The following is a 55,554-nucleotide window of genomic DNA, read 5'->3' as shown; positions in this document are numbered from 1 at the left end:
CATCGTGGCGGTGCCGTTCCTGATGAAGGCCGCCCAGATCTTTGATAAAAAGTACGTCTACGTGGCCTGCATGGGCTTCAGCGGCGCAGTGATGATTTTGGCCAAGCTGGTGGGGATCGGGAGCCTGACCGCCGCCACCATCTATATGCTGCTCCTGAGCATCGGGCCGGCCGCCTACTGGATGTTCATCTTCAATTTCCTCTACGACGTGGCGGACGCGGAGGAGGCCAAGTCCCACAAGCGCAAGGACGGAATCATCATGTCTTACTACTCCTTCCTCCTCAAGCTGGGCGGCGCGGTGGCGTCGCTGGTGTTCGGCCTTCTGCTGGACGGGAGCGGCTTCCTGGCCGACGCGGCGCAGCAGACCGAGCAGGCGCTGGGGACCATTGAATCGCTCTACACCATCCTGCCCGGCGTGTTCATGCTCATCGCCGGCCTGGTCCTGCTGCTCTCCCCCCTGACCCGGGAGCGGCTGGAGGCCATCCGCAGCGGCAAAGAGTAAATAAGATCAAGTCATCTGTTCTGTACCCGAACCAACTGAAGGAGGTACCTTTTATGAAACCTGCCATTGTGATGCAGACCGATTTTACCAAGGGAATGGCGACCTGTACCATGGACGGCGTCATCCAGTCCATCGACCCCACCCTGCGCACCTTTGACTGCTGCCACGACATCGAGCCCTTCAACACCTATCAGGCCTCCATCAGCCTGAACTATGTGGTCCCCTTCTGGCCGGCCGGCACCATCTTCGTGTCGGTGGTGGACCCCGGCGTGGGCACCGACCGCCGGGCCTGTGTGGCTAAGCTGAAGAACGGCTCCTATGTGGTCACCCCGGACAACGGCACCCTGACCCATCTGAAGAAATTCGTGGGGATCGAGACGGTCCGTGTCATCGACGAGACCAAAAACCGCCTGGAGACTACCCGCGAGGTGCAGATCTTCCACGGCCGGGATCTGTTCGCCTACTGCGCCGCCAAGCTGGCCGCCGGCATCATCGACTATGCCGGGGTGGGACCGGCCTACCCGGTGGAGGAGATCGTGGAGCATGAGATGGTGGAGCCCCGGGTGGAAGGGGACACCGTCCGTGGCATGATCGAGAGCTCCGCGCGCAATTTCGGCCTGGTGGATTCCAACATCCCCTATGCCATGTTTGAGCAGATCCAGGTCCGCCACGGCGACCGGGTGGAGTGCGTCGTCTGCTGCCGGGACCGGGAGGTGTACCGGGCGGAGATGGCCTATGTGCCCAGCTTCGGATATGTCCCGGAGGGAGAGCCCCTGGTCATGATCAGCGAGAGCAAGCATCTTCAGATCGCCAAGAACCTGCGCAACATTTCGGTGGAATATGACATCGGCAGCGGACCGGACTGGACGATCTGCTTCCGCAAGCGGTAAGGAGGGACCCAGATCATGAAGCACTGTGTGGTTATGCAGTCTGATTTCGGCATCGACAGCGGCCTGGTCGCGTCCATGCACGGAGTGTGCAAGCGGGTGGACCCCACCTTGGAGATCCACGACCTGACCCATCTGGTCCCGCCCTTCGACATTACCGCCGCGTCGGAGTATCTGCAATACACCATCCCCTGCTGGCCGGAGGGGACGGTGTTCGTGTCGGTGGTGGACCCCGGTGTGGGCACTGACCGCCGCGCCTGTGTGGCCAAGACCAAAAACGGCTACTACATCGTGACCCCGGACAACGGGACCCTGACCATGGTCCAGGAATTCTACGGCATCGAGGAAGTCCGGCAGATCGATGAGAGCCGGCACTACTACCACGGCGCGGAGTTCGTGAATATCTTCCACGGCCGGGATATGTTCGCCTACTGCGCGGCCAAGCTGGCCGCCGGGATCATCACCTTTGAGGAGGTGGGCCCCGCCTATCCGGTGGAGGAGATCGTGCGGCATAAGCTCTACCCCCACGAGGTGGGCGACGGCGTGGTGCGGGGCGTGGCCTTCGGCACCAGCGGCAACCATGAGAACGGCTTCGGCATCCTGGCCACCAACATCCCCAACCGCGCCTTCGTGGAGACCGGAATTTCCTTCGGTCAGAAGGTGCATGTGTGCCTGACGCTGGACGGCGCGGTGGCCTATGAGGCCGATATGGTGTACCACAAGGCCTTCGGCTTCGTCCCCGTGGGCGCGCCCATCCTCTATCAGGAGATGAACTCCTTCCTGGGGATCGCCCTCAACCAGGGGAATTTCTGCCGCACCTACGCGATCCAGGGCGGCAGCGTCTACGACCTGGAGATCCGCTGGTAAGCGGCAGTTCATACCACAGGAACAAAGCGCCTCCCCGTTCAGCGGGGAGGCGCTTTCTTGCATAGACCGTGCGGCCTCATCAAACGCAGAAGTTCAGTCAAAGCTTGCAATGGGTTTGGCACAAGAGTAGAATAAAAACGCAACGGCACGAACTACGATTTTTCCTTTTCCAGCACAAACGGATTTCAAGGAGGAAATGCGCATGTCGATCTCATTGCCCGAACATTTTTCCGAGTTTGCCGAGGCGCGGCAGCAGGGCTTTCTGGCCGTCAAGGAGCTGAAGGAGAGCGGTAAAAAGGTGTGCGGCACGTTCTGCCAGTACACCCCCGCCGAGATCATCCTGGCGGCCGGGCTCTATTCGGTGGGCCTGTGCGGCAAGAGCGCCGCACCCATCAAGACGGCCGAGACCCGCCTGCCCGCCAATCTCTGCCCCCTCATCAAGGCCAGCTATGGGCATGCCCTGGAGGACAGCTGCCCGTACGCATATTTCTCCGACATCGTGGTGGGAGAGACCACCTGTGACGGGAAAAAGAAAATGTATGAGCTGCTGGGGGAGCTCAAACCCATGCAGGTCATCCATCTGCCCAACCTGCCCGACTATGAGCGCTCCCTGGACATGTGGATCACCGAGCTGCGGGCCTTTACCCGGGGACTGGAAGAATTCACCGGCGAGGAGATCACTGAGGACAAGCTGAACGAGGCCATCGAGTGGTGCAACAAGGAGCGGGTCCAGGCCGCCCGCATTTACGAACTGGGCAAATACGATCCTCCGGCCATCACCGGCACGCATATGCGGGACGTGATGGAGGGAGAGCAGTACATCTTTGACCGGCATCGGAAATATGAGAAGCTGAAGGAGATCCTGGACCAGTGCGAGGCCGACTGGCACGCCGGGCAGGGGCCCTTCGCCCCGGACCCCTGCCGCCCCCGTATCATCATTTCCGGTGCGGGCCTGGGCGGCGTGGCGGAAAAGACCGTCAATGTGCTGGAGGAACTGGGCGGCGCCATCGTCTGCTATGAGGGGTGCAGCGGCATTTCCTCCCGCCGCCGCCTGGTGTCTGAGGACCGCAGCCGGGATCCCATCGTCCGCATCGCGGAAAAATACATCGAGGTGCCCTGCGCCGTGGTATCTCCCAATACCCGTCGTATGGAGCAGGTGGCCGATACCATCGATGAGTGGAAGGCCGACGGCGTAGTCAGCCTGACGCTGCACTCCTGCAACCCCTTCGCCATCGAGACCGAGAACATCCGCCGGGTCTGTCAGCGCAAAGGCATTCCCCTCCTTCACATCGAGACGGACTTCACACCCGGAGACGAGGGGCAGATCCGCACCCGTATCGAGGCCTATCTGGAGATGATCCGCAAGAAAAAGGAGGAGGCGCTCTATGGATAAGCAGCAGCTGAAGCAGATCATCGACCGGTGCCATCAGCGGGGGCAGCGGGTGGCGGTCCACTTCTGTTCCCATGTGCCGGAGGAAGTACTGACCGCGGCCGGCTTCGCCGTGATCCGTCTGACCCATCTGGAGGATGTGGCGGATATCTCGCCCCGGGCACTGCCTGGCAACCTCTGCCCCGTCGTGAAGGAGTGTTACAGCATCTGTGAAGACCCCGTGCTGAAGGACGTGGATCTCATCCTCACTGAGAGCTCCTGTGACGGCAAGAAAAAGATGTACGAGCTCATCACCCCTCAGGAGAAGCTCTGGTACTATCAGGTGGCCCAGGGGAGCGACCGGGCGTATGTGGCGCCTCTGATCCGCTCGGAGCTGGGCTACCTGATCCGCATGCTCCAAGACCGTTTTGGCGCCCAGGTCACGGAGGAGGGGCTGCGGGAGGCGGCCCGGCAGGCCAATGCCGAGCGGGAGAGCGTCATGGAGCTGATGGCGCTCCAGAAGGCGGAGCCGCCGGCCGTGTGGGGCGCGCAGCTCTACGAGGCCTGGCGCACCGCCCAGGCCAACCCCACCTGCGAGGAGCGGACCGCGGCCTACCGGCAGCAGCGGGAGCGGCTGGCATCGGCGGAGCACACGGTGCCTGCCGACGCGAAACGCATCCTGCTCACCGGCTGCCCTCTGGGCGGCGTATACCGCAAGGTCCTTCAGGCCGTGGAGGAAAACGACGGCGTGGTGGTCTGCTTTGAGAACTGTGAGCTGGCCAAGTCCAGCGTGCGCCATACGGACACCGAGGCGGAGGATCTTGTGGGTGCCCTGGCCGAGTGCTACCGAAACACGGCCTGTGCCATCATGGCCCCCAATGATCTGCGCTTTGCCCTTTTGCTGCGCCTGGCGGAGGAATACCGCGTGGATGGGATCCTGGACCTCACCTTGCAGACCTGCCACGCCTACACGGTGGAGCGGGACAAGCTGAGCCGCTTCTGCCGGCAGCACGATCTGCCCTACATGGCGGTGGAGACCAGCGCCGGCGACTCGGATGTCGGCCAGCTCAAGACCCGCATCGCCGCGTTTCTTGAAATGCTGTGACGGCTCCTGAAATGGGAGAAGGAGAATAGAGAGCCCCCGGTCCACTTGGTGGACCGGGGGCTTATTCTGTGTATTCCGGGCGCGGGAGGGGGGACTTAGTCCTCCTGAGCCAGGGTGGTCTCCGCCGCCAGCTTCAGAAGCTGCCGGAATTCCGCCCGCTGATCTTCGGTCATCTGCTGGGTCATGCGCTGGAAGCATACGTCCATCTGTTCCCGGACAAAGGGGTGTACCTCCAGAGCGCGGTCGGTGGGGCGGATGTCATAGGTCCGCTTGTCCCGGGCGTTGGTGGTGCGCATGAGGAATCCCGTCTCCTCCAGCTTGGTGACGGTCTTGGCGATGACGCTCTTATCGAGGCCCAGCCGCTTGGTGATCTCGTCCTGGGTCAGGGCGTGATAGTCGCAGACGATGCAGATGACCACCGCCTGTGCCGCGGTCAGGCCATATTGGGCACAGCTGTTGTTGAGCCAGATGTGCGATTTTCGGTGCAGGATGGAAATGGCCTTCAAGGCGCTGTCCATAGTATGTTCCACGGCCCGAGCCTCCTTTGTGTGCTGAGACCATTATAGTGCAGAGGCCCGACTTTTGCAAATGCCATCTGGTGGCAGATGCAACAAGTTGTTGACGGGCGTTTAACGGTGTGCTATATTGGAATAGTGGCAATTGCCACTATTTTTATTTTGGAGAAACGAAGGAGTTATATTGGTATGGAACAATCCGAAAAAATCTGGAATTGGAGATTTGTGCTCCTGTTTATCACAAATCTGCTGGTCCTGGCGGCGTTTTACGCCTCCATCCCCCTGATCCCGGTGTACTGTCAGGAGATCGGCATCACTGGCTCCCGGGTGGGCATCGTCCTCACCGCGATGTCCGTCGCCACTGTCCTCTTCCGGCCGGTGGCGGGCTACCTGCTGGATAACTTCAACCGCTATCACGTGTATCTGCTCTTTCTGACCCTCTTCTGCCTGTCGTTCCCCGCCTTTCTGGCCTTTCCGGTGTTCGGCCTGCTGATCGTGGTGCGGCTGTACATGGGCGTGGTGTACTCGGTGTGCGGCTCGGCCACCATGACTCTGGCCGGTGACGTGCTGCCGCCCGCCAAGGTGACCGAGGGCATCAGCCGCTTCGCCTTCACCGTGTCCATCGGCATGGCGGTGGGGCCCTTTGTGGGGCTCCAGGTGCAGAGCCGCTTGAGCAGCAAGGCCTCCTTCCTGACCGTGTTCGGCATCACGGTGGCGGCGCTGATTTGCGTGTCCTGCTGCCGGATGAAGTACCCCAAGGTGGAGCGGAAGAAGTTCTCCCTCAAGGACTCCATCCACGGGCCCGCTCTGCCCTTCATGTTCAACATGATGTTTCTGATGATCCCCTACGGCGCGGTCATCGCCTATTCCTCCATCCTGGCCCAGGAGAAGGGCATCATGGGCTACCTGCCGTATTTCTACATCTGCCTGGTGGCGGGGATGCTGCTCTCCAAGCTGTCTACGCAGAAGGCCATCGACGCCGGAAAGCACCGCCCGCTGGTCTTTGCCAGCCTGGTGGTCCTGATCCTCACCATGGTCAGCTTCCTCTTCCTGAACACCGGTGTACACCTGCTGGCCGCCGGATTCTTCTTCGGCCTGGGCTATGGCATTTTGCAGCCCCTGTTCCAGTCCTTCGTCACCGGCACCACCCCCGGCCCCAAGCGCGGCGTGGCCAACTCCACCTATATGCTTTCCTATGACATCGGCATCGGCATCGGCTCCCTGCTCATGGGCTTCATGCAGGAGTCCATGGGCCTGACCCGGGGCTTTGCCCTCACGGCCATCGCCTATGTGGTGGACGCCATCGTCTATGTGACCTACGTGGACGGCTACTACCACCGGCTGCGGATGCCCGAGCGGCGCTGATCGGCGCCTTCCGGCCCCCGCAACAGATCGTTGCGGGCCGGAAAGGCCCTTGCCACGCAGCATTGCTTTTCAAATCCCCCGTTTTCTGTTATGGTTACCTTGCGAAGGAACAACAGAAAAGGGGGATCTTTTTATGAAGGAAGCCAATTCCTTTGGGACACGGCTGGCTCAGCTGCGCCGGGAGGCCGGACTGTCCCAGCAGGCCCTGGCCGACCGCCTCTCGGTCACCCGCCAGGCGGTCTCCAACTGGGAGCGGGACCAGACCCTCCCCGACCTGGAGATGCTGCGCGCCATCGCCCAGGCCTTGGGGACCGATCTGAACACGCTGAGCGGCAGCGGCGCCCCGGTCCGCCGGCGGAGGTATGGGAAGAAAGCAGTGGTGTTTCCGGCGGTCCTGGTGTGCTGCGTGCTCTGCGCGGCGGTGGGGTGGCGGCTGACCCACCGCCCGGCGGAGACGGCAGAGGTGAGCACTCCGGCCCCTCACAAGATCCAATATGTCACGGCGGACGGCGTGACGGTGACCACCGCCGCGGACGGCTGGGAAGAGTTACGAGAGGCGCTGGCCGCCCTTCCTGAACCGGAGCCGGGACCGGTGGAACCCTCGGCTCAACTGCGGGATACCTTCGTCTATGTCGCTTCACAGTACGAACTCCGGTTCGTACCCGGATTCGACCCCGAGACCGGCACATTCACCTCCTGGGAAGAGGTGCTCTACTGGCTCTACAAGGCGGGGATCAGCGGCGGCGGCGTCCTGACGGAGGAGCAGGTGGATGCCGCCCTCACCCGGTTCTTCGGTACCGGGCTGACCTATGAGCACCAGACCACCGGGCACTTTACACGCACCGGGGAGGGCTATGTCCCGGAAGGGGTGAGCAGCGACGCGGGCGGCCCGTACACCCTGGATTCCCTTGTCTGTCTGGAGCCGGGGGTCTATGAGGCGGTCCTCCGGGAGGAGGACGGGCCCACCATCACCCTGACGCTGGAGGAGGGGGAGACCCTGCTCCTGCGGGCAGTGACGCGGACGGAGGCGTAAGCAGGGGCCTCTTGCTATTTATCGAACGTGATATTATAATTCCTTTCAAGAACGGCCGCAGAAGGCCGTGAGAAAGGGTGAACAAGCATGTCGCAGGAGAGAACGGTCTGGACCCGCCAGCACCCCGCCGTGCTGGAGGAATTGGAGCGCACCGGGCGCTACCTCACCCGGGAAGAGGCGATACGGGCCAAAAACGGGGATATGGCCGACTTTTATCTGGAGCTCTACCGCTGGTATGCCAGGGCGGGGGAGCGCTACGTGCCCCGCCCCGCCGACGCGCAGTACCCGGTGTGGGTGTCGCTGAGCCAGGACAGCATGCTCCAGCCGGTGGAGGGCACGGTGGTGCTGACGCTGTCGGTGCCGGAGGACGCGCTGCTTATCACCGATATGGAGCGCTGGGGCTATCGGGTGAACCAGTGGTACATCCCGCTGGACGCGGAGGACGAGAAGCGTCACAATGCCGAGCTGGAGCGCTACGGCATCGCCAGCGAGGGGGCCCTCATCGACTCGGACAAAGGGAATTTCTACCCCCTGCTCCGGAGCAAGATCATCAAGAGCTGGGACCGGCTCTTCACTTGCCCGCCCCGGCCGGGGGATATGGCCCAGGCCACGCTGTGGGAGCTGAAGCATGAGTGGCTGCGGGAGGTGGTCTGGGGATGAGCGGAGCGACCATGACGCTCTGGACCGCCCAGAGCCCCATCGTCCTGGAGACCCTGGAGCGGGAGGGGATCTACCGGGTGCGCCGGGCCTTTGTGGAGCAGAAATACGGCCGGAGCGGCTGGAATTTCTCGGCCGCCTACGGCTTCTTCGTCCGACAGGCCCGTTCGATCCTCCCGCCGCCGGAGGGGGCCGAGTCCCCGGTGTGGTGCTGGCCCGACCCGCGCTGGGTGGGGCTGGAGGGGGACTGCGCCCTGCTGCGCCTCACCGTGCCGGAGGAGCAGGTCCTCCTCTTCGACGCCCGGCGGTGGAACGCGGTGCTGAACCTGTCCTACCTGCCCCGGAGCGAGGAGGACAGAGCCGCCTTTGACCGGGAGCTGGAGCGCCAGGGCGTGAAAGACCCCCTGGACTTATTCCGTACTCCGTTCTACCCCCAGCTGCGCCGCCGGGTGGAGGAGAGCTGGAAGGGGCTCTTCGACCCGCCGGAGGAGGGCTATGCCCAGGCCGCCGTGTGGGAGCTGCGGCGGGAGTGGGTGGAGCGCTGCTCCTGAGTGCGAAAAAAGCTGCATAGTGCGAAAAAAACACCCTGCCGGGTTTTGACCCGGCAGGGTGTTTTTTATTCCCGTTCCATCAGCGCGCTGATGTAACACTGGTGGCGCTCGATGAGGGCGGTGCTGTCCACCTCATCGCCGTAGCGCATCTTTTCCTCCAGCAGGACCTGGAAGCAGTGGACGATGATCTCGTTCCAGACTTCCACCTGTCCGGCGGGGACCATGCCGCACTCCACCAGGGGCTTCATGATGCTCATGTTTCGCTGAAGGATGGAGCCGTGCTGGAGCATGTCCTGGACGATGGGGTCGGTGTCCTGGAGCTCATCGGGGAAAATTTCGTAGTAGACCCGGATGATCTCTTCCAGATCGTCCCGGTATCGGCCGAAAAAGAGGCGGTAGAAGGCGTCCGGATGCCGAAAAGCCGAGTCGCAGAAGAACTCCCAGGTGGCGCGGAAGCGGAGATAGGGGTCCCGCAGCTCGGTGATATACACCGCCAGGCGGTGGTTGTACTCCTGGAAATACTTCATGGAGGCGTACATGATCAGGTGATCCTGGTCGCTGAAGTAGTGATAAAGCGTGGAGCTCTTAAACCCGGCCAGCTCGGCCACCTGGCGGATAGTGACGGCGTTGACACCCTTTTCTTCCATGATCTGGTTCGCTGCCGTGATGAAACGTGCGAAAATTTGCTTGCGTTCTTCGGGACTATACGGGTGCCGCGCCATGCTCTCACTCCTCTCCAGGCGTTTTCTTATCGCGATTTTATTATATTTTACCCTAATTTTGGGAAAACGTCAACCGATTTGTACAAAATAGACAATGGTGACGAAAACAGCCGCCGTTTATGCCGGATTTTCGATAAAATTTCCTTGACATTCTTCGAACGTGATAATAGAATCATGTTCGAAGAATAAACCGCGACATGAATTTCGCAACCGTGAAATTCACATCATACCGGAAAGGAAGGAAGTTTGCTTATGAAACTGGAGATCGGCAATTTCCATGTCACCGACGTCCAATTCGGCTCGGAGACAGCATTCCGCAATGGTCTGCTGACCATCGACAAGGAGGCGGCCATCGCCTACCTGCGCGCGGAAGATGAGCACATCACCGACCTGGACCTGGTCATCGCCCGTCCCGGCGACGACACCCGCATCTGCCCCGTGAAGGAGGCCGTGGAGCCCCGCGTCCGTCCTGACGGCCGCAGCGTGTTCCCCGGCGTCACCGGTGAGGTCTGCCCCGCCGGTCAGGGCCGTGTCCACGCCCTGAAGGGCTGCAGCGTGCTGGCCGTGGGCAAGCACTGGGGCTCCTTCGGCGACGGCCTCATCGACATGGGCGGCGAGGGCGCCAAGTACACCCTCTTCTCCAAGCTCATCAACGTGTGCATGGTCATGGACACCGATGAGGAGTTCGAGCGCTACGAGCAGCAGAAGAAGAACCACGCCATCCGCTGGGCCGCTCACCGTCTGGCGGAGTACATCGGCCAGGCCGTGAAGGACCTGGAGCCCGAGGACGTGGAGGAGTTCGACTTCACCCCCGTCACCCAGCGGGAGAAGAACGGCCTGCCCAACGTGGTGCTGGTCATGCAGCCCCAGTCCCAGATGGAAGAGCTGGGCTACAACGACCTGCTGTACGGCTGGGACATGAACAAGTACCTGCCTTCCTTCGTCAGCCCCACCGAGGTGCTGGACGGCGCCATCATCTCCGGCTCCTTCATGCCCTGCTCCTCCAAGTGGTGCACTTACGACTTCCAGAACTTCCCCACCATCCGCGAGCTGATGGCCGAGGACGGCAAGTCCTTCAACTTCATCGGCGTCATCATGTCCAACCTGAACGTGGCCCTGGACCAGAAGGAGCGCGCCGCCGTTATGGTGTCCAACATGGCGCTCAACCTGGGCGCCGACGGCGCCATCGTCACCGAGGAAGGCTACGGCAACCCCGACGCCGACTACGTCCGCTGCATCGTGGCCCTGGAGGACGTGGGCGTCAAGGTGGTCGGCATCTCCAACGAGTGCACCGGCCGTGACGGCCGCTCTCAGCCCCTGGTGACCCTGGACGAGAAGTGCAACGCCCTGGTCTCCACCGGCAACGTCTCCGAGCTCATCGAGCTGCCCCCCTGCGCCACCGTCATCGGCGAGCTGCAGGCCCTGGCCCGCGACGGCCTGTCCGGCGGATGGGCCGGCGACGAGATCCTCGGGCCCTCTGTCCGTCCCGACGGCTCCATCATCATGGAGAACAACTCCATGTTCTGCGGCGATCAGATCGCCGGCTGGTCCCCCAAGACCATGCTTGAATTTTAACGAAGGAGGGGAACGCACATGAAAATCATCCACTACATCAACCAGTTCTTTGCCGGCATCGGCGGCGAGGATCAGGCGGACCAGGCCCCCTTCATCAAGGCCGAGCTCATCGGTCCCGCCGTGGCCCTCAACGCCATGGTGAAGGCCAACGGCGGCGAGGTGACCCACACCATCGTCTGCGGCGATAACTTCATGGGCTCCAAGACCGACGAGGCGGTGGAGACCATCCTGGGCTTCCTGGCCGACAAGGAGTTCGACCTCTTCGTGGCTGGCCCCGCCTTCCAGGCTGGCCGCTACGGCTTCGCCTGCGGCACCATCTGTAAGGCTGTCCACGAGAAGTACGGTGTGCCGGTGCTCACCTCCATGCACGTGGAGAACCCCGGCGTGGAGATGTTCCACAAGGAGATGCCCATCTTCATCGGCGGCAAGTCCGCGGCCAAGATGAAGGGCGACGTGCAGCTCATCGCCGACTACATCAACAAGGACCTGACCGGTCAGCCCCACACCGGCGCGGTCGCTGAGAAGTTCTTCCCCCGCGGCGTGCGCCATCAGGCGTGGCTGGCCGACGGCAAGACTGCGGCCCGCCGCGGCGTGGAGATGCTCATCAAGAAGCTGAATGGTGAGCCCTATCAGACCGAGCTGGTCATCCCCGCCAAGGATCTGGTGCCCATCGCCCCCGCCATTAAGGACCTGAGCAAGGCCCGCATCGCCCTGTGCACCACCGGCGGCATCGTCCCCGTGGACAACCCCGACCACATCCAGTCCGCCTCCGCCACCCGCTGGGGACGCTACGACATCTCCGGCATGGATCGCCTGGAGAGCGGTGTGTTCAAGACCATCCACGCCGGCTTCGACCCCGCTGCCGCCAACGCCGACCCCAACGTCATCGTGCCTCTGGACGCCATGCGCGCCTATGAGAAGGAGGGCAAGTTCGGCTCCCTGCATCCCTACTTCTACTCCACCGTGGGTACCGGCACCACCGAGGCTGAGGCCCGCCGGATGGCCAAGGAGATCATCCCGCTCCTCAAGCAGGACAAGGTCGACGCCATCATCATGGGCTCCACGTGAGGCACCTGCACTCGTTGCGGTGCAACGATGGTGAAAGAGTTCGAGCGCGCTGGCTTTACCATTGTCCAGATGTGCAACCTGATCCCCGTGGCCTCTACCGTGGGCGCCAACCGTATGGTCCCCACCATCTCCATCCCCTATCCTCTGGGCGATCCCAACACCTCCAAGGAAGAGCAGTGGAAGCTGCGCTACTACCGTGTGGGTGTGGCTCTGGACGCCCTGGCCACCGACATCACCGAGCAGACGGTGTTCAAGGTGAAAAACTGATCGGCGGCGCGCCCTGTTCCCGGCTGGGAGGCGCGGCGTAACTGGATCAAAAGCGGCGGCTGGGATTCCCAGCCGCCGCTTTTTGAGTAATCATGGTTAAAATTTGTGAGGGGGTAGCGTATGAACAAGCAAAATTCTAGGAACACCACCTACATCATTTCCGTCATCATCACCACTGCCCTGGTGTTGTGGGCCGTGGTCTCGGGCAGCACCTTTGAGGCGGCGGCCAACGCCGCGTTCAGCTTCCTGGGCGGCAACTTCTCCTGGTTCTACATGCTGGCCATGACCAGCTTCGTGGTCTTTGCCATTTGGATCGGCTTCTTCAGCAAGTTCAAGAACATCCGCCTGGGTCCCGACGACTCCCGGCCGGAATACAGCAACGTCTCTTGGTTCGGTATGCTCTTCTCCGCCGGCATGGGCATCGGTCTGGTGTTCTGGGGCGTGGCGGAGCCCATGAACTTCTGGGTGGCGCCTCCCGACGCCGTCCCCGGCAGCGCCGAGGCTGCCAGCTTCGCCTTCCAGAAGGCCTTCCTCCACTGGGGCCTCCACCCCTGGGCCGGCTACTGCGTGCTGGGCCTGGGCATGGCTTACTTCCAGTTCCGCAAGGGCAAGCCCGGCCTGGTCAGCTCCGTGTTCACCCCGCTGCTGGGTGAGAAGGGCGTCAATGGCCCTGTGGGCAAGCTGATCGACATCCTGGCCATCTTTGCCACCGCCGGCGGCATCGCCACCTCCCTGGGCCTGGGCGCCATGCAGATCAACTCCGGCCTGAACAAGGTCTTTGGCGTGCCCGAGAACAAGGTGGCCGTGTTCGTTATCGTGGCCGTCATCACCGTCATCTACATCTGGACCGCTGTGGCCGGTGTGGATAAGGGCATCAAGAAGGTCTGTGACATGAACGTGGTGGTAGCTGGTCTGCTGATGCTGATCTGCCTGGCCATCGGCCCCACCGTGGACATCCTCTGCAACCTGGTGGAGGGCACCGGTAACTACGTCCAGAGCCTGCCCTCCAGCGCCATGGCCGTGGGCGCCTTCTCCGAGAATCCCAGCTGGTACAGCGCCTGGACCGTGTTCTACTGGGCCTGGTGGATCGCCTGGGCTCCCTTCTCCGGCCTGTTCATCGCCCGCATCTCCAAGGGCCGCACCATCAAGGAGTTTGTGGCTGGCGTTCTGCTCCTGCCTGCCGGCGCCTCCTTCGTGTGGTTCGCCATCTTCGGCACCATGGGCATCAATGTGGGCGAGAAGGTCGGCGTCGAGGCCGCTGCCGAGATCGCTTCCAACACTTCCACCGCTCTGTTCTCCGTGCTGGAGCACTATCCGCTGACCACCATCCTGTCCGTCATCGTGGTGGTGCTGCTGTGCACCTTCTTCATCACCTCCGCCAACTCCGCCACTTACGTGCTGGGCATGCTCAGCTCCGAGGGCGACCTGAACCCCTCCAACAGCCGCAAGTTCATCTGGGGCGTGCTGCAGGCGGCTCTGGCTCTGGTGCTGATGCTCTGCACCGCCGAGGGACGCGGCCTGAACATGCTGCAGACCATGTCCATCGTCTCGGCGTTCCCCTTCGCCTTCATCCTGATCTTCACCATGGTCTCCATCGTCAAGGTGATGAGCCAGGACCCCGCTGTTCGGAAGAACTGATTCCTTCTCTTTTATTCTAGTGGCACACCGCCCCCGAGAGCTTCGGCTTTCGGGGGCGGTGTGTTTTGTCCCTCTTTTCAATAAAGGAGAACCGCCCTATTTCAGAAAGGAATTGGACAAAGCGGAGCGGTACCGGTATACTGAAAAATTAGGAGCTGAGCCGTATTGGAATACGGACCATATCGAAAGAGAGCGGGGGAGAGCCGATGGGCGAGATCCTTCTGATTTCCGGATTTTTGGGGGCGGGAAAGACCACCCTCATCCGGCACATTCTGGACATGGGAGCGGATGGGCCGCGGACGGCCCTGCTGGAGAATGAATTCGGCACGTGCAGCGTGGACGATCTGGTGCTCCAGCGCCCGGGGCTGGCCGTTCGGACGCTGGCGTCCGGGTGTATCTGCTGCTCCCTGGCCGGACCCTTTGAGAAAACCATCGGGGAGCTTGCCGAGACCGAGCGGCCGGAGCGGCTGCTCATCGAGCCATCCGGTGTAGCGGGGATGGGTGACCTGCTGCGGACCTGCCAGAACCTCCCGCCGGAGTGGGGGCTGGGGCCGGTGGCCGCCATCACCGTGGTGGATGCCGAGATGCACCCGGCCTATCGGGAGGATATGGGCACCTTCTACTTGGACCAGATTCGCCATGCCGGCGCTCTGGTGTGCAGCAAGCTGGACCTGATCTCCCCGGAGGAGGCCCGGGCGGTGTGCGCCTCCCTGGCGGAGGAGAACCCGGGGGCGGCCATTTTCGCCTGTCCCTGGGAGGAGCTGGACGTGCAGCTGCTGCTGGAAGAGGCCCGGGCCCGCACCGTGCCTCACAATTCAGCGCACACCCATCATCACCACGGCGGTGCGGTGTTCACCTCCCTGGCGCTCCACCTGGAGACGCCCCGGGACGAAGGGGAGTGGCAGCTCCTCCTCTCGGAGCTGGATGGCCCCGAGCTGGGCCGGGTGCTCCGGGCCAAGGGGTTCCTGCCGGGGGCTGATGGAATGTGGTATCAGGTAGACTATACCCCGGGGCGGGTGTGGCTCCACTCCGTGACCGGCGTGGAAGAGAGCCGTCTGGTGGTCATCGGCACGGCGCTGAACCGGGATAAGATCGCCGCGCTGCTGGAAGCGGACCGCGCATGATGGAAAAATAGGAAAAAGGCCCGCGGCGAAACGGATTGTTTCGCCGCGGGCCTTTGATTTGGAATATTATGCGTCCGGGTGGTCGGACTCATCCTCCGGAAAGTCCGGCTTGGGCGTGGGGCAGTAGTCCCGCAGCAGGGTGCGCAGGAAGAAATTCGCCAGGAGGCAGGGGAGGGAGAAGCCCAGAAAGACCTCATAGATCAGGCTAATGGGGAGCTGGAGAATGCCGAACGCCGCCAGGCCGTAGCCCAAGATGACGGCCAGGATGGGCCGCAGGGGTTTTCCCAGGCCCAGCGCCAGGGCCATGCGCAGGGCGGGGCGGAACTCCATTCCGGTGCTCAGGGTGCCGTAGAGGCAGACCGAGGAGAGCAGGGTCACCAGAAAAATGGTGGAGCAGACCAGGAAGGGGGCAAAGAGGATGGGATTTTCCGCGGCCCGCAGCAGGTAGAACCACGCGCCGAAGCCCGACGCCACCAGGGGAACGGCGGTAAGGAAGAAGGCGCCGTAGGCCCGCTTCCAGTAGGTGCGGAAGGCGGTGCGGTAGTCGTAAAAGCACAGCACCGGCCGGTCCAGCATCATCTTGCGGATGACCTGATTCATGGCGAAGAGGGCGGGCGGAAGGGTGACGATGGGGATGCAGGAGAGCAGAAAGAGCACATTCAGAAGGAGAATGGAGCCCGCCTCCAGCTGAATGATCTGGAGCATCCGGGCGGGGCCGGTCTTTTCCGGCTCATCCTTGCGGATGCCCGGACCGGGCGCGCGATAGTCTTGGCGGAACAGCAAACAGAACCCTTCCTTTCATCCTTATTAGAGTGAAGATATCACACCCCGCCGGGCAATTCAATAGCAATAAATTGATGTATGGGGTAATCGGATGACATCGGGCGCTTTTGGGCCGGAAGCGTCACTATTTTACCGGGACAATCACTATTTTGCTGTTGCGCAGGGGAGAGGGGCGTGCTATCCTTGGTGTCAAAGAAGGTCTTTCCGGGGACGGACGGTCAGATGGCCGGGACAGACCATCAATAAATTACCCGCAAAACAGGCGGGATCATGGAGGTCAAGGATCATGGCAAGCATCACGTTCAAGCATGTCAATAAAACCTATCCCGGCAATGTGACGGTCGTGCCCGATCTGAATCTGGAGATTCAGGACAAGGAGTTCGTCATCCTGGTCGGCCCCTCCGGCTGCGGCAAGTCCACCACCCTGCGGATGATCGCCGGTCTGGAGGACATCACCGGCGGCGAGCTGTACATCGGTGACCGCCTGGTCAACGACGTGGCCCCCAAGGACCGCGACATTGCCATGGTGTTCCAGAACTACGCCCTCTACCCCCACATGACGGTCTATAAGAACATCGCCTTCGGCCTGATCCAGAAGAAGGTGCCCAAGGACGAGATCGACCGCCGCGTCCACGAGGCGGCCCGCGCCCTGGACCTGGAGCACCTGCTGAACCGCAAGCCCAAGGCCCTCTCCGGCGGCCAGCGGCAGCGTGTCTCTCTGGGCCGCGCCATGGTGCGCAACCCCTCCGTGTTCCTGCTGGACGAGCCTCTGTCCAACCTGGACGCCAAGCTCCGTACCGCCATGCGCGCGGAGATCAGCCGCCTGCACAAGCGCCTGCAGACCACCTTCGTCTACGTCACCCACGACCAGACCGAGGCCATGACCATGGGCGACCGCATCGTGGTCATGAAGGACGGCGTCATCCAGCAGAACGACGCCCCCCAGGTGCTCTACGACTACCCCTGCAACCTGTTCGTGGCCGGCTTCATCGGCTCCCCTCAGATGAACTTCCTGGACGCCGTCATCGTCAAGCAGGGCGAAGGCTATGCGGCCCAGGTCTGCGGTACCGCCGTGGCGCTGCCCCAGCGGATGAATGAGGCCGTGGCCCCCTATGAGGGCAAGACCGTGGTGCTGGGCATCCGGCCCGAGGACATCATCGCCGCCGATTCCGGCGAGGCCGGCCCCGGCAGCATCGCCACCACCGTGGAGATCGCCGAGCTCATGGGCGCCGAGATCAGCCTCCACGTGGAGTGCCAGGGCAACCGCCTGGTCATCCGCACCGAGCCCACCTTCAAGGGCCGTGAGGGCGACCCCGCCGTCCTGACCTTCAAGAGCGAGAAGATCCACCTCTTTGACAAGGAGACCGAGCAGGCCATCGCCCACTAAGGTCCAGATATACACAGGCCACAGGGACAGGAAGCGGCTTCCCATCCGCTCCTGTCCCTTTTTGGAGGAACACGCTATGATTGATCCAGCCAAAGCATGTGAAGTCCGCCCCACTGCGCCGGACCCGGCGGTGGACGGCCTTTTGACCCTGTCGTCCGCCCGGATCCTGCCCCTGCCCTCCGGAGGGATGTACAGCGGCTATGCCGGAGACCTGAGCTGCTGGGTAGTGGCCGTGATGGAGGGAGCGGTGACCGCCGTCTCCCACGCCCGGAGCGACGTATTGGCCCCGGGACAGGCGCTGGCCCTCTGGCAGTGCGGCACCTTCACGGTGCAGTCCGTGGGAGACAGCGTGTGCATGCTGGTGCAGCTGGGGGGCGAACTGCCCGGACGGCTGCTGGAGCGGCGCATGACCGACGGCGCGGCCTTCTTCCCCCGGGGCGGCGCGGCGGTGCGGGAGGCGGTGCTGTCGCTGGCGGTATTGGAGGAGGAGAGCGCTCCGCTGAACGGCACCACCGCCGGCGCCTACGCCTACACCATGCTGAGCCACCTGCTGCTGGGCCCCGCTTCCGGCGGGGAGGAACCGGCGGGGCAGGCTCTCACGCCCCTGGTGGAGGCGGCGGTGGGCATCATCCAGGCGGAGTTCCCCTTCCTGGAAGGGCTGGACGAGCTGGCCGAGCGACTGGAGGTGTCCAAGGCCCATCTGATCCGCACCTTTACCCGGCAGACCGGCGTCTCGCCCGGGCGGTACATCACCCATCTGCGCCTGGAGTACGCCAAGCTCCTCCTCCGGGGAGAGGACCCGTCCATCACCTACGTGGCGGAGGCGTCGGGGTTTGCCAACGCCAACTATTTCGCCAAAGCCTTCCGGCGGGAGACCGGCATGTCCCCCAGCGAATACATGGAGAGCATCCCCCAGCAGGACCGGAAGGCGGCCTCCAAACGGGAGCCCTTCCTGTGGTAGCCGGCGGTTCACAGCACATTATGATATATTGAATTCCCGGGTTTTGCGGCTCGGCGGCGCTGTTTGCTGGGGCTGTTTTCCTGCCCATCCAGGGATAACAGGGTATAATTTGTGGACTTGCACAAAAAATAAAGTCGAATACTTAAATATCTGACGAAAATGATTGAAATATACCCGAATGTCGTGTGATATGCACAGAACGCGCATGATACGGCATTTGGGTATATTTTTCTGGTACACTTTCATTTACAGTTTCGTCACAATCATTATATATTAAATATAAATTAACGGCGTTCCCGGCGCCGTTCCCAGCGCAAAAGGATCAAAAGAGGAGGAGAGAAAGTCATGAAACGAGTACCGCGCGTATTGGCTCTGTTGTTGGCGACAGCGCTGATGGTTTCCCTCTCCGGATGTGGTTCGTCGGATGGCAAGACCCATCTGACCTTCCAGATCTGGGACGTGGGTCAGCGGGACGGCATGCAGGCCATGTGTGACGCCTACACAGCCAACGTCAACCCGGATGTGGTGATCGAGGTCCAGGTCACCAGCTGGAGCGAATACTGGACCAAGCTGGAGGCCGCGGCCGAGAGCAACACCCTGCCGGATCTGTTCTGGATGCACACCGATCAGATCCTCTACTATTCCGAATTCGGCATGCTGGCCGATGTCACCGACCTGTTCCCCTATGAGGAGCATTACAGCGACATCTCCATCAGCAACGCCCAGGGCACCGACGGACGGATGTACGGCGTGCCCAAGGACAAGGACAACATCTGCCTGATCTACAACAAGGAGATGTTTGACGCCGCCGGGGTGGCCTACCCCGACGATACCTGGACCTGGGATGATCTGGAGGCCGCGTCCCAGGCCATCTACGACGCCACCGGGAACTATGGCTACATGGCCTACAACGACGAGCAGCTGGGTTATCACAACTTCGTCTACCAGAACGGCGGATGCATCCTCACCGAGGACAAGACCAAGGGCGGATTTGACCAGGAGGCCACCCGGGAGGCCGTCAAGTACTATGTGAACCTGCAGAGCTACGACTGGTGCCCCGATCAGGCCTACTTCGCCGAGACTACCCCCGGTACCGCCTTCTTCTCCGGCAAGGGCGCCATGTTCCTGGAGGGCAGCTGGAACCTGCTGGCCCAGATGACCAACTATCCCGAGATGGTGGGCAAGTGGGACGTGGCTGTGCTGCCCGCCGCTCCCGATCCGGTCAGCGGTGACGGCCGCGCCACCATCTCCAACGGCCTGACCTACGCCACCGGCGCCCACGGCAAGAACCTGGACATCTGCCTGGACGTTCTGAAGTACTTCGCCGACGAGGAGGCCCAGCGCATCCAGGGCGAGTCCGGCGCCGCCATCCCGGCCTATGAGGGCCTGGAGGAGACCTGGATCAGCGCCTTCGACCAGTTCGATTATAAGCTGGACCTGGAAAACGCCATTATGAGCCAGTTTGACTACTGCGTGCAGTACGTCAACAACTCCGCCCGTCCCAAGTGGAAGAGCGGCGTGGTGGACATCATGACCAGCATCTACAACGGCTCGGTGGACATCGATACCGGCCTGGATCAGATCCAGAACCTCATCAACACCGAGACCGCCAAAAAGCTGGCCGATTCCTGAGAGGAGGGTTGAGACATGGGAAATAAGACAATGAAGCTCTCTGCCGCCGCCCGTCGGGAGCAGAACTGGGGCTATCTGATGATCGCCCCCACCATGATCGGCCTGATCGTGCTCAACCTGTGGCCGTTCGTGCAGACCATTTACACCAGCTTCTGTGAGCACCTGGGCTTCGGACACTACAAGTTCATCGGCATCGGCAACTATGTGGAGATGTTCCAGAACCCCGAAGTGTGGCGCGCCACCTGGAACACCATCCTGTTCTGTATCCTCACCGTGCCGGTGGGACTGTTCCTGTCCCTGCTGGTGGCCATGATGCTCAACGCCAAGATCAAGGGCAAGGGCATCTTCCGCACCATCTTCTTCCTGCCCATGGTCTGTGCTCCCGCCGCCGTCACCATGGTGTGGCGCTGGATCTTCAACAGCGACTACGGCATCCTCAACCAGATCTTCGGCACCCACATCAACTGGATCACCGATTCCAAGTATGTCATGATCGCCTGCGCCATCGTGGCCATCTGGAGCAACATCGGCTACGACGCCGTGCTGCTGCTGGCGGGCCTGCAGAACATCTCCAAGTCCTACTATGAGGCCGCCGAGATCGACGGCACCAGCAAGGTCAACCAGTTCCTGCAGATCACCCTGCCCATGGTCTCGCCCACCCTGTTTGTGGTCATGATCATGCGCCTCATGTCCTCCATCAAGGTCTACGACCTCATCTACATGATGGTGGAGGATACCAACCCGGCACTGACCAGCGTACAAAGCCTGATGTACCTCTTCTACCGCGAGACCTTCGTGGCCGGCAGCCGCGGCTCCGGCGCCGCCATCGTGGTGTGGACCGTGTTCCTGATCGGTATCATCACGGTCATCCAGTTCGTGGGCCAGAAGAAGTGGGTCAATTACGATGTGTAAAGGAGGGGAAATTTGATGAAACAGAGCTCTTTACAGCGCACCAGACGGATGTCCACCATCCTGATCTACGTATTTCTGATCCTGGGCTCCATTATCATGATCTTCCCCTTTGTGTGGATGATCCTGACCAGCTTCAAGACCCAGACGGAGAGCATGCAGATCCCGCCCATCATTTTCCCGTCCCACTGGAATCTGGACAATTTTGTGGACGCCATCGCCTCTCTGCCCTTCGTCAACATGTACGTGAATACCGCGCTGATGATCTTCTTCCGGGTCATCTGCGCCGTGGTGTTCAGCTCCATGGCGGGCTACGCCTTCGCCAAGCTGAACTTTAAGGGAAAGAACATCCTGTTCGGCCTGATCCTGGTCCAGATGTCCCTGCCCTCCCAGATCTTCATCCTGCCCCAGTATCAGATGGTGGCCAAGCTGGGCATGGCCAACACCATTTTCGCTCTGGTGTTCCCGGGCATCGTCTCGGCCTTCGGCACCTTCTTCCTGCGGCAGACCTACATGGGCATCCCCAATGAGATCGGAGAGGCCGCCTGTCTGGACGGCTGCAACCAGTTTGAGACCTTCATCAAGGTCATGTTCCCCCTCACCGGCACCTCGGTGGCGGCCCTGACCATCTTCACCGCGGTGTTCGCTTACGGCGACCTGATGTGGCCTCTGGTGGTCAACTCCGACCTGAACATGATGACCCTGTCTTCGGGCCTCGCCACCCTGCGCGGCCAGTTCTCCACCAACTTCCCCGTCCTGATGGCGGGCAGCCTGCTGGCTATGCTGCCCATGGTGATCCTCTACATGATCTTCCAGCGTCAGTTCATTGAGGGCATCGCCAACACCGGCGGCAAATAATCCGCTCCCCCTCAATGCGACAGCCTCTGCATGGGCTTCCCATGACCTGCCGGGGCTGTCGCATTTTTCTAAAATGCCCGGCTATCTATTGAATCTCATCGAAATATCGCTTAGAATGGTGGTGCCCTGTCGCACCCCGTACCATGCGGGCACATTCGAACTTTCTTTGCGAGGAGTCTTTTATGATTATCCAAGAAAATAACAAGCAAATTTTTACCTTGCAGACCCGCAACACCACCTATCAGATGAAGGCGGACCGGAACGGCGTCCTGCTCCACACTTATTACGGACCGAAGATCCAGGAGGGCGACCTCTCCCGGCTGATCCGGTTTGCCGACCGCGGCTTCTCGCCCAACCCCGACGAGGCGGGCCGGGACCGGACCTATTCGCTGGACACCCTGCCGCAGGAGTATTCCGGCTCCGGGGCGGGCGACTTCCGCCTGGCCTCGCTGGAGCTGGAGCTGGCCGACGGCAGCCGTGTGGCTGACCTGCGGTATGTGGGCGCGGAAGTGAAGAAGGGAAAATACGGCCTGGAGGGCCTGCCCGCGTTCTTTGCCTCGGAGGACGAGGCGGAGACCCTGGTCCTGACCCTGGAGGACATCTCCGCCCATGTGCGGGTGGAGCTGCTCTACGGCGTGCTGGAGGAGTACGACCTCATCACCCGGGCCGTCCGCATCGTGAATACGGGCGACGAGCCGGTGCGCATCTGCCGGGCGGCCTCGGCTTGCCTGGACTTCCTCAGCGCCGACCTGGACTTCATCACCTTTGACGGCGGCCATGTGAAGGAGCGGGGCCTGAACCGCGCCCACCTGCGCCCCGGCGTGCAGTCGGTGGGCAGCATCCGCGGCATCTCCAGCCACCAGCACAACCCCTTCGTCATGCTGTGTGAGCCGGGCGCCGGGGAGGAGCACGGCACCTGCTACGGCCTGGGCCTTCTGTACAGCGGTAACTTTGAGGCCGCGGTGGAGCGGGATCAGTTCGACAACGCCCGTGCCACGCTGGGCATCCACCCCTTCCACTTCAGCTGGACGCTGGAGCCCGGAAAGATGTTCACCACGCCGGAGGCCGCCCTCATCTGCTCGCCCAACGGCTTCGGCCCCATGAGCCGGCAGTTCCACCGGGCGGTGCGCAGCCACCTGCTGCGGGATGTCTGGCGCGACCGGCGCAAGCCGGTGCTGGTGAACAGCTGGGAGGCCGCCTATTTCCACTTTGACACCCCCCGCCTGATGGAGCTGGCCCGGGAGGCCGCCAAGCTGGGCGTGGAGCTCTTCGTGCTGGACGACGGCTGGTTCGGCCACCGGAACGACGACTTCACCAGCCTGGGCGACTGGTATCCCAATGAGGAGAAGCTCCCCGGCGGCCTGAGCGCCCTGTCCGCGGAGATCAACGGCCTGGGCATGGAGTTCGGCCTCTGGATCGAGCCCGAGATGGTCAGCGAGGACAGCGACCTCTACCGGGCGCACCCGGACTGGGTCCTCAACCCGCCCGGCCGCCCCTTCACCCGCGGGCGCAGCCAGCTGGTGCTGGACTACACCCGGCCCGAGGTGCGGGAGTATATCTTCCAGACCCTCCAGAAGGTGCTGGATACCGCCAACGTGTCCTATCTGAAGTGGGACATGAACCGCTCGCTGACCCAGGTGTGGTCGGCCGCCATCCCCGCCGGCCGGCAGGGGGAGGTCTACCACCGCTATGTGCTGGGGGTCTATGATCTGCTGGAGCGCTTCCGCGCGGCCAACCCCCACACCCTCATCGAGGGCTGTTCCGGCGGCGGCGGCCGCTTCGATCTGGGTATGCTCTACTACACCCCCCAGATCTGGTGCAGCGACAACACCGACGCCATCGACCGCCTCTCCATCCAGTACGGCACCTCCTTTGCCTATCCCCCGTCCACCATGGGCGCCCATGTCTCGGCGGTGCCCAATGAGCAGACCGGCCGGAGCGTGCCGCTGGAGACCCGGGGCGTGGTGGCCCTGTCGGGCACCTTTGGCTATGAGATGGACCTGGGCAAGCTGTCGGACCGGGAGAAGGACCTGGTGAAAGAGCAGATCCAGGCCTACCGGGAGAGCTACGAGCTCATCCAGCAGGGCGACTACTACCGCCTGACCGCCCCCACGGCGGACGGCGCGCCCACCTGCTGGATGCATGTGGCGCCCGATCAGAGCTCGGCCATTCTGTGTGTGGTGTCCGGACAGACCCACGCCGGCCCTCCCTTCCGGTGCGTGAAGCTGCGCGGCCTGGACCCCGCGCGGAACTACCGGGTGAGCGGAGACGAGCAGGCGTGGCCCGGCGACGTGCTGATGCAGGCCGGGTATCCACTCCCCATGCTGGGAGAGTATCAGAGCCTGCGCCTCTGGCTCAAGGCGGAATAAACCAAGGGCTGGCCGCGGTTCTGCGGCCAGCCCTCTGTTTTAGGTCCTGGAATGTTTTCGGTTCTGCGCCCGCCACTTCTGGGGCGGCTCGCCGTAGCGTTTTTTGAAGGCGCGGGAGAAGTGGAACTGGTTGGAATAGCCGCACCGGACGGCGATCTCGCTGATGGGGGCGTTGCCGTTGCACATCATCTCGGCCGCCTTGGCCAGGCGCACCCCGATCAGGAACTCCTGGGGCGGACAGCCCATGTTGTCCTTGAAGAGTTTGCTGAAATAGCTGCGGTTCAGGCGGCAGGCGTCGGCCACCTCCTCCACGGTCAGGTCCCGCTGGTAGTTCTGCTCGATGTAGTTGACCGCCTCCTGGATGTAGAAGTCCTTGATCTGGCTTCCCTGGGCGCTCAGCCGGGTGGAGGAGGTGCGGATCAGCGCGTCCATGAACAGGTAGAGATAGCCGATCAGGTGGAGGGTGGAGGCGTCGGAGTGGTCCGCGATGTAGAGCATCCGGTCCCGGACCTCCTGGCTCTGCTCGTCGCTGTCCGCCTGATAGATGGGCTGGGCGGCGGTGAGTCCGGCGTAGCGCAGAAACTCCGAGGCGTGGAGGCCGTCAAACTCCACCCAGACATACTTCCAGGGGTGGGTCTCGTCGGCAAAATAGGTGTTGATGAGGCCGGGACAGATGAGAAAGCCCTGCCCGGCGTGGAGCTCATACCGGCGCGTGGTCACGCCGTCCTCGCCGGTGGCGTCCAGCGTGCCCCGGCCGGAGATGATGTAGTGGAACAGATAGTGATTTCGGACGAACGGGCCGAAGGAATGCAGCGGCTCACACTGTTCATAGCCGTACTGATAGATGCGCAGGTCCAGAAAGTTCTCGTTCGGGAAAACAGAAAAGGAAAAATCTCTCATCCAGCTTCCTCCTGATCGCGACACATTCTTACTCTTTAGTATAACATAGATACCGGCGGATACCAAGCGCAAACCACAGCTGGAATTTCGACCAGACCATCTGAGCTGCTTCCGCGGGGAAGCAGAGGCGGGAAAGGAGATCGGCCATGCCCAGGCTCTACTACAAAGAAGCGCAGCGGCGCGCCCAGAAGGAATTTCGCGCCTGTACCTCCCGGGGCGAGTACCCCTATCTTCCGGTCCTGGACGACTTCGTGCCCCGGGACCGGCTGAACCGGGGGATCGACCTGGGGACCCAGTCCATCCCGCTGGAGTTCGTGGTGGGCACCTGTACCGGGGTGCGGACCAACGCCTTTGCCCGGAACTTCATGCCCATGCTGGGGGAGGACTCGGAGTTCGCCACCAAGTGGAAGGCCCTCTGTCAGGCCCACATCGAGGAGGGCATCCGGGACCCCATCAAGGTCTACGAGTACATGAACCGCTACTACGTCCAGGAGGGCAACAAGCGGGTCAGCGTGCTGAAATTTTTCGGGGGCGACACCATCCGCGCCTCCATCACCCGCATCCTGCCCCCGCGCAGCGGCGCGCGGGAGGTGGAGCTCTACTATGAGCTGCTGGAGTTCTACCAGCTCAGCCGGGTGAGCTTTGTGGAGTTCTCCAAGCCGGGCAGCTACCTCCAGCTCCAGCAGCGGTTGGGGAAGGGGCCCAACGAGCTGTGGAGCGAGGAGGAGCGCCGGGATTTTTCGGCCGCCTATTTCTCCTTCCGGGAGGCCTATGAGGCCCACGGCGGCAGACAGCTCCGCTCCACCGTGGGGGACGCCATGCTGGCGGTGATCCAGGTCTACGGCTATCAGGCCCTGCGGGGCAAGACCCCCTCGGAGATCTTCGGCCTGGTGCGGAACGTCTGGGAGGAGATTGTCCTCCAGCAGGAGCAGGACCCCATCGACGTGAAGCTGACGCCGGAGGAGAAGAAGCCGGGCCTGCTGGCCAAGGTGTTCGCGGTGGGGGAGAAGGGGGCCATGCGGGTGGCCTTCATCCACGACAAGACCCCCACCGAGTCCGGTTGGACCAACAGCCACGAGCTGGGACGGCTCCACGTCCAGCGGGTGTTCGGCGACGCCATCCGCACCACCGCCTACTTCAACGCCCTGGAGTCCGACCCTCTGGCCGTCATCCGGCAGGCCATTGCCGACGGGAATACGGTCATCTTCACCACCTCGCCCCGGCTGCTGCCCGCCTCCCTGCGGGCGGCGGTGGAGGAGCCCCGGGTCACCATCCTCAACTGCTCCCTCAACAAGTCCCACCGGTACATCCGCACCTACTACGCCCGGATGTACGAGGCGAAGTTCATCATCGGCGCCATCGCGGGGAGCCTGGCCGGGACCGACGACGTGGGCTATCTGTGCGACTACCCCATTTACGGGCAGATCGCCGGCATCAACGCCTTTGCGCTGGGGGCCCAGATGGTCAATCCCCGCATCAAGGTCTACCTGGAGTGGTCCACGGTGGGCGGCGCGGAGGCCGCCATCCGGCGGCTCACCGACCGGAACATCCGCCTCATCTCCTCCCGGGACCTGACCCGGAAGGGCGACCGGAGCTGGACCAGCTTCGGCCTGTCCCTCATCTCCGGGGAGGACCGGGTGATCCTGGCCGCGCCAGTGTGGCGGTGGGGGGTCTACTATGAGGCCATGCTCCGGCGTATCCAGGACCGCTCCTTCCAGGCGGAGTATCAGGAGAGCGGAAAGGCCCTCAACTACTACTGGGGCATGTCGGCCGGTGTGGTGGCCCTCCGCTGCACGGCCAAGGTGCCCCCCAGCACCCAGAAGCTGGCGGACCTCCTCCAGAACAGCATCCGCGCCGACCTGTGCTACCCGTTCCGGGGCAAGCTCTACGCCCAGGACGGGCGGGTGCTGGATGGCGATCTGACCCCGGAGCAGATCATCGGCATGGACTGGCTGGCGGAGAATATCGTGGGCTCCATCCCGGAGTATCACGAGCTGAACGAGACGGCCAAGGCCACCGTGGACCTGGTGGGCGTGGAGGCCGTTGTGAAAGAAAAACACTAATTTACATTTGTAAAAAAGGCCTGTAACCAGCGGTTACAGGCCTTTTCTCGGCGATTCTGGCTTAGAACCCGTACCCGGATACTGTTTCGGTGCCGACAGTGCCGTCGGGCCGAATGGTGGGCAGTTCCAGGGTGACGGTACGGATGAAGGGGTTGCGCAGGGCGCGGTTGAGATGGGTGTAGGTCCAGTCATTGCCCAGGGAATAGGTGAGGTGCTGCATCACCTGATCCCGGGAGCTGGGGCGCTCGGATAGGTTGCTCAACACGTTGTACAGCACATTCTGTTCCTGGCCGGTGGTGTCCAGCATGACGAAGTAGGAGGCATCCTGAGCCTCCTTGGACACCTTGCCCCGGAGCTTGTGGTTGAGCTCTTTGATTTTTTTCGTTTCCTCGTCCACCAGCTGCTTCAGCTTCTGGTCCAGCGCCTGGAGCTGTGTGGTGAAGGCCGCGATCTGCTGGCGCAGGTCGCGCTTCCTGGAAAACTGGAAGAAGCCCAGGGTGCCCAGAGTGCGCTGGGCGGCCTCCAGCGCCGCCTGATGTTCCAGGCGCTGTTGGCCCAGCTCATCATACTGCTTGCGGTAGTCGTCGTGGAGCTTTTTCCACGCGCGCTGGAATTTGCCGTCCGCCTCTTTGCGCTTTTCGTTGATGTCCTTGAGCCGGTCGTTGTTGATCTGTTTCTGGATGTCCTGCTTCTGTTTCTTGGCCTGACGCTGCGCCGCACGCACATCTTCCGGCGTGTCGTCCAGCCCAGGCAGGTCCACGGTGACCTGGAGGCGCATGAACTCTCCGGGTTCGGGCTGGATGTGCTCGATGCGCACCGAGCTGTCCGACGAGGTGGGCTTGGACGCACTCCGGGTGGGGGTGGAGCGCTTGGGGGTGGAGGGGGACTTGGAGACAGGTTTGGAGGCGGCGGATTTGGACGCAGACTTGGTCGGAGCAGCCTTGGCGGCGGGCTTGGTTTTCAGCGCCTGGACCAGCGCGTCCTCCCGGATGATCTGGATCTCCTTGCCCTTGGCGCGCTGCTCCTGGACCTGATCCACCTTCCGCTGGCCGAAGTTGCCCTGGCTGCCGATGACCAGATAGGTGGTCTTGCCGCTGATGGCGCCGGTGACCCGACCGCCCCGGGCGGTGATCTCCTGGGCGATAAGGTCCCGGCTGCCCTTCTGGTACTGGAAATCGCCGGTGAGGACGAAGGTGCTTCCCGCGACCGTCACCGCCGCGCCGTCATCGAAGGGGACGGCAGCCAGACGGGCCCGCTCCTGGGCCTCCCAGTCGATCTCCTCCGGCCCTTCCAGGTCCTCGTCGGTGGCCAGGGCGGGTCCGCCGTCGTGGAAGAGGTCGGGCACGTCGATGGCCCGATAGACAGGGCCCTCCTCGGCGGTAAAGGGGGCGCTGTTCCCGTTGTAAGCCCGCAGGGCCCCCAGGAAGGTGGTCAGATAGGCCACGGGCTCCGGGACCGTGCGCTGGATGCGCTCATCCATCAGGATGCGATAGGCGTTCTCGCCTGTCTCCTGGAAGTGGAAGAGGTGGTATCCGGCCAGGTGGAACAGCACCGCGCCGGTGAGGTCGGCGCCGTGGAGGAAGGTGCGCAGCTCCTCGCCCAGCTTTGCGGCGGGGATGCGGAGGGCCTCATTTTCCTCCATGGACCCAACCAGACGCAGGGTCTCCTGGGAGAGACGGTCCAGATTGAACAGGAGGGAGGCGTACTCCCCCATTTTGGCGGAGTTGAACTGGAGCTGCTGGGTCTTGTGGTGCTTGCCGTCCCAGACCAGATGCTCGTCGTGGAAGAAGAGCACGTCCTGGAAGAAGAGAGCCACGCCCTTGAGGCCGTCCAGGTGTCCGTCGGCTCCGGCCAGCTCGCCCAGGGCCTCCTTGCCCTCCGCGGCGGAGAGGGCCTCGCCGCCGCCTACGAACTGGAAGGCGCACAGCCAGCCCTCCAGCACAGCGCGGTGCCGCTCCGGAGCGTCCTCGCCCAGGGCGGTTTTACGTCCGATGTACTGGCCGGTGTACAGGAAATGGTGGGTGACGATAAAATACCGGAAGATGACCTCCACCGGGTTGTCGTCGGCCAGCTCATAGGAGATGCAATACTCCGCCGCCCGGACCGGGGTGGTGAGCTGCCCCACCTGGCTGTTTTTGACGGTCTGCCCTATGCCGGAGAGGTTCAAACTGTTTAGCAGGGCGTCCGCCTCGCTCTGTCCCTCCGGGGTGTCCAGCGGGTGGGTCAGGGAGGTGGGGACGGGGGTCCCCTTCTGGAGGGTGAAGGCCATGCCGCAGCGGGTGTCCCAGCCCTCCTCGTCAAAGGAAATGTCATCCGGCGCGCAGGTGAGCAGCCGCCGGTCCGGGTTGACCTCCCGGGTAAAGCGGAGGCCCTTGGGCACCAGCACGGAGAACTCGCCCGCCTCCACCCGCTCGCCCTGAGTGAGGTCCAGGCGCTCCAGCACTTCGGCGGCGTTCTGCATGGGTTTTTCCTCGGGGGGCTTGGCCTGCTCCGGGTCCAGCTCGGCGGTCTGGAGGAGGGGAGCGAAGGCGCCGGTCAGCTCCTCAAAGCCCTCCCCGGCGTTGGGGACCGCCGCCGTGGACAGGTAGATCTTCACCACGCGGCCCACCCATACCGCTACAAAGAGATACGTAAGGGTGAGTGTGACGCCGAAGAGTTGGAATTTCTTCTTCACCAGCATACCGATCCGGTCCCCCTCCAGGGGCAGCAGCTGATAGGAGCCCCCGGCGTTGGAGATGGAGAGATTGGAACGGATGGTGAAGCCGTCCTCGGTCTCCTCTACCTGGGTGCTGGAGCCGGGTTCGTAGGGCTCCTGGGACTCCTCACCGGCGGTGAGGTTTTCCGCGATGCCCCGCAGGGCCTTCTCCGCCTCCCCCCGGACCTCATCCAGGGGGACCGATTCCTCTACGCTCAGGGTGACCCGTTCCTTCAGTCCGCTGAGCTTCCAGGCAAAGGGAGTCTCATCCGCCACCTCGAAACTGCCCGCCCGGTAGCCCGACGGGACCGGATCGAAGCGGTACAGGATCAGATCGCCATCGTTGTCTGTTCCGTAGGCCGCGCCGGGGGGCAGCTGCACGCTGAGTCCGCCCGGGATTTCCAGACGTTTTCCTTCTTCTGAGAGCCCTGTAAGTTTCATGGCTGTTCCTCCTCCTGCGGTTCCACTGCTATATGCGGCAGAACGAATTCTCTCATATAGCGCCATTATAACGCTGGAATCGCCATAAAACAACACTTAACAGTCAGCATAGTGTTTTGGGCCGCCTCTGGCGCGGCGGGGTGGACTGTGGTAGAATGGTGCCAAGAAGCCCCGGCGGAGTGCCGGGGCGGGACAAGGAGGGAACGCCATGAAACCGATCACCGTACCGGCGCTGCTGCTGAGCCTGGGCCTGCTGGCCGGGTGCGCCGGTCAGCCCCAGGCCAGCCGCACCGAGAACATCCCCTTTGCGGAGGGACAGCTCTACGCCGTGGCCTATCTGGGCTACCAGAAGCCGGAGGACCTGGACTACTACGCCGAGCGCTATCTGGATCGCGCGGAACTACCGGTCCACTACCTCTCCGGGGGAGACTACTATCTGGTGATCCCCCGGTACTCCGGTATGGAGCTGGAGCTGTACCGCAACGACCTGGAGACCTCACAGCCGGTGCTGCTGTACGAGGACCCGGATTGCGCCCCGTTCCTCCTCCAGTGCAACGTCAGCGACATTTTCGCCGATGCGGACATCCGCCTGACCTATGAGGGGGAGACGGTGTCCTGCTCGCCCTTCATCTCTCTGAAAGACGGCTCCATCGACGTGGGAGAGGCCGGGCTCCTCCTTACCAAGGAGGAGTGACCGTCCGCACCTCCGGCGGAGCGCGCGCATAGACTGGCCCAGCAGAAAACGCGGGGCCGGCGGAGCGCGCCGGGGGAGGAAACGGGATGGACGGGACAAAGCGACAACATCAGGTGGTCCGGGCGGCGGTGGTGACGGTGTGGATCAACGTGCTGCTCACCGCCATCAAGCTCCTGGCCGGTGTGGCGGGGGGCTCCCAGGCCATGCTCTCCGACGCGGTCCACTCCGGGTCGGATGTGCTGAGTACCCTGGTGGTCCTGGTGGGGGTGCGTCTGGCGGGGAAGGACTCCGACCGGGAACACCCCTTCGGGCATGAGCGGCTGGAGTGCGTGGCCGCCCTGTTGCTGGCGGGACTGTTGGCAGCCACCGGTGTGGGCGTGGGCTGGGCGGGGCTCCGCTCCGCCTTGCAGTCGGCCGGTCGGGCCGCGCCCGGCGCGGTGGCGCTGTGGGCGGCCTTGCTCTCCATCGTGTGCAAGGAGGGGATGTACTGGTACACCCGGCGGGTGGCCAAACAGACGGACTCCCCGGCGCTGATGGCCGACGCCTGGCACCATCGCTCCGACGCGCTCTCCTCCGTGGGGAGCTTCGCGGGCATCCTGGGGGCGCGGCTGGGTCTGCCCGCCCTGGACCCGCTGGCCAGCGTCCTCATCTGCCTGCTCATCCTGAAGGCGGCCTGGGAGGTGTTCCGGGACGCGGTGACCAAATTGATCGACACCGCCTGTCCCCGGGAGCTGGAGGAGGCCATGCGCACCGTGGCTCTGGCCCAGGAGGGCGTGCTGCGGCTGGACCGGCTCCAGACCCGGCTCTTCGGCGAGCGGGTCTATGTGGAGATCGACCTGTGCGCCGACGCCGGGAGCTCCCTCACCCAGGCCCACGGGGTGGCCGCCCGGGTCCACCACGCCATTGAGGGGGCCTTTCCCCAGGTGAAGCACTGCATGGTCCACGTCAATCCGCTGGACCCGACGGGGCGAAGGACGTGCGATAGAGGGGGATCACATTGATGACCGGCTCCTCGTAGGGGTGGACCCGCTTCACGGCCTCCACGGTGGCGTCCACCCGGGCCAGGAGGCAGGTGACCTCCACCTTCAGCTCCGGCTCGGTGCTCACCTGGCCCACCGCGCCCAGATAGGGGTTCGTCCCCTCCAGGGGCCGCCAGCAGCTGGTGACGGGACTGTAGGAGAGACAGCGGTCATACCGGCCGATGTGTCCGGCGTCCACCTGGGCCAGGGCGTCCTGCAGCACGGCCAGATGGGTCTCGGGGATGAAGATCTCCAGTTTGCAGTAGGTGGGCTCCATCGAGCCTCAGCTCCTTTCACATGCGGGATAGCTCCATGATAGCAGAGCGGGAACCAAAAAGCAAAACGGCTCCGCCCATTTGGGCGGAGCCGTTTTTGACTGCGATCAGCGGCTGATCCAGACCAGGTTCTTATCAGAGACGAAGTTGGACACGCTGTACAGCACCAGCGCCTCGTCGATGTCATTGTCGGCGATGTACTGGGGGATGGAGATCTTGGAGTAGCGGGGGTCGATCAGGTGGATCTCGGAGAAGTGGGCGGTGAGGAAGGGCACCAGGGAGTCGGTGTAGGAGTCCCGGATGATGAGCAGCTTGGGCTTATCGGTGTTGGGGGTGGTGACCACGCCCAGGGACTGATTGCCGCCCAGGAACATGGAGTACTTGTCCTTCACGGAGAGGAAGGAGTAGTCATAGAGCTGCCGCTGCTCCTCCACGGGGTTGCCCTTGGAGTCGTAGGTGTGGGAGACCACGGAGATGCCGGTGTCGGGCACATAGGTGTCGATGCAGTCGGGCTTCACCCAGCGCACGCCGGAGGAGGAGTAGATGGTGCCATAAAAATCCTCGGACACGGTGGTCTTGGTGTAGTTGGAGAGGGGCACGGGGTCGATGCCCATGGCCTCCATCAGCGCGGCGTAGCCGTAGTAGGCGCCCAGGCTCGTCCAGTGGTGGTCGGTGCGGTAGTAGATGTCCTCATCCTTGTGCTCGTACAGGGTGGTGTAGGTGTCACAGATCTGCACGTTCTGGAGGGTGGAGGCGGCCTGGTCGATGACGTCCTTCTGGCTGGCGTTGGGGGCGCCCTCGGGCAGGCGGTCGGACCAGATCTCAGCGGCGCCGGGGATCAGGGAGAAGTACACCGGCACGCCGGCCTTCTGGGCGAACTGGTCCACATAGCCCAGGTTGGTGGTCAGCTGCTGCTGATCGGGCTCGTCAAAGCGGGTGATGAGGGTGTCCTCCTTGCAGAAGTACACATCATTGTTCTCCTGCTTGCCCATGGCCTTCTCGGTGCGGGCCTTCAGGTCCACCCAGGCGTCCCGGCCGGGGAACTGGTCCACGGTGTAGGTCTCAAAGTCGGACATGAACTTGCTGCTGAGGACGCTGTCGGCCGACAGCTCGGGGAGCTGCTGGAGCTCGCGGTTCTCGATCTGGGAGAAGGTGCGGTCGGGCATAACGGCCCCGGCTACCAGGAACACCGCCAGGAAGGCGCAGAACAGGGCGCTGAGGAAGATACAGTAGCGTTTGGACATGTGGTTGACCTCCTTTTCGGATCAGAAGCGGAAGTAGAGGAAGGGGTTGTAGCTGGCGTCCACCAGATAGGCGGTGGAGAAGATGAGACCGGTCAGCACCAGCACCGGCAGCACCACCTTCATGGGGCGCTCCGGCAGCTTGCGCCACAGCTTGGCGGCCAGGGGGGTGGAGGCCACGCACCCGATGAGCAGGGTGGGCAGGAAGGAGGCGAAGTAGTAGCTCACGCTGGGGCTGGTGAGGCCGCCGGGGGCGAAGCCGAACATGGCCTTCAGGTAGATCCCCATGTGGCCGAAGTCCTCCACGGCGAAGATGGCCCAGCTCACCAGCACCAGGAAGAGGGTGTACACATGCTGCACGGCGGCGGGGAGTTTTTGAAGGACCTTACCCAGGAAGGCCTTCTCCAGAATGACCAGAACAGCAAAGTAGAGGCCCCAGATGAGGAAGTTCCAGCTGGCGCCGTGCCAGATGCCGGTGGCGGCCCACACCACGAAGAGGTTGAAGAACAGCCGGGGTTTCGATACCCGGTTGCCGCCCAGGGGGATGTAGAGGTACTCCCGGAACCAGGAGCCCAGGGAGATGTGCCACCGCCGCCAGAACTCGGTGACGGACTTGGAGATATAGGGGTAGTTGAAGTTGCGCAGGAACTCAAAGCCCAGCATCCGGCCCAGGCCCACGGCCATGTCGGAGTAGCCGGAGAAGTCGAAGTAGAGCTGGAGGGAGAAGGCCAGCACCCCCAGCCAGGCGCCCGCCACGGTGAGCTGGTCGGTGGGGAGGGCCAGGTACACGTCCCAGAGCTTACCGATGTTGTTGGCCAGCAGCACTTTCTTGGCCAGACCCACGGTGAACACCTGCACACCGGAGGCGAACTGCTCCGGGGAGTGGGTGCGGTGGGTCATCTGGTCGGCCAGCTCCTTGTACTTGATGATGGGGCCGGCGATGAGCTGGGGGAAGAGGGTGACGAAGGTGCCGAAGTGGATCACATTTTTCTGGGCCTCAGCGTCTCCGCGGTACACATCCACCGGATAGGTCATGGTCTGGAAGGTGTAGAAGGAGATGCCGATGGGCAGCGCCAGATTGAGGACCGGCATGTCGATGCCCACATGCTGGAGGGTAGTGGCCACCAGATCCCAGTACTTGAAGAAGAACAGGATGGCCAGATTGAGGACCAGCGCCACCGCCACAGCGATCCTGGCGCCGGTGTCGTTGTCCTGTTGCTTGCATTTTGCCACCACCAGGCCGGCGAAGTAGTCCAGCAGGATGGTGAAGAGCATCAGTACGATGTACTTGGGCTCGCCCCAGCCATAAAAGACCAGGTTCACCACCAACAGCCAGGCGTTGCGCCACTTGAGGGGGGTGATGTAGTAGACAAGCAGGACGATGGGGAGGTACAGGAACAGGAAATACAGACTGGAAAAAACCAAAGACTCACCTTCTCAAAATCGGAACTTAGGGAAGAGGCCCGGCAGGAGACCCTGCCGGGCGCTCAGCTCACAACAGTATAACCGATTTCCCTCACTTTGTATAGGTGTTAAAGGCGGTGACAGCGGCGTCGGCAGAATCGCTGATGGCAAAGAGGATGTAATTGCCGTTGGTCACCAGCTTGTAGTTCTGCACCAGTTCCAGCTGCTCGGGGAGGTACTGGCTCCACTGGGCCTCCAGGTCGTCCTGGCGCTTCTCCACGGCGGCCTTCACAGTGTCCATCTTGCCGTCCTTCACCTTGGCGATGAAGAACTCGGTGGCGTGGGTGGCCATCATGGGCATCTTGCAGATGTAGGCCTCCAGGTCGGAGGAGTTGATGCTGTACACCGCCAGCAGGGTTTCGCTGTCCAGGTCGATGAGGGCGGGCATCTCATTCTTGGAGATCTCGGTCCACACGGAGTTAATAACAGTAGAAGCGTCAGCGGGAGCCTGCGTGGGCGCGGGAGTGGGGGTGGGCTTGGCGGTGGGCTTCGTGGTCGGCTTGGCCGTCGGCTTCGCGGTGGGCTTGGTGGTGGGAGCGGCGGAGGGCTTGGAAGTGGGCTTGGCGGAGGGAGTCTCCGGCTCGTCAGAGGGGGTCACGCTCGCGCTGGGCTCCTCGCTCACCTCGGGCTGGAGGCTCTCAGAGGGCAGGGGGGATTCGGAGGGCTGGACGCTCTCGCTGGCCTGGGGGGGCGTGACCTCCTCCGAGGGGGCAACGGACTCGCCGTTGCTGCCGCAGCCGGCCAGCAGGCTCAGAGACAGGGCGCCGGCCAGGGCGAGAGAAAGAAAACGAGGATTCATAGGGGCAAAACTCCTTTAGTCATTGAATTTAAATGGGACCCGTTTCAGGTTCACACAGCCTTTGACGAAGGGGGACGAGAAAAAGTTCCGGGCAACCGCAAAAAATTTTTCCAGGAAAAAGCGCGGGCCGCACAGCGGTCCGCGCTCAGCCGGATCAGGTCCGGCCCAGATTGTGCAGCCAGGTCTCGGCCAGGTCCATCCACACGGCGCACTCCGGCTGGAACCCGGCGTTGTCCCGGCCGGCGGTGAGGGGACCGGCGGTCCCCAGGCCGTGGCGGCCCACCGGGAAGAGGTGGAACTCGGTGGACACGCCCGCCTGCCGCAGGGCGCTCAGGAGCAGCAGGGAGTTTTCCACCGGCACGCTCTGGTCGGTGAAGGTGTGCCACAGGAACACGGGCGGCACCTGGGGGCCCACCTGATGCTCCAGGGAGAGAAAGTCGGAGAGTTCGCTCTCCCGCTCGCCCAGCAGGTTCTGAAAACTGCCCCGGTGGGCGAAGGGGCCGGAGGTAATGACCGGATAGCTGAGGATGAGCCCGTTGGGCTTCCGCAGCTCCGCCGGGGTGCCCAGGTCCCGGGCCAGGAAATCCGCGTTCCAGAACACGCCCAGGGAGCCGGCCAGATGCCCGCCGGCGGAAGAGCCCTGGACCACGATGCGCTCCGGGTCCACATACCACTCCGCCGCGTGGGTGCGGATGAGCTCCACCGACCGGGCGAGCTGGTGCAGGGCGGTGGGGAAGCGGGCGGGGGCCACCGAGTAGCGCAGCACCGCCGCGTGGACGCCCATGGCCACAAAGCGCAGGGCCATGCCCTCGGCCTCCCGGTCGGAGGTCATGGCATAGCCGCCGCCGGGGCAGAGGAGGACCAGGGGCCGGAGCAGGCCGTCATCCAGCTCCGCCGAGTTGTCCCAGAGGTAGAGGGTCAGGGGAGCGGAAGCCCCGTCGGGGGCAGTCACATTCCGGACCTGATAATTCATTGTGCATCCTCCGCGCCGTGCATGGCCTGCTCCAGGGCCTTGGAGAGCTGATCGGGGCAGGAGGTGGGCTTGACGCCGCAGCGGATGCCGCTCAGGCGCGCCACCACATCCTCCACCTTCATGCCGCGCACCAGCGCGGAGATGCCCTGGAGGTTGCCGTGGCAGCCGCCGATGACCTGGAGGTCCTGGACCACGCCGTCCTCCACCTGAATGAGCATCCGCCGGGAACAGACGCCCTGGGGCTGATAATCGATCAACATACTGGGTTCCTCCCATGATTTTCAAATTCTACGGCGTATGATACCACGTTTTTTGCCGAAAGACAAGCAAAGAGGCATTGCAGTTTTCCGCATCCGGGGGTATCATAATGCGGTGGATTTTGATAAAGGGGGGAGAGAGGATGCAGCGGGACCTGACCCGGGGGCCGGTGACCAGCACTATGCTGTGCTTTGCGCTGCCCATGATCCTGGGCGATCTGCTCCAGCAGTGCTATAACGTGGCCGATACCCTCATCGTGGGCCGCTTTCTGGGGACGGCGGCGCTGGGGGCGGTGGGCTCGGCCTACACCCTGATGACCTTTCTCACCTCGGTGCTGCTGGGCCTCGCCATGGGCAGCGGCGCGGTGTTCTCCATCCGGTGGGGCCGGGGGGACCTGGATGGCCTGCGGGAGAGCGTGTGTACCTCCTTTTTCCTCATTGCGGCCCTGACGGCGGTGCTGACCGCTGCCTCCTTTGCCGGGCTGGATACCATCCTGCGCCTCTTGCAGGTGCCGGCAGAGAACTACGCCCTCATGCGGGCCTACCTTTGGGTGATCCTGTGGGGCATCCCGGCCACCTTCCTCTATAATTTCATGGCCTGCCTTCTGCGCTCGGTGGGCAACTCCACCGCGCCGCTGGTCTTTCTGGCGGTGTCGGCGGTGAGCAACATCGGCCTGGACCTCCTCTTTGTGGTGGGATTCTCCTGGGGCGTCCAGGGCGCGGCGGGGGCCACGGTGCTGGCCCAGTACCTCTCCGGGGTGGGGCTGCTGCTCTACGGCGTGTGGCGCTGTCCCCAGCTGCGGCCCCAGCGCCGCCATCTCCGCCTCACCCGCCGGGGGCTGGCGGAGATCAGCCAGTTCTCCCTCCTCACCTGCGTGCAGCAGTCGGTGATGAATTTCGGCATCCTGTTGGTCCAGGGGCGGGTGAACTCCTTCGGCCCGGCGGTGATGGCTGCCTTTGCCGCGGCGGTGAAGATCGACTCCTTCGCCTACATGCCGGTGCAGGATTTCGGCAACGCCTTCTCCACCTTCATCGCCCAGAATTACGGTGCCCGGCAGCCCCAGCGCATTCGGCAGGGCATCCGCTCGGCGGTGGTGTGCGCGGTGGCCTTCTGCGTGGTGGTGTCGGCGGTGGTGTGCCTCCTGGCCGGGCCGCTGATGGGCCTCTTTGTCGAGGCGGAGGAGACCGAGATCATCGCCATCGGCATTACCTATTTGCGCATCGAGGGGGCTTTCTATCTGGGGATCGGGTGCCTGTTCCTCCTGTACGGCCTCTACCGGGCGGTGGCTATGCCGGGGATGAGCGTGGTCCTCACGGTGATCTCCCTGGGCACCCGGGTGGTGCTGGCCTACGCCCTGTCCGCCATTCCCGCCATCGGGGTGGTTGGCATCTGGTGGTCGGTGCCCATCGGCTGGTTTTTGGCGGATTTTGCCGGATTTCTCTACTACGCCCTGCGCCGGGGACGCATCGAGGCCCGGCTCACCGGCGAATAGCTGACCTTCGGAGGGGAGCGCATTCCGCGCCCCCTCCGTTTTTGAAAACTATTACTTGACTTTGTCAAGTTATCTGCTATACTTGACCTAGTCAAGAGAAGGAGGCGACGCTCCCATGTTCCGTACCCTGGCCTATTGTACCACCGCCCTTCACCGGGATTTCACGGCCTACACCACCCGGCGGCTCCAGGAGCTGGGGCTCCACTTTGGGTCCCTGTTCCCGCTGATCTATGTGGGCAAGCACCCGAGCTGCACCCAGGCCCAGCTCACCGCCGACCTGAGACTGGACTGGGGCCACTCCCAGCGCACCGTCACCCGGCTGGTGGAGGAGGGGTTCCTCACCCGCACCAAGTCCGGCCGCGCCTACCGGCTGGATTTGAGTGAAAAGGGGCAGGAGGCGTTTCAGGTGAGCCACCAGGTCTTTTTCGACTGGGACCGGGAGGTACTTGGTCCCCTCACCGAAGACGAGCGGGAGCAGCTTTTCCACCTCTTGGCCAAACTTCAGAAAGAAGAGCACCCTGTATGTACGAACTCCTCAGCAGTCCCGTCGACTACGGCGGACTGACGTTAAAAAACCGCATCATCTTTTCCCCCACCACCCTGGGCGTGCCGGAGGACGAGCAGGTGGAGCGCCTGGCGCGTATCGCCGCAGGTGGCTGCGCCATGATCATCATCGGCGACGTGCCGGTGGGGAAGCACGGCTTCGGTCCGTCCCTTTTTACACAAAAGGGCTTTGCCCACTATCAGCGCCTCATCGAGGCCATTCACGCCCACGGCTGTAAGGTCTGCGCCCAGCTCCACCAGTCCGACTCGGATCTGAGCGCCATGCTGAAATGTGTACCCGGTATGCTGACCCACCGGCTGGGACCGGATGACCTGCGCAAGCGCCTCAACGACGCGGTGGGGCCCTATATCACCGGCCTTTCCGAGCGCAAGGTGGAGGCCATCACGGCCTCCTTCGGCGAGGCGGCCGAGCGGGCCGTGGCGGCGGGCTTCGACCTGGTGCAGGTCCACGGGGACCGGATGTGCGGCAGTTTCAGCTCCGCGGTCTTTAACCACCGCACCGACCGCTACGGCGGCAGCGCCGAGAACCGGGCCCGCTTCGCGGTGGAGGCGGTGGCGGCCATCCGCCGAAAACTCCCGGAGCTGCCCATCGACTACAAGCTGGCGGTACGCCAGGAGGACCCCCATTACGGAAACGCCGGGGTCCTGGTGGAGGAGCTGCCGGTGTTCGTTCCCCTCCTGGAGGAGGCGGGGGTCACCAGCTTCCATATTACCCTGGCCAACCACTCGGACCTCTCCGACACCATCCCCCCGGCCAAGCACCCCGCTTTCGGCGCGGAGGGCTGTTTCCTCCCCTTCTGCGACCGGGTGCGGGCCCTCACCAAGAAGCCCATCTGCGCCGTGGGCGGGCTCACCGACCCGGATTTCATCGAGGAACAGCTGAAAGCGGGCCGCATGGACTGCGCCGCCATGAGTCGGCAGCTCATTGCCGACCCGGAGTGGCCCAACAAGGTTTTTGACGGACGGGCGGGGGAGATCCACCGCTGTGTCCGCTGCAACAAAGAGTGCCTGGGCGGGATGATGGCCCACCGGGGCGTCCACTGTATCTATGAAAGGAAGGTTTCCCAATGACTTACGCCATTGTGTTCAGCAGCCGTACCGGCAATACCAAACTCCTGGCCGACACCCTGCTCTCCACCCTGCCGGGAGAGGAGTGCATCTACTGGGGCGAGCCCTCGCCTGAGGCGTTGAAGGCAGAAAAGCTCTATGTGGGCTTCTGGACCGACAAGGGCACCTGTGACGAGGGCGTGGCCAATTTCCTCCACCAGGTGACTAATCAGCAGGTGTTCCTCTTCGGCACCGCGGGCTTTGGCGGCGCGCCCGCCTATTTTGACCAGATCCTGGGTCGTGTGGAGGCCAATCTGGAGGGCCGCGGCACTGTGGTGGGCCGCTTCATGTGCCAGGGCAAGATGCCCCAGGCCGTGCGGGACCGCTACGCCGCCATGGAGGAGAGCCCCCGCCGCACCGCCATGCTGGAGAACTTCGACCGGGCCCTGAGCCACCCCGACCAGGCCGACCTGGACGCCCTCCGCGCCGCCCTGTAAATACGAAAAAGACCGCGCCCCCGGAAACTCCGGGGGCGCGGTCTTTGTTTATTGGGCAGAGCGCAGCACCTCTTCCAGCAGGGTCAGCAGGGCGCGCAGGGCGGGGGTGCGCTCACCGGGGAGGTACACCGCGCCGAAGGACAGGGGCTCGAACTCGGGGAGGGGGATGTACCGCAGTCCCGGCAGCCGCGCCCCGGGCAGATCGGGGACCACCGCCAGGGCATAGCCCGCCTCGGCCAGGGTGAAGGCGGCCTCCAGATCGTCGCAGAAAAAGACCTGGTGGGGAGGCCGGCCGGCCAGCACCTCCGACTGGATGGGGAAGAGGGCAGGGGGACAGATGGGCGGGCGGCAGGCGGCCATGGCCCCGGCGCTGCGCAGCCGCTCCACCGTGAGGAAGGGCTCCTCCGCCAGGGGGTGGTCCGGCGCACACACGCACACCGCCGGACAGCGGAGCAGCTCGTGGTAACGGGCCTTTTTGGACGCGGACTCCTGGAAGGAGAAGATGAGCTGGAGCTCCCCCTCGCTGAGCTGGTTCTCCAGGGAGTCGAAGGGGATGAGCCGCAGCAGGGGCATCACCTCCGGCCGCTCCTCCCGCAGCCGGGCCAGCACCGGACGCAGCATGCGCAGCTCGATGGTGTTGCGGCAGCCGATGCCCAGCCGGGCGGGCAGGTCGGACAGACACTCCTTCAGCCGGGCCTTGGACAGCCCCGCCAGCTTCAGCATCTCCCCGGCGTACTGGGTGAAGAGGTAGCCCTCCGGCGTCAGACGCACGCTCTTGCTGGTGCGGTGGAAGAGCTTTACCCCCAGCTCGTCCTCCAGAGTGCTGATCTGGTGGCTGACAGCGGGCTGGGTGATGCGCAGATGTTCCGCCGCCCGGGAAAAGTTCAGAAAATTGGATACGGCCATAAAGCACTCCAGCTGTGTGGTATTCATAAAAACACCTCCCGGCCCCGGGGGGCCTTTTGTATTATGTAGAGAATCAATACAAGTTTTTTATTGAATATAGCAGATTTGAATTTCACATGCAAGCTTCTTTGTGCTATAAAAATGTACGGACCCAAACAGTTCTGTTCCAAACAATTGAAATGAGGTGAGCGGAAATGGAAGCGGACCGGGACACCATGGCCCGGGACAACCGGCAGATCAGCATTCAGCTGGAACTGCGGGCCAATGAAGTGCTGGCCCAGAAGGGGCTGACCGCCATGCAGGCCCACATGCTGCTCTACATCCTCTGCCACTCGGAGGAAGGTGCGTCGCTGACGACCATCCACCGGGAATTCGGCTACTCCATGGCCTCGCTCTCCGGGCTGGTGAAGCGGCTGCGGGAGAAGGGGTACGTGCGGGTGGAGCGCTGCGCGGGGGACGACCGGCGCAAGCTGCTCTTCGCCACGGAAAAGGGCCGGGCGGTCCAGGAGTCGCTGGATCGCTCCATCCAGGCGGTGCAGGCCCGACTGTACGACCGTTTCACCCCGGAGGAACTGACCGAGCTGGACCGGATGCAGAAGAAGATGCTGCACAACCTGTCCCAGACGGGGGAAATGACAAATAAGGAGGTAACACTGTGAAAACCGTTTTGCATCAGCTGGGGCGCTATCGGCGGGACACCCTGCTGTGCGTGGCCATGGCCGCGCTGGAAGTGGTGATGGAGATCCTGCTGCCCTTCATCACCGCCATCATCATCGACAAGGGCCTGGAGGCCGCCAATCTCTCCGTGGTCTACCGTTACGGCATCCTGATGGTGGTCCTGGCCGCGCTGAGCCTGGTCTTTGGCGCCCTGGCCGGAAAATGTGCCGCCAGCGCCTCCGCCGGTCTGGCGGCCAACCTGCGGGAGGCCATCTACAACAACATCCAGACCTTCTCTTTTTCCAACATCGACAAATTCAGTGTGCCCGGTCTGGTCACCCGTATGACCACCGACATCACCAACGTACAGAACGCCTTCATGATGATCATCCGCATCGCCGTGCGCTCGCCGCTGATGCTGGTGTTCAGCTACATCATGTGTCTCATCATCAGCCCCAAGCTGAGCCTCACCTTCCTCATCGCGGTGGTGTTCCTGGTGGCGGTGCTGGGGTGCATCATGGCGGTGACCATGAAGATCTTCAACGAGGTGTTCCGCAAGTACGATGACCTGAACGCCAGCGTCCAGGAGAACGTGTCCGCCATCCGGGTGGTGAAGGCCTTTGTGCGGGAGGACTATGAGAACGAGAAGTTCTCCAAGGCCTCCTCCAACCTGTACCGCCTCTTCGTCAAGGCCGAGGGCCTGCTGGCCTTCAACAGCCCCGCCATGATGCTGGCGGTGTACTTCTGCATCATCATGGTGTCCTGGATGGGCGCCCACTTCATCGTGGGCGGCACCATGACCTCCGGTGAGCTGACCAGCCTCTTCAGCTACGTGATGAGCCTGATGATGAGCCTCATGATGCTCTCCATGGTGGTGGTCATGATCTCCATGTCCATGGCCAGCGTCCGCCGGATCAGCGAGGTCCTGAACGAGACCCCCGACCTGGCCGACCCGGCCGACCCTGTGGAGAAGGTGGCCGACGGCTCCATCGACTTTGAGCACGTCAGCTTCTCCTACAAGCACGGCTCGGGCAAGAACGCCCTCACCGACATCGACCTGCACATCAAGTCCGGCGAGACCATCGGCGTCATCGGCGGCACCGGCTCGGGCAAGAGCAGCCTGGTGAACCTGATCTGCCGGCTCTACGACGTGGACTCCGGCGCGGTGAAGGTGGGCGGCCTGGACGTGCGGCAGTACGACATGGAGGCCCTGCGCAACCAGGTGTCGGTGGTGCTCCAGAAGAACACCCTCTTCTCCGGCACCATCCTGGAGAACCTGCGCTGGGGCAACCCCGACGCCACCGAGGCCGAGTGCGTGGAGGCGTGCAAGGCGGCCTGTGCCGACGAGTTCATCGATCGCTTCCCCGACGGCTACCACACCCGCATCGAGCGGGGCGGCGCCAACGTCTCCGGCGGCCAGAAGCAGCGCCTGTGCATCGCCCGGGCTCTGCTGAAGAAGCCCAAGGTGCTCATCCTGGACGACTCCACCAGCGCCGTGGATACCGCCACCGACGCCCGCATCCGGGCAGCCTTTGCCCAAAAGATCCCCGGCACCACCAAGATCATCATCGCCCAGCGCATCTCCAGCGTGGAGGGGGCCGACCGCATCCTGGTGCTGGACAACGGGCGCATCGACGGCTTTGACACCCACGAGCACCTGCTGGAGAGCAACGCCATCTATCGGGAGATCTACGACTCCCAGATCAAGGGCGGCGGCGACTTCGACCAGAGCGCGTCGTAACAGAAGGAGGGAAACCATATGCAACCGAATGTATCCCGCGGTGACTCCATGGCGGTCCTCAAGCGGGTGGTGCGCTACATGCTCCACTCCTACCGCCTGGCCTTCGTGCTGGTCATCCTGTGTATCCTGATCTCCGCCATCGCCACGGTGGCGGGCGCTACCTTCCCCCAGACCCTGGTGGACGACTACATCGTGCCCATGATGAACGCCGGTTCCACCGATTTCAGCGGCCTGGGCCAGGCGCTGCTGCGGCTGGTGGTCCTGCTGCTCCTGGGCATCGCGGCCAGCTACGGCTATAACCGCATCATGGTCACCATCAGCCAGGGCACCATGCGCCGCCTGCGCAACGACCTGTTCCGCCGCATGGAGTCCCTGCCCATCAAGTACTTCGACACCCACGCCCACGGCGACATCATGTCGGTGTACACCAACGACGTGGACACCCTCCGGCAGCTGATGAGCCAGAGCATCCCCCAGATCATCAACTCCACCATCACCATGGCCGCCACGCTGGTGACCATGATCCTCCTGAACCCCGCCCTCACCGTCATCTCCCTGCTCACCGCGGCGGTGATGCTGGTGGTGACCTCCAATTTCTCCAAGCTCTCGGGCCGCTTCTACGCCCAGCAGCAAAAGAACCTGGGCATCGTGGACGGCTTTATCGAGGAGATGCTGGACGGCCAGAAGGTGGTCAAGGTATTCTGTCACGAGGAGGCCGCCAAGGCCGACTTCCACCAGGTCAACGAGGCCCTGCGGGAGAGCGCCGACAAGGCCAACCGCTACGCCAACCTCCTCATGCCCATCAACGCCAACATCGGCTGGCTGAGCTACGCCCTGGTGGCCATCGTGGGCGCTATCCTGGGCATCAACGACCTGGCCGGCGTGACCCTGGGCACCGTCATCACCTTCGTGGGCCTCAACAAGAGCTTCACCCAGCCCATCACCCAGGTGAGCCAGCAGATCAACTTCGTGGTCACCGCCGCCGCCGGCGCCTCCCGTGTCTTTGAGCTCATGGACCAGGAGCCCGAGAAAGACGAGGGCTATGTGGAGCTGGTGGACGCCAAGGAGAACGCCGACGGCACCCTCACCGAGGCCGGAGAGCGCACCAACACCTGGGCCTGGAAGCACCCCCACAAGGCCGACGGCACCATCACCTATGCCCGCCTGGAGGGCGGCGTGGTCTTTGACAGCGTGGACTTCGGCTATGACGAGAAGAAGCTGGTCCTCCACGACATCAGCCTGTGGGCAAAGCCCGGCCAGAAGATCGCCTTTGTGGGCGCCACCGGCGCGGGCAAGACCACCATCACCAACCTCATCAACCGTTTCTACGACATCGCCGACGGCAAGATCCGCTACGACGGCATCAACATCAACAAGATCAAGAAGCCGGACCTGCGCCGCAGCCTGGGCATCGTCCTCCAGGACACACACCTCTTCACCGGTACCGTTCTGGAGAACATCCGCTACGGCCGCCTGGACGCCACCGACGAGGAGTGCATGGCCGCCGCCCGGCTGGCCAACGCCGACGGCTTCATCCGCCGCCTGCCCGACGGATATGACACCATGCTCACCGGCGACGGCGCCAACCTCTCCCAGGGCCAGCGCCAGCTCATTGCCATCGCCCGGGCCGCCGTGGCCGACCCGCCGGTGCTCATCCTGGATGAGGCCACCTCGTCCATCGACACCCGCACCGAGAAGCTGGTCCAGGACGGCATGGACGCCCTCATGACCGGGCGCACCACCTTCGTCATTGCCCACCGGCTCTCCACGGTGCGCAACGCCGACTGCATCATGGTCATGGACCAGGGCCGCATCATCGAGCGGGGCACCCACGACCAGCTCATGGAGGAGAAGGGCACCTACTACCGCCTCTACACCGGCAATTTCGCCGAAGAACCGGCTTGATTGTCCAAACAGAGCACAAAAGAGCCCCGGCTTTTCAAAAGCCGGGGCTCTTTTTCTGCGCGCCGGGGAGGGAGGAAGCTCCTCAGCGCTCCATCTTCCAAAACGCCACGCTGTACGGAGGCAGCTCGCTGCCGCCGCCGAAGTCGTGGGGCGCGCCGGTGATGAGGTCCACCGCCATGCCGCATCCGGCGTCGAAGTGGGCCACATAGGGCGCGTCGTCGGCGTTCACCGCCACCAGCACCCGCTCGCCGTCGGCGCATCGCTCAAAGATGATCTGCCGGTTGGTGAGCACCACGTTGCGGTAATTGCCATAGCACAGGGCCGGACTGCTCTTCCGGGCGGCGGCCAGCCTGGCGATCCAGGCGGTGAGCTCATTGGACTGGGGCAGCTCCACCGCCGGGCGGAGGGCGTCGTCGCTCCCGGACTCCTTGCGGCCCTCCATGCCCCACTCGCTGCCGTAGTACACGGCGGGCACGCCGGGCATGCCGAAGAGGATGCCGTAGGCCAGGGGCAGGTGCTCCTTCCGCTCCAGCATGGAGGCGATGCGGGTGACGTCGTGGTTGTCCAGGAAGGACAGCAGGTGCTTGCCCTTGTAGAGGGTCCACTGCTCCGGCCCGAACTGCCGGGCCAGGGAGTGGCCGATCTCGAAGAGATTCATGGAGTTGAAGCTGGAGTAGAGGCCCTTGTAGCACTCGTAATTGGTGACCGAGTGGCACATCTCGTCGTTCATCCAGCGGTTATAGTCGCCGTGGAGGGTCTCGCCCACCAGGACGAAGTCGGGCTTCAAGGAGTTGGTGAAGGCCCGCAGCTGCTTCAGATACTCTGGTGTCAGGCAGTAGGCCACGTCCAGGCGCAGGCCGTCGATGCCGAACTCCTCCACCCACTGGCGGATGGACTCGAACTGGTACTCCACCACCGCCGGGTTCTGGAGGTTGAGCTTCACCAGCTCCATGTGCCCCTCCCAGCCCTCGTACCAGAAGCCGTCGTTGTAGTTGGAGTTGCCGTCAAAGCTGATGTGGAACCAGTCCTTGTAGGGGCTGTCCCACCGGCGCTCCTGCACGTCCCGGAAGGCCCAGAAGCCCCGGCCCACATGGTGGAACACGCCGTCCAGCATCACCCGCAGACCGGCGGCGTGGAGCGCGTCGCAGACCTGCTTGAAATCCTCGTTGGTGCCCAGGCGGCAGTCCACCTTACGGAAATCCCGGGTGTCGTAGCCGTGACGGTCACTCTCGAACAGCGGATTGAAGAGGACGGTGTCCGCCCCTGTGGCGCGGATGTGCTCCACCCAGTCCAGGATGCACAGAATCCGGTGCTCGGTCACACCGTCGTTGTCCCGGGGGGCGCCGCACAGGCCCAGGGGATAGATCTGATACAGGACAGCCTCGTCAAACCACATAATCCATTACCTCCAAATCGCTATGGTATGCTGCGTTTTCAACAAAGGTAGTATAACAGACTTGGAGGAAAAATACAACGGGATGCAAAGTATTTTAGTCCCGCCCGGCCAGCATGGCCGCCACCTCTTCGGCGGTGCAGTGGAGGTCGGCCTCCCCCTCCCGCCGGTAGGAGCCGCGGTAGGGGTCGCCCCCCACGTACACCGGGCGCAGGTTCCGGGGGGCAGGTGGGATGCGCAGGACCAGGATGTCCCCCTGGGCGGTGGGCACCACTTCGCCGCCCTTCTCACCCACCAGGTCGGCGCTGGCCACCTTGGGGTCCCGGACGAGAGCCAGAAACTCCTCCAGCATCTCCTGGGCGTTGAGCAGGCCCTGGATGCGCAGGGAGTGGTCCTCCAGCTCCTCCACACCCAGCAGGATCAGCCCGCCCCAGGTGTTGGCAAAGGCGGAATAGGTCTCCCAGATGCTGCGGGGCAGCCCTCCCGTGGCCAGCTTGGCCTCCAGATGGCCGTTCTCCCGATAGCGCTCGATGTGTCTGACGTCAAACATGGCGCACCTCCGTGCCGCTGGGGCGTGTTGAGATACTCTCAGTATACAGGACGGGGAGGGCCCGGGCAAGGTGGAAAAAATTTTATGGGAACCTGCAAAATGCGGTTGACAAATGGGCGAAGGCTCGCTATAATAATCTAGCGGTCTTGATTAAGACCTCACGCGGATGTGCTGGAACTGGTAGACAGGCACGTTTGAGGGGCGTGTGTCAATCGACGTACGGGTTCAAGTCCCGTCATCCGCACCAAATAAGCAGACACGATGTTTCGTGTCTGCTTATTTTTTATCCAGGGCAGCGCAGCAGACAAAAAAGACACGACGCAAGTCGTGTCTTTTTTCTGGAGCAGGTAAAGGGAATCGAACCCTCATATTCAGCTTGGGAAGCGGGAGTGTTAATATCAGGAATATATTGCAGTTCTAAGAGACAGAGCTATCCGATATTAGCTTTTCCACCACCTTTTCCACCAGCTCTATCCAGCAGATCCATTCCGGCACGCAGAGCAGTGGCGTCACGGTGCTGGTAGATATTCGCCGTGGTGGAGATGTCCTCGTGACCAAGGAACCACCGCACTGTCTCCAGCGGGACCCCGGCACGGGCGCAGTCGGTGGCAAACGTGTGCCGCAGGCAATAGGGCGTCAGATCGTCGGCGATTACCGACTTGACCACCTTGTTCCGATATACCTCCGCGCCCATCTCAATATCCATAGCACGTCGGAAGGTTTTCCAGAGCCGGTACTGGCTATTGGAATTAAGCCGGTGTCCTTGTGGGCTGGGAAATACCGGGTCGAAAGGCTTACCGCGGGCCGCATGGAGCCGCGGCAACAGAGCGGCGTGGATTGGAATATCTCGGACACCGGCCTTGGTCTTTGGCCCTTTGATACGGCCTGATCCACTCTCCAGCGCCGCATGGATGTGGATTTCTCCGTGCTCAAAGTCCACGTCGGCCCAGTTGAGGGCCGCTGCCTCGCCAGGCCGCATCCCGGTGTAGAGCAGTGTCAGGATGTATAACCCCGACGGATGGGTCTCTGCTACCCGGAGCAGCACCGCACGTTCCTCCTCGGTAAGGCTGCGGTGCGAGCCTTGATGGACGGCAGGGAGCTCCAGATCCTCCGAGGGGTCGTAAGGGATCAGACGGGACTTCCGGGCCCGGGAGAACATCCCCTTCAGCACCCGTCGCAGCTTCTCCACATGAGAATAGCTCATGCCCGCCTGACTGTTCAGCAGCCGCTGGAGGTGGACGTCCCGCACGTCCTTCAGCTTTAAGCGCCCGATGGCGGGTTTGATATACCCAGTATACTTCTCATCATACATGCCAAGAGACTTTTCAGTCATGCCCATAGGGTCCTTATACGTGGCTTTCCACTGGTGATACCAGGCGTCCACGGTCATGGACCCGCCCAGCACTTCCTCCCCGCGTTTGGCGGCGGAGAGCTTTTCGGCCAGCTTAGTGAGAGCCTCCAGCTCGGTCTTTCCGGTGGCTTCGTACTTCTTCCCGTTGTAGCGGGCGGTCTTGCGGATGTAGTTCCCCATGTGATCCTCCTTTCTGGTATAATACAAATGTTCTATTGCGAGCGTTGAAAGAGACCGGGGCCGGAGCCCCGGGTCTTTTTTGGCTCAGTAACGGTTCTTGTACGGCTCCCGCTTTTTCCTCTTGTGGATGATCTCACACGTTCCGCTTTTCGCCAAAGAAAATGCGTCCGCTGCTCAGGATCTTGCGGTAGCCGCACTGCATGGCAAAGGCTTTGTCCGGGTGTGTACAGCTGCCGGCGTTGCTGCACTCCAGATAGCGGGAACAGCAGTCCCACTCCTTGGGATAGCGGTCCACCGTGGCGCCCGCGATCTGGGTGAGGAAGGGGGCATAGAAGTCAATGGGATGCGCCTCGTCGATCAAAAGACGGATGTACTTGGGCTCAGAACTCACCCTTTTCTGAGGGGCGCCCTCCGGGATCAGGTCGGAGAAGAGCAGGGGGACCGAGAGGTAGGGCTGCTTTCCCCGCAGACGAAGGCGGAATACGGTGAAGTTACAGAACGCCACCGCGGTGTAGGACTTGACGGCGCTCCGTACCAGCAGGTCCGGGATGCCGCCGCGGCTCTCCACGGCGGCGCGCATAGCGGGCATAGTGTTCTCCAGCCAGGCCAGCTCCTGGGCCTCCGGCCCGGTAGAAAGATCAGTCAAAGAAATTTGTCCTTCCAAAGCTCAAACCTCCACGGCGCGAACCAGGTCGATGAACTCCTGTTCGCGGATGATCTTGATGTGTGCCTTGCCCGCCTGATTCAGGGCATAGGCCTTTTCCTCTTTGCTGCTCATACCGTCCGCGCCAACCAGCGCCAGATCTTGCGTCCCCACCACCAGATAGTCGGTTTTTCCAGAGACGCCGGATTTGACCAGCGCCCCCACATCTGCCGCCATCTGCGCGGCCTGCTGACGGCTCAGGGAAAGCTCACCGGTAAAGACGATCCGCTTTTGGAACAGTGGATGGGACTCATCCAGAGATTCGCAGGTACAAACGATGTCTTTGGGCGAAAAGTTGGAGTGGCCAGAGGAGCTGGAGCGGCGTTTTTGGTATGGCTTGGCTGGGAAACACTTCAGGTTTAGCTTCGTTCCCGGGACCGCCGCGCACCGACAGAGCAGGGCGTGGGTCTGACGAACGTCGGACAATGCGCGGTGCGCCTGCGTGTCGTCAATGGACAAGAACTGAATGAGCGTAGACAGTTTGTGATTGGGGGCGTCAGGAAACGCACGGCGGGCCAGCTCCAGCGTATCGAGATAGGTGAAATCCGGTTCCAGGCCCAGGGTGCGATAGGCCGCAGCCAGAAAACTGAGGTCAAATCCGGCGTTGTGAGCCACGATGGGAAGTCCGTCCATAAACTGGTGCAGAGATTCCACGGCAGGCCGGAGCGTAGGGGCTCCGGCAACGTCCTGGTCGGTGATTCCGGTGATCCGCGTGATTTCCGGGGAAATCGGACGCTGAGGGTCTACAAAGCTGTTCATGACCGCCGCTTCTTTCCCGTCCATGTATTTGACGGCGCCGATCTCAAGGATGCAGTCCCGTTCCGGAGAGAGCCCGGTGGTCTCAAAGTCCAGGACCACATAGGCGCGTGGCAGCTCGGGCAGAGCGGCGGGGGATGGGCGGGTAGGAGCGGCGGAAGGGGAAGGGACAACCTCGTCCTCGCCGTCTGGTTCGTCCGGGGAGCCGTTCGGGAAGTCGAACTCCCATTGGCGGCTATAGACCCGGTCAAAGTTGATATTCCACTCCCGCTTACAGCAGTCCGGAACCGGTGGTTCCGCTGCGGGCTCTGGTGCGGAAGCCGGCTGGGCGGATTCAGCGGGGACTTCTTCTGATGCAGATTCCGGATAGGGCTGGAGCGATTCAACGGGCGTTTCTTCTGGAACAGGTACCGGGGAAACGTGGATGGCGGCGGGTTCCGGTTCGGCATGTTCAGGCTGCTTCCGATCCCACTTGCAGCAGTCCGGAGCCGGGGTATCCTCTACGGGCTCTGGTGCGGAAGCCGGCTGGGCGGATTCAACGGGGACTTCTTCTGATGCAGGTTCCGGACAGGGCTGGAGCGATTCAACGGGCGTTTCTTCTGGAACAGGTACCGGGGAAACGTGGATGGCGGCGGGTTCCGGTTCGGTATGTTCGGGCTGCTTCCGAAACAACGTTTTAAACACATGGAACATAATCGTGTCCCCTTTCGGTGTCCGACTTGGACACAGTTTACAGCCCGGCCGCCATGCGGTAGTAGTCCAGCGCGCCCCGCAGGAACGGCTCGGTCACATCGAAATACTCGGCCAGCTCCCAGGGTTCCCGATACCCATGACGGAGCGCCTTCTTCAGCTCATCCTCCGGGATGAGCTTTTTATATGCCCAGCGAGTGGCGCGGTTTTCGTGCTTCTGGCGCACATCCAGAGGGGCGTACTCGTTGTAAAAGCTGCCGGTCTCACAGTGACCAAGCTCATGCCCCAGCTTGGTGCGCTCCTCGGCCAGGCTGCCCAGGCGCCACGGGTCCATGGCCACATAGCACTGCCCCTCCGGGTCCATCATGGACAGGGACTCGGCGTTGTCCATGGTGAACCAGTAGACCTCCACGCCATGCTGTTCCGCATAGTCGTACAGGCCAATGAGATCAGTCATGCTGCTGCTTCTCCTGTTTTTTCTTCTGGGCGATGAAGGCGGCGAAGTTCTTCACGTCCGCCCACATGGCCTCCTTGTCCTCGTCGGTGAGGTCCTGATCGCCGCCCCAGAAGGCGGCCATGAGCTGCTCCTGGTCCGCAGGGGCTGTCCCGCTTCCGGAAGGGGAGGGGGGCTCCGGGTTTTTCCCCAGAAGATAGTCAACAGACACGCCGAAGATCTCCGCCAGTTTGACCAGCGTGGCGTTGTCCGGCTCATTGGAGCCGTTTTCCCACATGGTGACGGTGGTGCGGCCCACGCCAACCAGCTTTCCCAGCTTATCCTGCGACATTTTTGGGGTCTGGGCAGTACGTAATTCCTTGATTCTGTTCATACTGTCACCTCATGCCAATTATATGTCATTTAGAATGACACGGAAAGGGGATTGCAAAAAATAAATGTCATTAGTATTGACATAACTGGCTGGCGGTGTTATAGTAATGTCACGATACATGACATATTGGGAGTGACATTACAGGGAGGTGACACCGCATGACAACCTTGCTCAAGCTCAAAACGATCCGGGAAGAGCACGGGATCTCTCAAAAGACCCTGGCACAGACCGTAGGAGTGGGACGCTCCACCGTGGCAATGTGGGAAAACGGTTCGATCCTCCCCAACGCCGCGAAGCTCCCGGAGCTGGCCGATGTGTTTGGCTGCTCCATCGACGCCCTCTTCGGGCGCAACCCGCCAGGCGAGACCTAGCGAGAGGGGGGGTGGAAATGTGCTTGTATTTGCATTTGATGCTGAGATTGCCCCAGAGGCGAGAGAAAAGCTTCGCAAGAGACTGGAGACATATACGGGGGAGCCTTGCCTCATTTTGGAGTGTTGCACCGCAGTGATCCGGGTGCCGGATCACCCTGGGCAGCTCAAAGAAACGTGCGAATCAGAGCAATGACGGCTATCGCTGTTGTAATGATGTAGCGAACCCATTCGGCGATCTTTTCATGTGAGAGCTTTGTGCTTTCCTGCAAGGTTGCACGAGCTTTATCACTAACGGTGTATAGCCCGGTGATTTCGCCGTTTTCTACGGAAAGAGACCTTGAAAGATATCCGCCTTTATAGAGTGAATCAACGCGATGAGAGGAGTACTCGGGGGCGGATAAGTCGCTCATTGTACTATGAGAAACAGGGTCAGGTTGTTTGCTCAGCCAGCGGAGGAAGGCCTTTTCTTCGTTACTTATCATGGTATATCACCAAATCCGACGTTTTGTCGTCATCGTTACCTCTCGTATTGTGAACGATTATGATTAACGTGTGGTAAACGAAAGGAGGGAAGAGAATGCTCGCAAAGATTACGATCCAAAACTTGGACCAAGCAGAGAAAAATGCGCGTGAACTCTTAGAACACATCGAAGCAATCAAGCGGCTCCAAAGGGATATCTCGTACCTTGGCGTGCAAGTAGAAATCAAGCTGGGGGAGGAGAAGGCCGCCAGCAGTACCTGACGGCCTCTGTGACATTACTGTTGCGCATTGAGATAGGAGATAATTTCTTTTCTGAACTCATTCAGTGCATAGAAGGTCTGCCTTGATAATTCCGCGATATCTCCCTTTACTGCGTGCTCTTTGCTGTAATCATCATATTGAGCCTGCATTTCAGAAGCAAAGTTATCAAGTGCTGCCCCTAGTCGTTTGTCTAACTCATGGACTGTCAAGTAATTCACCTCCCTGTTTGTGTTCACTCAATGTGAATGATACCACAATCACCCAGAAAGGGCAACCGGGAAGGAGGGAAACAAGTGCGACTCAAAGAACTGCGGGAGATGCGGGGCTTGACGCTTTCACAGGCTGCCCAAGCAGCCCACGTCACCAAAGCCGCTGTCTGTATGTGGGAAAGCGGGGCCCGGCAGCCCGGGCTTGCTTCCCTGCTGGCCCTGGCTGATTTGTATGGCGTCTCCCTGGATGCGCTCTGTGGGCGCAACCCGCCGGGCGGGTCGATGGACCAATGATACACCCAAGAAGGAGGTTTTACCATGCCGGGAGAATGCTGGAATATCTACAAAAACGCTCGCCGGGGTGCCGGTTTGACCCAGGAATCGGCTGCCGAGCGCCTGGGCATCAGCGTGGAGAGCATCCGCGCCTACGAGACCGGCCAGCGGACGCCGCCGGACAATGTGGTGCAGCTCATGTCCATTCTGTACAACTCGCTGAACCTGTGCTTTCAGCACATGCAGGAGAACAACGTGGTCTACCGCTCTGTGGTGCCGGAGGTGGAGCAGCGCTCCGTCATTGAGGCTACTACCAAGCTGGTCAATCGGATCTTCGACTTCGCCGATTCTCACGCCGACCGGCGGCTGCTGCGCATCGCCGAGGACAACGTGATCGACACCAGCGAGCGGGTGGAGTTCGACGCCATCATGGAGGACCTGGGCGAGATCGTGGAGGCCGCCCTGGAGCTGCGCTGCGCCGGAGGAAGCTGAGCCAATAAAAAAGGCCGCCCCCGGGTGTAGCAGACCCGGAGACGGCAGAAAGGACTACATATGGCAGTATATCACAACAATGCGCGGATCGCAAGTGAGATCCGCGAAAAGCGGACCATTCTCCGCGATCGCTACGGCGGCATGATGACCCTGGAGGAGCTTCGGGAGGAGTTGGGGTACCGGTCCCGTACTTCTGCCCGGCAGGCCGCGCAGGAGCTGGGTATCCTGCCCACTCAGATCGGGCGGATGAAGAAATATGACACCGACCAGGTGGCCAAGCGCCTGGTGGAACTGAGGGGGATGTGTTGATGAATGTCAGATTGAGCAAAGAGGCCGTGGCGGCCATCTTCACGGCGCTGCACGCCGCCGTCTGTGACGCGGAGGGCAACGTGGAGGTGTGGGCCCGGGAGGACCTGAAGCTGGACCCGGAGGTCCAGCGGACCTGCCTGGCCTATGCCGAGGAGCGGCTGCGGGAGCGGATGGGCGCCCTGAATGCCTTCCGCGAGGCCGTTTCCAACGGGAGGGGGTAATACCATGGACAAGCGGATAGAAGATCTGGCCGGGGCGCTGCGGATGCTCCGCTCCGCCGTACATGCCATGGAGCTGGACCGGGATATCATCAGCATCCGGCTGGCTTTTGACCGGTGGCAGGGGGACAAGATCGAGATTCTCCTGCATAAGCCGGACCTGCTGGGGCAGGAGATCCGGCGAGTCCTGGCCAAAGACGGCTCGTCCTGCGCGCTGGAACAGGATCTGGACGGCGTGACCCTGATCGCCTACGAGAGCCGGGGGGAGAGTGATCCCCCGTGATGGAGTTCCACTTCAACGCCGAGCTGGCCTCAGAGTACGGCGTGGACGGGGCCATCTTCCTCCACGCCATGGCCTTCTGGGTGGCCAAGAACCAGGCCAACGGCCGCCACTTCCACGAGGGGCGCACCTGGACCTACAACACCCTGGAGGCCCTGACGAAGCTCTTCCCGTTCTGGAGCAAGCGGCAGATCGAGCGCATCACCGGGCGGCTGCGGGAGCAGGGGGCCCTCCTCTCGGGCAATTTCAGCGAGGACAAGACCGACCGCACCCTCTGGTACGCCCTCTCCGACGCTGTCCTGGAGACCTATGGGCTCAGTGCGCCTCCCATTTCACCAAACGGGGAAATGCATTTCACCGAACCGGGACAGCCATTTCCCCATTCGGTGAAATGTAATAAGGAAACAGTTACTGACCAGTTATATTCCCCCCTAC

At 62.5% G+C, this 55,554-nt stretch carries 57 protein-coding genes, 1 tRNA gene and 1 pseudogene (1 of these 59 only partly in view); 38 read left to right on the top strand and 21 right to left on the bottom strand.

Features of this window, described 5'->3' with window-relative positions; genetic code table 11:
* The 5 genes from B5G43_RS06180 to B5G43_RS06160 all read left to right on the top strand — a co-directional run.
* Positions 1–502 carry the 3' portion of an MFS transporter gene (locus B5G43_RS06180; protein ID WP_087259601.1) on the top strand. The gene continues 860 nt to the left of window position 1, outside the view, so 502 of the gene's 1,362 nt are visible here — the last part of the coding sequence; the start codon falls outside the window, past its left edge; it ends in the stop codon at positions 500–502.
* Positions 503–555: 53 nt separating this feature from the next.
* Positions 556–1,392, top strand: coding sequence for an SAM-dependent chlorinase/fluorinase (locus tag B5G43_RS06175; RefSeq protein ID WP_087259600.1), 837 nt, complete (start codon positions 556–558; stop codon positions 1,390–1,392).
* A gap of 15 nt (positions 1,393–1,407) precedes the next feature.
* The gene (locus tag B5G43_RS06170; RefSeq protein WP_087259599.1) at positions 1,408–2,256 is read left to right on the top strand and encodes an SAM-dependent chlorinase/fluorinase; all 849 of its coding nucleotides are present in this window, start codon (positions 1,408–1,410) and stop codon (positions 2,254–2,256) included.
* A 202-nt stretch (positions 2,257–2,458) separates the two neighbouring features.
* Positions 2,459–3,649 carry a double-cubane-cluster-containing anaerobic reductase gene (locus B5G43_RS06165; RefSeq protein ID WP_158097371.1) on the top strand — a complete coding sequence of 397 codons (1,191 nt, stop codon included), beginning with the start codon at positions 2,459–2,461 and terminating at the stop codon, positions 3,647–3,649.
* Positions 3,642–4,730: a 2-hydroxyacyl-CoA dehydratase family protein gene (locus B5G43_RS06160; RefSeq protein WP_087259597.1), complete on the top strand. Its 1,089-nt coding sequence runs from the start codon at positions 3,642–3,644 to the stop codon at positions 4,728–4,730. Before B5G43_RS06165 ends, B5G43_RS06160 begins: the two co-directional genes overlap by 8 nt.
* 95 nt (positions 4,731–4,825) lie before the next feature.
* Here the strand turns inward: B5G43_RS06160 and B5G43_RS06155 are convergent, their stop codons facing one another.
* Complete coding sequence (locus B5G43_RS06155) at positions 4,826–5,260, bottom strand: MarR family transcriptional regulator (RefSeq protein ID WP_242960484.1); 435 nt, start codon at positions 5,258–5,260, stop codon at positions 4,826–4,828.
* A gap of 174 nt (positions 5,261–5,434) precedes the next feature.
* Between B5G43_RS06155 and B5G43_RS06150 the strand changes: the two genes are divergently transcribed.
* From B5G43_RS06150 to B5G43_RS06135, 4 genes are all read left to right on the top strand, one after another.
* On the top strand, positions 5,435–6,610 hold the full coding sequence (locus B5G43_RS06150; RefSeq protein ID WP_087259595.1) for an MFS transporter: 1,176 nt from the start codon (positions 5,435–5,437) through the stop codon (positions 6,608–6,610).
* Between the two features lie 133 nt (positions 6,611–6,743).
* On the top strand, positions 6,744–7,643 hold the full coding sequence (locus B5G43_RS06145; RefSeq protein ID WP_087259594.1) for a helix-turn-helix transcriptional regulator: 900 nt from the start codon (positions 6,744–6,746) through the stop codon (positions 7,641–7,643).
* An 87-nt stretch (positions 7,644–7,730) separates the two neighbouring features.
* Positions 7,731–8,303, top strand: a complete 573-nt coding sequence (locus B5G43_RS06140) for a DUF3841 domain-containing protein (RefSeq protein ID WP_087259593.1) — start codon at positions 7,731–7,733, stop codon at positions 8,301–8,303.
* Complete coding sequence (locus tag B5G43_RS06135) at positions 8,300–8,851, top strand: DUF3841 domain-containing protein (RefSeq protein ID WP_087259592.1); 552 nt, start codon at positions 8,300–8,302, stop codon at positions 8,849–8,851. The genes B5G43_RS06140 and B5G43_RS06135 overlap by 4 nt, the downstream gene beginning before the upstream one ends.
* Positions 8,852–8,916: 65 nt before the next feature.
* Here the strand turns inward: B5G43_RS06135 and B5G43_RS06130 are convergent, their stop codons facing one another.
* Positions 8,917–9,573, bottom strand: coding sequence for a TetR/AcrR family transcriptional regulator (locus tag B5G43_RS06130; RefSeq protein WP_087259591.1), 657 nt, complete (start codon positions 9,571–9,573; stop codon positions 8,917–8,919).
* Between the two features lie 252 nt (positions 9,574–9,825).
* Here B5G43_RS06130 and B5G43_RS06125 point away from each other — a divergent pair, with 252 nt between their 5' ends.
* The 4 genes from B5G43_RS06125 to B5G43_RS06110 all read left to right on the top strand — a co-directional run bounded on the left by B5G43_RS06125 (position 9,826) and on the right by B5G43_RS06110 (position 15,245).
* Complete coding sequence (locus B5G43_RS06125; protein WP_087259590.1) at positions 9,826–11,148, top strand: glycine/sarcosine/betaine reductase component B subunit; 1,323 nt, start codon at positions 9,826–9,828, stop codon at positions 11,146–11,148.
* A gap of 18 nt (positions 11,149–11,166) precedes the next feature.
* Entirely contained in the window at positions 11,167–12,483 is a 1,317-nt protein-coding gene (gene grdH / locus B5G43_RS06120; protein ID WP_087259589.1) for a betaine reductase selenoprotein B, read from the top strand.
* Between the two features lie 120 nt (positions 12,484–12,603).
* Positions 12,604–14,121 carry a BCCT family transporter gene (locus tag B5G43_RS06115; protein ID WP_087259588.1) on the top strand — a complete coding sequence of 506 codons (1,518 nt, stop codon included), beginning with the start codon at positions 12,604–12,606 and terminating at the stop codon, positions 14,119–14,121.
* A gap of 206 nt (positions 14,122–14,327) precedes the next feature.
* The gene (locus tag B5G43_RS06110) at positions 14,328–15,245 is read left to right on the top strand and encodes a GTP-binding protein (RefSeq protein WP_087259587.1); all 918 of its coding nucleotides are present in this window, start codon (positions 14,328–14,330) and stop codon (positions 15,243–15,245) included.
* Between the two features lie 66 nt (positions 15,246–15,311).
* On the opposite strand, the gene B5G43_RS06105 is transcribed toward B5G43_RS06110, so the two are convergent.
* Positions 15,312–16,028 (bottom strand): DUF624 domain-containing protein, encoded by a 717-nt coding sequence (locus tag B5G43_RS06105; RefSeq protein ID WP_087259586.1) that lies wholly within the window; start codon positions 16,026–16,028, stop codon positions 15,312–15,314.
* A gap of 286 nt (positions 16,029–16,314) precedes the next feature.
* On the opposite strand from B5G43_RS06105, the gene ugpC reads away from it, so the two are divergent.
* From ugpC to B5G43_RS06075, 6 genes are all read left to right on the top strand, one after another.
* On the top strand, positions 16,315–17,415 hold the full coding sequence (ugpC, locus tag B5G43_RS06100; protein WP_087259585.1) for a sn-glycerol-3-phosphate ABC transporter ATP-binding protein UgpC: 1,101 nt from the start codon (positions 16,315–16,317) through the stop codon (positions 17,413–17,415).
* 76 nt (positions 17,416–17,491) lie between these two features.
* Positions 17,492–18,376 carry an AraC family transcriptional regulator gene (locus B5G43_RS06095; RefSeq protein ID WP_087259584.1) on the top strand — a complete coding sequence of 295 codons (885 nt, stop codon included), beginning with the start codon at positions 17,492–17,494 and terminating at the stop codon, positions 18,374–18,376.
* Positions 18,377–18,721: 345 nt separating this feature from the next.
* On the top strand, positions 18,722–20,008 hold the full coding sequence (locus B5G43_RS06090; protein WP_087259583.1) for a sugar ABC transporter substrate-binding protein: 1,287 nt from the start codon (positions 18,722–18,724) through the stop codon (positions 20,006–20,008).
* A gap of 15 nt (positions 20,009–20,023) precedes the next feature.
* On the top strand, positions 20,024–20,920 hold the full coding sequence (locus tag B5G43_RS06085; RefSeq protein ID WP_242960483.1) for a sugar ABC transporter permease: 897 nt from the start codon (positions 20,024–20,026) through the stop codon (positions 20,918–20,920).
* A gap of 15 nt (positions 20,921–20,935) precedes the next feature.
* Positions 20,936–21,775 (top strand): carbohydrate ABC transporter permease, encoded by an 840-nt coding sequence (locus B5G43_RS06080; RefSeq protein ID WP_087259582.1) that lies wholly within the window; start codon positions 20,936–20,938, stop codon positions 21,773–21,775.
* A gap of 182 nt (positions 21,776–21,957) precedes the next feature.
* On the top strand, positions 21,958–24,144 hold the full coding sequence (locus B5G43_RS06075) for an alpha-galactosidase (protein WP_087259581.1): 2,187 nt from the start codon (positions 21,958–21,960) through the stop codon (positions 24,142–24,144).
* A 39-nt stretch (positions 24,145–24,183) separates the two neighbouring features.
* On the opposite strand, the gene B5G43_RS06070 is transcribed toward B5G43_RS06075, so the two are convergent.
* Complete coding sequence (locus B5G43_RS06070) at positions 24,184–25,044, bottom strand: AraC family transcriptional regulator (protein WP_087259580.1); 861 nt, start codon at positions 25,042–25,044, stop codon at positions 24,184–24,186.
* Between the two features lie 146 nt (positions 25,045–25,190).
* Here B5G43_RS06070 and B5G43_RS06065 point away from each other — a divergent pair, with 146 nt between their 5' ends.
* On the top strand, positions 25,191–27,107 hold the full coding sequence (locus B5G43_RS06065) for a BMP family ABC transporter substrate-binding protein (protein ID WP_087259579.1): 1,917 nt from the start codon (positions 25,191–25,193) through the stop codon (positions 27,105–27,107).
* A 61-nt stretch (positions 27,108–27,168) separates the two neighbouring features.
* On the opposite strand, the gene B5G43_RS06060 is transcribed toward B5G43_RS06065, so the two are convergent.
* On the bottom strand, positions 27,169–30,243 hold the full coding sequence (locus B5G43_RS06060; protein WP_087259578.1) for a hypothetical protein: 3,075 nt from the start codon (positions 30,241–30,243) through the stop codon (positions 27,169–27,171).
* A gap of 208 nt (positions 30,244–30,451) precedes the next feature.
* Between B5G43_RS06060 and B5G43_RS06055 the strand changes: the two genes are divergently transcribed.
* Entirely contained in the window at positions 30,452–30,937 is a 486-nt protein-coding gene (locus B5G43_RS06055; protein ID WP_087259577.1) for a hypothetical protein, read from the top strand.
* A gap of 86 nt (positions 30,938–31,023) precedes the next feature.
* Entirely contained in the window at positions 31,024–31,938 is a 915-nt protein-coding gene (locus tag B5G43_RS06050; protein ID WP_087259576.1) for a cation diffusion facilitator family transporter, read from the top strand.
* Here the strand turns inward: B5G43_RS06050 and B5G43_RS06045 are convergent.
* From B5G43_RS06045 to B5G43_RS06020, 6 genes are all read right to left on the bottom strand, one after another.
* Entirely contained in the window at positions 31,883–32,233 is a 351-nt protein-coding gene (locus tag B5G43_RS06045) for a cytochrome C biogenesis protein (RefSeq protein ID WP_087259575.1), read from the bottom strand. The genes B5G43_RS06050 and B5G43_RS06045 overlap by 56 nt on opposite strands.
* A 105-nt stretch (positions 32,234–32,338) precedes the next feature.
* Positions 32,339–33,475 (bottom strand): DHHW family protein, encoded by a 1,137-nt coding sequence (locus B5G43_RS06040; protein WP_087259574.1) that lies wholly within the window; start codon positions 33,473–33,475, stop codon positions 32,339–32,341.
* Between the two features lie 21 nt (positions 33,476–33,496).
* The gene (locus B5G43_RS06035; protein WP_087259573.1) at positions 33,497–34,897 is read right to left on the bottom strand and encodes an MBOAT family O-acyltransferase; all 1,401 of its coding nucleotides are present in this window, start codon (positions 34,895–34,897) and stop codon (positions 33,497–33,499) included.
* A gap of 91 nt (positions 34,898–34,988) precedes the next feature.
* Positions 34,989–35,735, bottom strand: coding sequence for a DUF4358 domain-containing protein (locus B5G43_RS06030; protein WP_087259572.1), 747 nt, complete (start codon positions 35,733–35,735; stop codon positions 34,989–34,991).
* 154 nt (positions 35,736–35,889) lie between these two features.
* On the bottom strand, positions 35,890–36,708 hold the full coding sequence (locus tag B5G43_RS06025; RefSeq protein WP_087259571.1) for an alpha/beta hydrolase: 819 nt from the start codon (positions 36,706–36,708) through the stop codon (positions 35,890–35,892).
* Positions 36,705–36,968 carry a TIGR03905 family TSCPD domain-containing protein gene (locus B5G43_RS06020; RefSeq protein ID WP_087259570.1) on the bottom strand — a complete coding sequence of 88 codons (264 nt, stop codon included), beginning with the start codon at positions 36,966–36,968 and terminating at the stop codon, positions 36,705–36,707. The genes B5G43_RS06025 and B5G43_RS06020 overlap by 4 nt, the downstream gene beginning before the upstream one ends.
* A gap of 140 nt (positions 36,969–37,108) precedes the next feature.
* Here B5G43_RS06020 and B5G43_RS06015 point away from each other — a divergent pair, with 140 nt between their 5' ends.
* The 4 genes from B5G43_RS06015 (at position 37,109) to bilS (ending at position 40,566) form a co-directional block, all read left to right on the top strand.
* The gene (locus tag B5G43_RS06015) at positions 37,109–38,458 is read left to right on the top strand and encodes an MATE family efflux transporter (RefSeq protein WP_087259569.1); all 1,350 of its coding nucleotides are present in this window, start codon (positions 37,109–37,111) and stop codon (positions 38,456–38,458) included.
* 115 nt (positions 38,459–38,573) lie between these two features.
* Positions 38,574–39,023 carry a bilirubin utilization transcriptional regulator BilQ gene (gene bilQ / locus B5G43_RS06010; RefSeq protein WP_087259568.1) on the top strand — a complete coding sequence of 150 codons (450 nt, stop codon included), beginning with the start codon at positions 38,574–38,576 and terminating at the stop codon, positions 39,021–39,023.
* Positions 38,981–40,093, top strand: coding sequence for a bilirubin reductase (bilR, locus tag B5G43_RS06005; RefSeq protein WP_087259567.1), 1,113 nt, complete (start codon positions 38,981–38,983; stop codon positions 40,091–40,093). The genes bilQ and bilR overlap by 43 nt, the downstream gene beginning before the upstream one ends.
* Positions 40,090–40,566: a flavodoxin family protein BilS gene (gene bilS / locus B5G43_RS06000; protein WP_087259566.1), complete on the top strand. Its 477-nt coding sequence runs from the start codon at positions 40,090–40,092 to the stop codon at positions 40,564–40,566. Before bilR ends, bilS begins: the two co-directional genes overlap by 4 nt.
* A gap of 48 nt (positions 40,567–40,614) precedes the next feature.
* On the opposite strand, the gene B5G43_RS05995 is transcribed toward bilS, so the two are convergent.
* Positions 40,615–41,499, bottom strand: coding sequence for a LysR family transcriptional regulator (locus B5G43_RS05995; protein WP_087259565.1), 885 nt, complete (start codon positions 41,497–41,499; stop codon positions 40,615–40,617).
* Between the two features lie 167 nt (positions 41,500–41,666).
* Between B5G43_RS05995 and B5G43_RS05990 the strand changes: the two genes are divergently transcribed.
* From B5G43_RS05990 to B5G43_RS05980, 3 genes are read left to right on the top strand one after another with little or no spacing between them, the layout of a single operon-like run.
* Entirely contained in the window at positions 41,667–42,131 is a 465-nt protein-coding gene (locus tag B5G43_RS05990) for a MarR family transcriptional regulator (protein WP_087259564.1), read from the top strand.
* Positions 42,128–43,870 carry an ABC transporter ATP-binding protein gene (locus tag B5G43_RS05985; protein WP_087259563.1) on the top strand — a complete coding sequence of 581 codons (1,743 nt, stop codon included), beginning with the start codon at positions 42,128–42,130 and terminating at the stop codon, positions 43,868–43,870. The genes B5G43_RS05990 and B5G43_RS05985 overlap by 4 nt, the downstream gene beginning before the upstream one ends.
* Before the next feature lie 18 nt (positions 43,871–43,888).
* Positions 43,889–45,775, top strand: coding sequence for an ABC transporter ATP-binding protein (locus B5G43_RS05980; protein ID WP_087259562.1), 1,887 nt, complete (start codon positions 43,889–43,891; stop codon positions 45,773–45,775).
* A gap of 82 nt (positions 45,776–45,857) precedes the next feature.
* Here the strand turns inward: B5G43_RS05980 and B5G43_RS05975 are convergent, their stop codons facing one another.
* Both B5G43_RS05975 and B5G43_RS05970 read right to left on the bottom strand, forming a co-directional pair.
* Positions 45,858–47,171, bottom strand: coding sequence for an alpha-amylase family glycosyl hydrolase (locus tag B5G43_RS05975; RefSeq protein WP_087259561.1), 1,314 nt, complete (start codon positions 47,169–47,171; stop codon positions 45,858–45,860).
* Between the two features lie 94 nt (positions 47,172–47,265).
* Positions 47,266–47,718 carry an ATP-binding protein gene (locus B5G43_RS05970; protein WP_087259560.1) on the bottom strand — a complete coding sequence of 151 codons (453 nt, stop codon included), beginning with the start codon at positions 47,716–47,718 and terminating at the stop codon, positions 47,266–47,268.
* Between the two features lie 162 nt (positions 47,719–47,880).
* Here B5G43_RS05970 and B5G43_RS05965 point away from each other — a divergent pair.
* A tRNA-Leu gene (locus B5G43_RS05965) sits at positions 47,881–47,965 on the top strand.
* A gap of 183 nt (positions 47,966–48,148) precedes the next feature.
* On the opposite strand, the gene B5G43_RS05960 is transcribed toward B5G43_RS05965, so the two are convergent.
* The 5 genes from B5G43_RS05960 to B5G43_RS05940 all read right to left on the bottom strand — a co-directional run bounded on the left by B5G43_RS05960 (position 48,149) and on the right by B5G43_RS05940 (position 52,225).
* Entirely contained in the window at positions 48,149–49,249 is a 1,101-nt protein-coding gene (locus tag B5G43_RS05960; protein ID WP_087259559.1) for a site-specific integrase, read from the bottom strand.
* Between the two features lie 133 nt (positions 49,250–49,382).
* Positions 49,383–49,895: a hypothetical protein gene (locus B5G43_RS05955; RefSeq protein WP_087259558.1), complete on the bottom strand. Its 513-nt coding sequence runs from the start codon at positions 49,893–49,895 to the stop codon at positions 49,383–49,385.
* A gap of 21 nt (positions 49,896–49,916) precedes the next feature.
* The gene (locus B5G43_RS05950) at positions 49,917–51,401 is read right to left on the bottom strand and encodes an exonuclease domain-containing protein (protein WP_087259557.1); all 1,485 of its coding nucleotides are present in this window, start codon (positions 51,399–51,401) and stop codon (positions 49,917–49,919) included.
* A 37-nt stretch (positions 51,402–51,438) separates the two neighbouring features.
* Positions 51,439–51,855 carry an ImmA/IrrE family metallo-endopeptidase gene (locus B5G43_RS05945; protein ID WP_087259556.1) on the bottom strand — a complete coding sequence of 139 codons (417 nt, stop codon included), beginning with the start codon at positions 51,853–51,855 and terminating at the stop codon, positions 51,439–51,441.
* The gene (locus B5G43_RS05940) at positions 51,848–52,225 is read right to left on the bottom strand and encodes a helix-turn-helix transcriptional regulator (RefSeq protein ID WP_087259555.1); all 378 of its coding nucleotides are present in this window, start codon (positions 52,223–52,225) and stop codon (positions 51,848–51,850) included. The genes B5G43_RS05945 and B5G43_RS05940 overlap by 8 nt, the downstream gene beginning before the upstream one ends.
* Positions 52,226–52,383: 158 nt before the next feature.
* On the opposite strand from B5G43_RS05940, the gene B5G43_RS05935 reads away from it, so the two are divergent.
* Positions 52,384–52,596 (top strand): helix-turn-helix transcriptional regulator, encoded by a 213-nt coding sequence (locus B5G43_RS05935; RefSeq protein WP_087259554.1) that lies wholly within the window; start codon positions 52,384–52,386, stop codon positions 52,594–52,596.
* Between the two features lie 164 nt (positions 52,597–52,760).
* Here B5G43_RS05935 and B5G43_RS17030 read toward each other — a convergent pair whose 3' ends face one another.
* Positions 52,761–53,078: a hypothetical protein gene (locus B5G43_RS17030; protein WP_140397507.1), complete on the bottom strand. Its 318-nt coding sequence runs from the start codon at positions 53,076–53,078 to the stop codon at positions 52,761–52,763.
* 95 nt (positions 53,079–53,173) lie between these two features.
* Between B5G43_RS17030 and B5G43_RS17290 the strand changes: the two genes are divergently transcribed.
* Complete coding sequence (locus B5G43_RS17290) at positions 53,174–53,338, top strand: hypothetical protein (RefSeq protein ID WP_158097369.1); 165 nt, start codon at positions 53,174–53,176, stop codon at positions 53,336–53,338.
* A gap of 14 nt (positions 53,339–53,352) precedes the next feature.
* On the opposite strand, the gene B5G43_RS05930 is transcribed toward B5G43_RS17290, so the two are convergent.
* Positions 53,353–53,547 carry a hypothetical protein gene (locus B5G43_RS05930; RefSeq protein WP_087259553.1) on the bottom strand — a complete coding sequence of 65 codons (195 nt, stop codon included), beginning with the start codon at positions 53,545–53,547 and terminating at the stop codon, positions 53,353–53,355.
* 84 nt (positions 53,548–53,631) lie between these two features.
* Here B5G43_RS05930 and B5G43_RS05925 point away from each other — a divergent pair, with 84 nt between their 5' ends.
* From B5G43_RS05925 to B5G43_RS05900, 6 genes and pseudogenes are all read left to right on the top strand, one after another.
* Positions 53,632–53,841 (top strand): helix-turn-helix transcriptional regulator, encoded by a 210-nt coding sequence (locus B5G43_RS05925; protein ID WP_158097368.1) that lies wholly within the window; start codon positions 53,632–53,634, stop codon positions 53,839–53,841.
* A 24-nt stretch (positions 53,842–53,865) separates the two neighbouring features.
* Complete coding sequence (locus tag B5G43_RS05920; RefSeq protein WP_087259551.1) at positions 53,866–54,312, top strand: helix-turn-helix transcriptional regulator; 447 nt, start codon at positions 53,866–53,868, stop codon at positions 54,310–54,312.
* Positions 54,313–54,372: 60 nt separating this feature from the next.
* Positions 54,373–54,621: a hypothetical protein gene (locus B5G43_RS05915; RefSeq protein ID WP_087259550.1), complete on the top strand. Its 249-nt coding sequence runs from the start codon at positions 54,373–54,375 to the stop codon at positions 54,619–54,621.
* Positions 54,621–54,842: a hypothetical protein gene (locus B5G43_RS05910; protein ID WP_087259549.1), complete on the top strand. Its 222-nt coding sequence runs from the start codon at positions 54,621–54,623 to the stop codon at positions 54,840–54,842. The genes B5G43_RS05915 and B5G43_RS05910 overlap by 1 nt, the downstream gene beginning before the upstream one ends.
* Positions 54,843–54,846: 4 nt before the next feature.
* On the top strand, positions 54,847–55,122 hold the full coding sequence (locus B5G43_RS05905) for a hypothetical protein (protein WP_087259548.1): 276 nt from the start codon (positions 54,847–54,849) through the stop codon (positions 55,120–55,122).
* Positions 55,119–55,554, top strand: a pseudogene (locus B5G43_RS05900) (hypothetical protein); the annotation flags it as partial. The gene B5G43_RS05905 and the pseudogene B5G43_RS05900, both read left to right, overlap by 4 nt.

Origin of the sequence: Flavonifractor sp. An92, from assembly GCF_002159175.1 — a bacterium.
Classification (GTDB): Bacteria; Bacillota; Clostridia; order Oscillospirales; family Oscillospiraceae; genus Pseudoflavonifractor_A.
This window is presented reverse-complemented; position numbering and strand designations above follow the sequence as displayed.

Coding starts and splice junctions, on each gene's coding strand:
- B5G43_RS06175 (WP_087259600.1), top strand. CDS start 556: ATGAAACCTGCCATTGTGATGCAGACCGATTTTACCAAGGGAATGGCG.
- B5G43_RS06170 (WP_087259599.1), top strand. CDS start 1,408: ATGAAGCACTGTGTGGTTATGCAGTCTGATTTCGGCATCGACAGCGGC.
- B5G43_RS06165 (WP_158097371.1), top strand. CDS start 2,459: ATGTCGATCTCATTGCCCGAACATTTTTCCGAGTTTGCCGAGGCGCGG.
- B5G43_RS06160 (WP_087259597.1), top strand. CDS start 3,642: ATGGATAAGCAGCAGCTGAAGCAGATCATCGACCGGTGCCATCAGCGG.
- B5G43_RS06150 (WP_087259595.1), top strand. CDS start 5,435: ATGGAACAATCCGAAAAAATCTGGAATTGGAGATTTGTGCTCCTGTTT.
- B5G43_RS06145 (WP_087259594.1), top strand. CDS start 6,744: ATGAAGGAAGCCAATTCCTTTGGGACACGGCTGGCTCAGCTGCGCCGG.
- B5G43_RS06140 (WP_087259593.1), top strand. CDS start 7,731: ATGTCGCAGGAGAGAACGGTCTGGACCCGCCAGCACCCCGCCGTGCTG.
- B5G43_RS06135 (WP_087259592.1), top strand. CDS start 8,300: ATGAGCGGAGCGACCATGACGCTCTGGACCGCCCAGAGCCCCATCGTC.
- B5G43_RS06130 (WP_087259591.1), bottom strand. CDS start 9,573: ATGGCGCGGCACCCGTATAGTCCCGAAGAACGCAAGCAAATTTTCGCA.
- B5G43_RS06125 (WP_087259590.1), top strand. CDS start 9,826: ATGAAACTGGAGATCGGCAATTTCCATGTCACCGACGTCCAATTCGGC.
- B5G43_RS06115 (WP_087259588.1), top strand. CDS start 12,604: ATGAACAAGCAAAATTCTAGGAACACCACCTACATCATTTCCGTCATC.
- B5G43_RS06110 (WP_087259587.1), top strand. CDS start 14,328: ATGGGCGAGATCCTTCTGATTTCCGGATTTTTGGGGGCGGGAAAGACC.
- ugpC (WP_087259585.1), top strand. CDS start 16,315: ATGGCAAGCATCACGTTCAAGCATGTCAATAAAACCTATCCCGGCAAT.
- B5G43_RS06095 (WP_087259584.1), top strand. CDS start 17,492: ATGATTGATCCAGCCAAAGCATGTGAAGTCCGCCCCACTGCGCCGGAC.
- B5G43_RS06090 (WP_087259583.1), top strand. CDS start 18,722: ATGAAACGAGTACCGCGCGTATTGGCTCTGTTGTTGGCGACAGCGCTG.
- B5G43_RS06085 (WP_242960483.1), top strand. CDS start 20,024: ATGGGAAATAAGACAATGAAGCTCTCTGCCGCCGCCCGTCGGGAGCAG.
- B5G43_RS06080 (WP_087259582.1), top strand. CDS start 20,936: ATGAAACAGAGCTCTTTACAGCGCACCAGACGGATGTCCACCATCCTG.
- B5G43_RS06075 (WP_087259581.1), top strand. CDS start 21,958: ATGATTATCCAAGAAAATAACAAGCAAATTTTTACCTTGCAGACCCGC.
- B5G43_RS06070 (WP_087259580.1), bottom strand. CDS start 25,044: ATGAGAGATTTTTCCTTTTCTGTTTTCCCGAACGAGAACTTTCTGGAC.
- B5G43_RS06065 (WP_087259579.1), top strand. CDS start 25,191: ATGCCCAGGCTCTACTACAAAGAAGCGCAGCGGCGCGCCCAGAAGGAA.
- B5G43_RS06060 (WP_087259578.1), bottom strand. CDS start 30,243: ATGAAACTTACAGGGCTCTCAGAAGAAGGAAAACGTCTGGAAATCCCG.
- B5G43_RS06055 (WP_087259577.1), top strand. CDS start 30,452: ATGAAACCGATCACCGTACCGGCGCTGCTGCTGAGCCTGGGCCTGCTG.
- B5G43_RS06050 (WP_087259576.1), top strand. CDS start 31,024: ATGGACGGGACAAAGCGACAACATCAGGTGGTCCGGGCGGCGGTGGTG.
- B5G43_RS06045 (WP_087259575.1), bottom strand. CDS start 32,233: ATGGAGCCCACCTACTGCAAACTGGAGATCTTCATCCCCGAGACCCAT.
- B5G43_RS06040 (WP_087259574.1), bottom strand. CDS start 33,475: ATGTCCAAACGCTACTGTATCTTCCTCAGCGCCCTGTTCTGCGCCTTC.
- B5G43_RS06030 (WP_087259572.1), bottom strand. CDS start 35,735: ATGAATCCTCGTTTTCTTTCTCTCGCCCTGGCCGGCGCCCTGTCTCTG.
- B5G43_RS06025 (WP_087259571.1), bottom strand. CDS start 36,708: ATGAATTATCAGGTCCGGAATGTGACTGCCCCCGACGGGGCTTCCGCT.
- B5G43_RS06020 (WP_087259570.1), bottom strand. CDS start 36,968: ATGTTGATCGATTATCAGCCCCAGGGCGTCTGTTCCCGGCGGATGCTC.
- B5G43_RS06015 (WP_087259569.1), top strand. CDS start 37,109: ATGCAGCGGGACCTGACCCGGGGGCCGGTGACCAGCACTATGCTGTGC.
- bilQ (WP_087259568.1), top strand. CDS start 38,574: ATGTTCCGTACCCTGGCCTATTGTACCACCGCCCTTCACCGGGATTTC.
- bilR (WP_087259567.1), top strand. CDS start 38,981: ATGTACGAACTCCTCAGCAGTCCCGTCGACTACGGCGGACTGACGTTA.
- bilS (WP_087259566.1), top strand. CDS start 40,090: ATGACTTACGCCATTGTGTTCAGCAGCCGTACCGGCAATACCAAACTC.
- B5G43_RS05995 (WP_087259565.1), bottom strand. CDS start 41,499: ATGAATACCACACAGCTGGAGTGCTTTATGGCCGTATCCAATTTTCTG.
- B5G43_RS05990 (WP_087259564.1), top strand. CDS start 41,667: ATGGAAGCGGACCGGGACACCATGGCCCGGGACAACCGGCAGATCAGC.
- B5G43_RS05980 (WP_087259562.1), top strand. CDS start 43,889: ATGCAACCGAATGTATCCCGCGGTGACTCCATGGCGGTCCTCAAGCGG.
- B5G43_RS05975 (WP_087259561.1), bottom strand. CDS start 47,171: ATGTGGTTTGACGAGGCTGTCCTGTATCAGATCTATCCCCTGGGCCTG.
- B5G43_RS05970 (WP_087259560.1), bottom strand. CDS start 47,718: ATGTTTGACGTCAGACACATCGAGCGCTATCGGGAGAACGGCCATCTG.
- B5G43_RS05960 (WP_087259559.1), bottom strand. CDS start 49,249: ATGGGGAACTACATCCGCAAGACCGCCCGCTACAACGGGAAGAAGTAC.
- B5G43_RS05950 (WP_087259557.1), bottom strand. CDS start 51,401: ATGTTCCATGTGTTTAAAACGTTGTTTCGGAAGCAGCCCGAACATACC.
- B5G43_RS05945 (WP_087259556.1), bottom strand. CDS start 51,855: ATGACTGATCTCATTGGCCTGTACGACTATGCGGAACAGCATGGCGTG.
- B5G43_RS05940 (WP_087259555.1), bottom strand. CDS start 52,225: ATGAACAGAATCAAGGAATTACGTACTGCCCAGACCCCAAAAATGTCG.
- B5G43_RS05935 (WP_087259554.1), top strand. CDS start 52,384: ATGACAACCTTGCTCAAGCTCAAAACGATCCGGGAAGAGCACGGGATC.
- B5G43_RS17030 (WP_140397507.1), bottom strand. CDS start 53,078: ATGATAAGTAACGAAGAAAAGGCCTTCCTCCGCTGGCTGAGCAAACAA.
- B5G43_RS17290 (WP_158097369.1), top strand. CDS start 53,174: ATGCTCGCAAAGATTACGATCCAAAACTTGGACCAAGCAGAGAAAAAT.
- B5G43_RS05920 (WP_087259551.1), top strand. CDS start 53,866: ATGCCGGGAGAATGCTGGAATATCTACAAAAACGCTCGCCGGGGTGCC.
- B5G43_RS05915 (WP_087259550.1), top strand. CDS start 54,373: ATGGCAGTATATCACAACAATGCGCGGATCGCAAGTGAGATCCGCGAA.
- B5G43_RS05910 (WP_087259549.1), top strand. CDS start 54,621: ATGAATGTCAGATTGAGCAAAGAGGCCGTGGCGGCCATCTTCACGGCG.
- B5G43_RS05905 (WP_087259548.1), top strand. CDS start 54,847: ATGGACAAGCGGATAGAAGATCTGGCCGGGGCGCTGCGGATGCTCCGC.